We start from the raw sequence: 57,671 nt of genomic DNA, 5'->3' as shown, positions 1-57,671 counted from the left end.
TATTCAGGTGAAGCCGTCCTACGGCCTGACCGATGGCGAAATCGCCACCATGATTCAGGATTCCATGAGCTATGCCGAGCAGGACGTGAAAGCGCGTATGCTGGCAGAGCAGAAAGTGGAAGCCGCTCGCGTGCTGGAAAGCCTGCACAGCGCGCTGGCCGCTGATGCCGCGCTGTTAAGCGCCGCAGAGCGTCAGGAGATTGACGAGGCTGCCGCCGTTCTGAGTGCGGTTGCCGAGGGCAATGACACTGATGCCATAGAACAAGCCATTAAAAACGTTGACAAACAAACCCAGGAATTCGCCGCTCGCCGTATGGACCAATCTGTCCGTGTCGCGCTGAAAGGCCAATCCGTGGACGAGGTTTAATATGCCAAAGATTGTTTTTTTGCCACATCAGGACCTGTGTCCGGATGGCATCGTTGTGGAAGCTGAGACCGGTGAAACTATTCTGGATGCTGCGCTGCGTAGCGGTATCGAGATTGAACACGCCTGCGAAAAATCCTGTGCCTGCACCACCTGCCACTGCATCGTGCGTGAAGGTTTCGACTCTCTGCCAGAGAGCACCGAAGACGAAGACGACATGCTGGATAAAGCATGGGGTCTGGAGCCCGACAGCCGTCTGAGCTGCCAGGCCCGCGTCACCGATGAAGATCTGGTAGTCGAAATTCCGCGTTACACAATTAACCACGCGCGCGAGCACTAATAGGGGATAGTATGGGACTGAAGTGGACCGACAGCCGCGAGATCGGCGAAGCGCTTTACGACACCTACCCGGATACCGATCCGAAAACGGTGCGTTTCACCGACATGCATCAGTGGATTTGCGACCTCGAAGATTTTGATGACGATCCACAGGCATCAAATGAAAAAATTCTTGAGGCAATTCTGCTAGTCTGGTTGGATGAAGCTGAATAGCTGCGCTTAAGACAATATTTAACGGGCTGCCATTCGGCGGCCCGTTTGCTAATAAGGATAAATAAAATGACAGAAGCGATGAAAATTACCCTGTCTACCCAGCCAGCCGATGCGCGCTGGGGCGACAAAGCGGCCTATAGCATTAATGATGAAGGTATTTCCCTGCACCTGACCGGCCGCGATGACGCGGGCCTTATCCAGCGCGCGGCGCGCAAAATTGACGGCATGGGCATCAAACATGTGGCCCTGGCGGGTGAGGGCTGGGACGTCGAGCGCTGCTGGGCATTCTGGGCGGGCTACAAAGGGCCAAAAGGCACCCGTCAGGTAGAATGGCCTGAGCTGGACGACGCACAGCGCCAGGAACTGGACAACCGTTTGACCTATATCGACTGGGTGCGTGACACCATCAACGCCCCGGCGGAAGAACTCGGCCCGGAGCAACTGGCGCAGCGCGCGGTGGATCTGCTGTGCGGCGTGGCGTGTGATAACGTCTCTTACCGTATCACCAAAGGTGAAGATCTGCGCGAGCAGGGTTATGTGGGTCTGCACACAGTGGGTCGTGGTTCCGAGCGTCCGCCGGTGCTGCTGGCGCTGGACTACAACCCAACGGGCGATAAAGAAGCACCGGTTTACGCCTGCCTGGTGGGTAAAGGCATTACCTTCGACTCCGGCGGTTACAGCATTAAACAGAGTGCGTTCATGGACTCCATGAAGTCCGATATGGGCGGTGCGGCAACCGTCACCGGTGCGCTGGCGCTGGCGATTACCCGTGGCCTGAACAAGCGCGTAAAACTGTACCTGTGCTGTGCGGATAACCTGATTAGCGGCAATGCCTTCAAACTTGGCGATATCATCCACTACCGTAATGGTAAAAACGTGGAAGTGATGAACACCGATGCGGAAGGCCGCCTGGTGCTGGCCGATGGCCTGATTGACGCTAGCGCGCAGAAGCCTGAGCTTATCATCGACGCGGCAACCCTGACCGGGGCGGCCAAAACCGCGCTGGGTAACGATTACCACGCGTTGTTCAGCTTTGATGACAAACTGGCTAACCGCCTGCTGGCAAGCGCCAGTGCGGAAAACGAAGCCTTCTGGCGTTTGCCGCTGGCGGAGTTCCACCGCAACCAGCTGCCGTCTAACTTTGCTGAACTGAACAACACCGGCAGCGCGGCGTACCCGGCGGGTGCAAGCACCGCGGCGGGCTTCCTGTCCCACTTCGTAGAGAACTATCACGAAGGTTGGCTGCACATCGACTGTTCCGCCACCTACCGTAAAGCGGCCGTTGAGCAGTGGTCGGCGGGTGCAACCGGGCTGGGCGTGCGGACTATCGCGAATCTGTTGACCGCGTAGGCCGGATAAGCGTAGCGCCATCCGGCAAAATACTGGCGGGGGCGCTTCGCTTGCCCGCCCTACAGTAACCATTGAATTTGTAGCCTTATGTCTGAAACCAAAAATGAACTCGAAACGCTGCTGGAACAAGCGGCGACAGAACCCGCTCATCGCCCAGCCTTTTTCCGTACCTTACTGGAATCCACCGTCTGGGTTCCCGGCAGCGCGGCTGACGACCAGCAGGTTGTTGACGACAGCGCCTTAGAATTACAGCACTGGGAAAAAGACGACGGCACGTCGGTGATTCCGTTCTTTACCTCGCTGGAAGCGCTGAAGCAGGCCGTTACCACCGAACAGGCGTTTGTCGTCATGCCGGTGCGCTCGCTGTTTGAAATGACTCTCGGCGAGACGCTGTATCTGAACGCCAAACTGCCGACCGGTAAAGAGTTCACCCCGCGCGAAATCAGTCTCCTGATAGGTGAAGAGGGCAACCCGCTGAGCACTCAGGAAGTGCTGGAAGGCGGCAGCGCGCTGTTGCTTTCCGAAGTGGCTGAACCGCCGGCGCAGATGGTCGAGTCGCTGACTACGCTGTTTAAAACCCTGAAAACGGTCAAACGCGCGTTCCTGTGTTCTATCAAGGAGCATGCGGACGAGCAGCCGAATCTGCTGATTGGCATTGAAGCAGAAGGGGATATTGAAGCCATTATCCACGCAGCGGGCAGCGTGGCGACCGATACCTTACCTGGTGATGAACCGATTGATATTTGTGAGGTAGTGGAAGGCGAAAAGGGCATCAGCCACTTTATGCTGGCGCACATCACGCCGTTCTACGAAAAACGCTGGGGCAGCTTCCTGCGTGACTTTAAGCAGAACCGGATTATCTGAACACAGGAAGGCCGCCCCGAGGGGCGGCATCCTGGCTTACTTGCCCTGCGCGTTGAGCCTCATGCTGACGGCGTTACCGGAGTGGCTCCGATTGCTGTCGGCGTGAAGCAACAAGGCGGCAGAAACAATCAGCACGATACACACGTATCGTCCTTTCATAGCGCGGTCCATGCGAAGACCGCATCACGGCAGCACCGCTGGCGATAACGCCGCGATAGCAAGCGCTATGGTGTGCCTGCATTTACGGCCGTGGGATATCCTCTCCTGAAGCCAGCGCCCGTTTGCGAGACGGCGGAAAGGGCCGGGATGGATTATACACCAATAGTTAAATAGTCACCTTTGTTACCATCTTGACTTTGTCCTATTTTAAAGCGACTATTATGCCACTATGGTGTGCCTGCATTGCTTTAGCAATGTAGCTTGCTGGAAAGGCCGCGAACCGGACCAGCACAAAGAAACCGCTGTGACAGGCGGTTTTTTTGTGCCTGAAGAACCCCTGATTACCCCGTCGCCTCAAGCAGCAGTAAATCCATCATTAGCACCAGGTTTGACTCGAATGAGGTGATATCTGCCGCTTCGGCCGCGAAATGCACGGCTTCATCGTAAAGCGCGAAATGCAGGTCGGCCAGCTGCGCCAGCGGGTTGGCCGAGGCGCGGGTGAAGGCGACAACGGTCATACCGACGTTACGGGCAATACGTGCTTTATCCAGTACCTGTTCGGTTTCTCCGCTGCGTGAAACGGCAATAAAGACCTGGTAGCGCGCGGCGTTGCTCAGAAAGATGTTGCGGCTGTCGCCCGGGCCGGAGATAAACGCCGTTTTACCCAATACCTGCAGCTTTTTAGTCAGATACTCGGCAAACAGATAGGAAAACCCCGCGCCGTACAGAAAGAAGCTCTCCTGCTCGCGTAAAAGACGGGTAAACTGCTGCCGTTTCTCCGCCGTTGCCCACTGGAATGACTGCTGGTAGTTAGCCATAAAGCGGTTGAACAGCGCGGGAAGATCCGCGCTGGCTTGCGTTTGCTGTGTCGCAATATGCGGCGTTTCCGCCAGCAGGTTTTTACAGTGCCAGATAAACTCGCTGTAGCCGCTAAACCCTAGCTTCTGACACAACCGCATGATGGTGGCAGTGGAGACAAACGTCGCCTGCGCCAGCTGACGAACCGTAATCTTGCCCACCAGTAACGGATGCGCCGTCAGGTGGGCTAATACCCGGTACTCTGCGCGCGTTAACGCTTCGCCGCGCATTAACAGCGGTGCCAGGCGGTTATCCATTACTGCGCGGGCTCGATCGGCAGATCGGCGCGCGCGCCCCATTCGCTCCATGAACCGTCGTACAGGGTGACGTCAGGCGCCTCAAGGGTCGCCAGCGCCAGGGCGACCACTGCCGCCGTCACGCCGGAGCCGCAGCTGACGACAATCGGCCGGTTGAAATCGACCCCTTGTCGTGCAAAGAGGGTTTCCAGCTCATCGGTTGTTTTCAGCTCGCCGTCCACCACCAGATCGCCCCACGGCACGTTGCGCGCACCGGGAATATGGCCACGGCGCAGGCCCGGACGGGGCTCATCAACCTCGGCGTTAAAGCGCGGTGCCGGGCGAGCATCGACGATTTGCGCGGAGCCTTCGTGGCTTGCCAGCAGAACGTCGGTCAGTCGCTTAACCGCATGCGGGGCAAATTTGGCCTCAAACTCGCCTTCCGCAACGTTGACGTCACCGTGCTCCAGCAGCAGTTCATCGCGCTGCCAGCCGGCGAGCCCGCCGGCCAGAATAGACACTCGCTCGGCGCCGAAGGTACGCAGCATCCACCACGCGCGCGGTGCGGAGAAGAGATTGCCTTCATCATAGATAACCAGATGTTTATCACGGCTGACGCCCAGTTCACGCATGGCGACGGCGAAGGCCTCCGGCCTTGGCAGCATATGGGGCAGGGGGGAAGTGTGATCGGAGAGGGCTTCGATATCAAAGAAAACGGCACCCGGCAGATGCCCGGCGCGGTATTCGGCGTTTAAGTCACGGTGTTCTTGCCCCGGCGGTGCCATACGGGCATCGATAATTTGTACCTGCGGGTCATCAACGTGCTCAGCCAGCCAGTCGGCGGCGACAAAAAACGAAGTGGTCATAGTACCCTCCATTGATAAATCAGAAAGGAATTGTCGGTGTTTTTTATCACACCGACAAGCGACCATCGTGTTATTAGCGCGTTGCTTCACCATTTTGCCAGGCGTGCTGCAGCTGCGGCCAGTAATCCTGGTTGGCAGCAATCATCTCATCAAGAATAGCCCGCGCGTGTTCTATGGTTGGCACGGTCCGGTTGAGGGTGAAAGCCTGCAGCGCTTTCTCATAACTTCCTTCCAGCGTGGCTTCCACCAATAGCTGTTCCGAAGCCAGCTGCTGCATCAGCAGCGTCTGGTGGAACAGCGGGACGTTACCCATGCGCACCGGCTCCGGGCCGTTCGCGGTGATATACGCGGGCACTTCCACCATCGCATCGTCCGGTAGATTGGCGATCGCCCCCTGGTTTTCCACAATCACCAGATGACGCTGACGTAAATCAAAGGCCAGAGATCGGGCAACCTCAACGATAAACTCGCCGTGCACGCCGACGTGGAAGGCATCAGGCAGAATCCCGGTTTGCTGATACTCAACCGCCGCCGCGAACAGTTTTTTCTCGCGGCCATCCATCACTTCATTGGCGCGGGTATAGTCCGGATTCTGGTGCTCGACGATTTGGTTGGGCATCAGGTAGTACTGCAAATACGGGTTCGGCAGATATTCCGGGAAGCAGTCCATCATCGGTTTAATATTACGCCAGGTCTTCACCCATGATGGATCGGCATGCTGCGGGTCAGTTTGCGCGGCATCTTCGGTTAGCAGGCCGAACTTCGCCACGTGGCGTCGCAGCTCTGGCAGCTTGTCTTCGCCATCGACACGCACCTGGGTAAACCAGCCGAAATGATTGAGACCAAAATAGTCGACGTCGAGCCTGTGGCGATCGACGCCGAGAATGGCTCCCATATTGCGCATGGCCGCCACCGGCATATCGCAGATATTTAATACCCGCGCCTGTGGGCGCAGACGGCGGATGCCTTCGGCAACGATGGCCGCCGGGTTAGAGTAGTTGACTATCCACGCTTTCGGGTCTGCATGGCGCTCAACCAGGTCAATCAATTCAACCATCGGCAGAATGGTACGCAGGCCGTAGGCCAGGCCGCCCGGGCCGCAGGTCTCCTGACCCACCACGCCGTGGCGCAGCGGGATTTTTTCATCCAGCTCACGCATCTTGTATTGACCAACGCGCATCTGCGCAAACACAAAGTGTGCGCCGCTGAAGGCCGTTTCCGGGCAGGTGGTGACGGTAAATTTGATGCTCTGGCTGTGGTCGCGTATCACCTTTTCCACCACCGGCGCGAGGGTGTTTTGCCGCGCTTCATCAATGTCGTAGAGGCGAATTTCCGCTAGCGGGAAGTCGCTTAAGCGCACCATCAGGCTCTTCACAATGCCCGGGGTATAGGTGCTGCCGCCGCCGGCGATAGCCAGAATAAATGGGGATTTCAACATGTTATAGCCTCCTTCAGAGAAACATCTCAACGGCTTCTCGCATTTTTTTGACATGCAGCCCGTAGACCACCTGAACGTTATTGCCTTGTTTAATAATGCCTTTCGCACCGGTTGCTTTAAGCTGCGGTTCGTTAATTTGCGCTACATCTTTGACCGTGACGCGCAGCCGGGTGTAACAGTTATCCACCACCTCAATGTTGTCGCGCCCGCCTAATCCTTCGATGATGAGGGTTCCCAGCCCGTCGTTGTTGCCCTTAGCCTGGTACTCCTGCTTGCTGTAGAGCCGGGTCTGTTGGTCTTCCTCTTCGCGGCCCGGCGTTTTCATATCAAAACGCAGAATCAGTAAGCGGAAGATAAGGAAATAGAGTGCGGACATCGTGAGCCCCACCGCGATATACATTGGCCAGTTCGCTTTGGTGGTGCCCAGCGGCAGGTTGTAGAGCACAAAGTCGATGATGCCGTTCGCGCCGATCGCATGGACGCCGAGCAGTGAGAACAGCATCATGCCAATGCCGGTCAGCACCGCGTGCACCACGAACAGCAGCGGCGCGACGAACAGGAATGAAAATTCCAGCGGTTCCGTGACGCCGACCAGCATGGACGTTAGCGCCGCCGGGATCAGAATGGCTTTCGCCGCCGCTTTACGCTCCGGTTTGGCCGTGACGTACATTGCCAGCGCTGCGGCGGGCAGGCCGAACATTTTGCTGATGCCGCGCGCGTCCCACACTACCGTGCTGCTCAGTTGCGTGACCTTCGGGCAGGCCATTTCGGCGAAATAGATATTGCGCGCGCCCTGATACAGCGTGCCGCATACTTCCTGTGAACCCCCAAGCTCGGTGTACAGGAACGGGGTATAAACCAGATGATGCAGGCCGGTTGGCACCAGAATGCGCTCAAGGAAGCCATAAATGGCTACGCCGAACGGGCCGGAGCCTTTAATCGCCAACGCCAGCGCGCTGATGCCGTGCTGCGCCCACGGCCAGAGTTCGCTCATGATCACGCCGAGAAGTATGGCAACCGGCAAAATGATAATGGTGACGAAGCAGTGCCCGGAGTAGATAGCCATCGCCCCGGAAAACTGTACGCCGGAATAGCGGTTATACAGGTAGCCGGTGAGTGCACCGGTGAGGATCCCGGCAAACACGCCCATCTCCAGCACCTGTACGCCGAGCACCATGCTTTGCCCGGCGGTGCGCATAAGATCGGCAGGTGCCAGTTCGCCCTGTAGCTGGAGCGTCACATTCATGGCGTTGATAAAAACGATAAAGGTGACCAGGCCCAGCAGCGCCGCGTAACCTTTATCGCGGGCGGCAAGGCCAATGGGAATGCCGACGGCGAAGATCATCGCCAGGTTGACCAGCAGCGACACGGCGGATTTGGCGATCAGCTGGCCAAGATGCTGAACGGCAGGGTAACCGAGAACGTGAATGTACTCGGCGAGGCTACCGTTACCCAGCACGTTACCGAAGGCGATAAACAGACCGACGATTGGCAATATGAGCACCGGGCCGTAGAGAGATTTGCCAAAATTTTGTAGGGCATTAACGGCTCTTTTCATTCCGATCTCCAATTATTGAACCGCGTAGAGTAAGAGGTGACGACCGGCAAAAGGTAACAGCAGAGTGCGAGAGGAATCTAGCTATCTTATTGTTTTAAAAACAAAGTACGCGTAACGTCACAGGTGACGTTCGGTGCTGTGATCGCCGTAACATCCCGTTTGTGATGAAAAATGGTCGTCAATTTTGCGAGCGGGCTGGCTACTGGCAAACTCGGGTCTGGGGCATAATACTGAATCAACGACTCAAACAGACTTCACCAGTCAGAGGTTCCAGGATGAAACCCTTTCGTTTGGCTACGCTAGCGCTGGCGCTGGCAATGACGTTTACCCTGGCGGGATGCGACAATAACAACGATGATAAGCCCGCCTCGGCGGCGGCCCCGGCTGCAGCCGAGCACGCGTCGGCGAATAAACCGGATGCGGCGCAGCTGGCCAAACTTGCCCAGCAGAGTCAGGGCAAAACGCTTTCCCTGTTGGATGCCTCTGAAGTGCAGCTCGACGGCGCGGCGACGCTGGTGCTCACCTTTTCGATTCCGCTAAATCCCGATCAGGATTTCAGCAAAACCGTTCATCTGGTCGACAAAAAGAGCGGCAAAGTGGACGGTGCATGGGAGCTGGCGCCAAACCTCAAAGAGCTGCGTCTGCGCCATCTGGAGCCTAAACGCGACCTGATTGTGACCGTCGATCCTGAGCTGGCGGCGCTGAACAAATCCGCCTTCGGCAGCAGCGTGGAGAAAACGCTGACGACCCGTGATATTGCCCCCAGCGTCGGTTTTGCCAGCCGCGGCTCGCTGCTGCCTGGCAAAGTGGTGGAAGGGCTGCCGGTGATGGTGCTCAACGTGCCGCACGTTGACGTCAACTTCTTCCGCGTGAAGCCGGAGTCGCTGGCGGCATTTGTCAGCCAGTGGGAATATCGCAGCTCGCTGAGCAACTGGGAATCTGACGAGTTGCTGAAAATGGCGGACCTGGTCTATACCGGACGCTTCGATCTCAACCCCACGCGTAACACTCGCGAAAAACTGCTGCTGCCGCTGAAGGATATTGCGCCGCTACAGCAGTCCGGCGTTTATATTGCGGTGATGAATCCGGCGGGTCAGTACAGCTACAGCAATGCCGCTACGCTGTTTACCCTCAGCGATGTGGGCGTTTCGCTGCACCGCTATCACGGCCAGCTGGACGTTTTCACCCAAAGCCTGGAAAACGGCGCGGCGCAATCGGCCGTAGAACTGACCCTGCTTAACGATAAAGGCCAGACGCTGGCGCAGGCGACCAGCGATGCCAAAGGCCATGCGACCCTCCAGACGGATAAAGACGCGGCGCTGCTGCTGGCGCGCAAAGAGGGGCAAACCACGCTGCTGGATCTCAAACTTCCCGCGCTGGACCTGGCCGAGTTCGACGTTGCCGGTGACCCCGGCTACCGTAAGCAGTTCTTTATGTTTGGCCCGCGCGATCTTTATCGCCCCGGGGAAACGGTGATACTCAACGGGCTGCTGCGCGACAGTGACGGCAAACCGCTGCCCGATCAGCCGATTAAGCTTGAGGTGGTCAAGCCGGACGGGCAGGTGATCCGCAGCGTCGTCAGCCAGCCGCAGAACGGCCTGTATCAATTGACCTACCCGCTCGATAGCAGTGCCGCCACGGGGATGTGGCATATTCGCGCTAACACCGGCGATAACCAGCCGCGTGAGTGGGATTTCCACGTTGAAGATTTTATGCCCGAGCGCATGGCGCTGAGCCTGACGCCGCAAACCGCACCGCTGGCTCCTGCTGACGATGTGACGTTCAGCGTGGTGGGTTCCTACCTCTACGGCGCGCCAGCCAGCGGTAACAGTCTCCAGGGCAAGCTGTTTTTACGCCCGCTGCGCGATGCCGTCGCGGCGCTGCCGGGCTTCCAGTTTGGCGATATTGCGCAAGAAAATACCGCCCGCAGCCTGGATGAAATGAACCTGACGCTGGATGCCAAAGGCCATGGTGAAGTGACCACCGCCAGCCAGTGGCAGGAAACCCACTCGCCGCTGCAGGTGATCCTCCAGGCCAGCCTGCTTGAGTCCGGCGGTCGCCCGGTCACCCGCCGGGTAAGCCAGGCTATCTGGCCAGCAGCCGAGCTGCCGGGGATCCGCCCGCAGTTTGCCAGCAAAGCGGTCTATGACTATCGCACCGACACCACCGTCAATCAGCCGATCGTCGATGAAAACAGCCAGGCGGCCTTTGACGTGGTTTACAGCGACGCCAGCGGTAATAAGAAAGCGGTTACCGGCCTGCAGGTCAGGCTGATTCGTGAACGCCGTGATTATTACTGGAACTGGTCGGAAAGCGACGGCTGGCAGTCTCGCTTCGATCAAAAAGATCTGGTCGAGGGCGAAGAGACGCTGGATCTCAGCGCAGATGAAACCGGTAAGGTCAGTTTCCCGGTAGAGTGGGGCGCCTATCGTCTGGAGGTCAAAGCGCCGAACGATGCGGTCAGTAGCGTGCGTTTCTGGGCCGGTTACAGCTGGCAGGATAACAGCGACGGCAGCGGCGCGGCGCGCCCGGATCGCGTCACGCTCAAGCTTGATAAACCGAACTACCGGCCCGGCGATACCATCAAGCTGCACATTGCCGCCCCGGCGGCAGGTAAAGGCTACGCGATGGTGGAATCCAGCGATGGGCCGCTGTGGTGGCAGGAAATTGAGGTCCCCGCCGCGGGGCTGGATCTAAGCATTCCGGTCGACAAAAGCTGGAACCGCCACGATCTCTATCTGAGCACGCTGGTGGTTCGTCCGGGGGACAAATCGCGCTCCGCTACGCCAAAGCGGGCGGTGGGCGTGCTGCATCTGCCGCTCGGTGACGAACAGCGTCGGCTGGACGTTGCGCTGGAGGGCCCGCAGAAAATGCGCCCGAACCAGCCTCTGACGGTTAAGGTGAAGGTGGGACGCAAAGAAGGGGCGGCACCGAAGCAGGTCAACGTGTTGCTGTCGGCCGTTGACAGCGGCGTGCTGAATATTACCGACTACGCCACGCCGGACCCGTGGCAGGCCTTCTTCGGCCAGAAACGCTACGGTGCAGATATTTATGATATCTATGGCCAGGTGATTGAAGGCCAGGGGCGTCTTGCCAGCCTGCGCTTCGGCGGTGACGGCGATGAGCTTAACCGCGGCGGTAAGCCGCCGGTTAACCACGTCACCATTATCGCCCAGCAGGCGCAGCCGGTGACCCTCGACGACAACGGCGAAGGCTCGATAACGATGCCAATAGGCGACTTTAACGGCGAGCTGAGAGTGATGGCACAGGCATGGACGAGCGAAGATTTCGGCAGCGCGGAACAAAAAGTAGTGGTTGCCGCACCGGTCGTCGCGGAACTGAATACGCCGCGCTTTATGGCGGGCGGCGATAGCGCTCGTCTGACGCTGGATCTGACCAACCTGACGGATAAACCCCAGACGCTGAACGTTCAGATTGCCACCGCCGGTCTGCTGACCCTGAAGAGCGGCCAGCCTGCGGCGGTCTCGCTGGAGCCCGGTGCGCGCAGCACGCTGTTTGTGCCGGTGAGCGCCAGTGAAGGCTTCGGCGACGGAGAAGTGAATGTCAGCGTATCGGGCCTGAATCTACCGGGTGAAACGCTGGCCGACCTGCATAAGCAGTGGAAGATTGGCGTGCGCCCGGCGTTCCCGGCGCAAACGGTCAATAACGGCGCGGTGCTGCAGCCTGGTGAGAGCTGGAGCATACCGTCAGGGCAGAACGCGGCGTTCTCGCCGGCGACGGTGCAGGGCCAACTGCTGCTGAGCGGTAAACCGCCGCTCAACCTGGCGCGCTATATCCGCGAATTGAAAGCCTATCCGTACGGCTGTCTTGAACAGACGGCCAGCGGCCTGTTCCCGCAGCTTTATACCAACGCCGCACAGCTAAAAACGTTGGGCATCGTCGGCGACAGCGATGAAAAACGCCGTGCTGCGGTGGATCTTGGCATCTCTCGCCTGCTGCAAATGCAAAAAGAGAGCGGCGGATTTGGCCTGTGGGACAAAGAAGGGCCAGAAGAGTACTGGCTGACTGCTTATGCCATGGACTTCCTGGTCCGCGCTGCGGAGCAGGGTTATAGCGTACCGGTGGAGGCCATCAATAAAGGCAATAACCGGATGCTGCGCTACCTGCAGGAGCCGGGGCTGATGAGCGTACGCTACACCGACGACAGCGCGGCTAGCCGTTTTGCCATTCAGGCCTATGCAGGCCTGGTGCTGGCCCGTCAGCAAAAAGCGCCGCTCGGTGCGCTTCGCGAACTCTGGGAACGCCGCGCGCAGGCCGGGTCCGGCCTGCCGTTGATGCAGCTGGGTATTGCGCTGAAAGCGATGGGCGACGCCCCGCGCAGCGAACAGGCGCTGCAGCTGGCGTTGACTACCAAACGTACTGACAGGGCGCGTTGGCTGGCGGACTACGGCAGCGACCTGCGCGACAACGCGCTGATGCTGGCGCTGCTGGAAGAGAACAAGCTGCTACCGGCGGCCCAGAATGCGCTACTGCAAACCCTCGCTGAGCAGGCTTTCAGCGAACGCTGGCTGTCGACCCAGGAGAACAATGCGCTGTTCCTGGCGGCGAAAAGCGTGCTGGACGCGCCGGGCAACTGGCAGGCGCAAACTTCGCTGGACGGTCAGCCGTTGCGGGGAGAGAAAGCCCTGACGCGTAATCTGGATGCAGAGCAGCTTGCGGCGCTGACGGTGACAAACAGCGGCCAGCAGCCGCTGTGGCTGCGACTCGACAGCACCGGTTACCCGCAAAATGCGCCAGCGGCAAGCGGCAACGTGCTGCATATTGAGCGCCAGTTCTATGGCACTGATGGTCAGCGCAAATCGCTTTCTTCGCTGCGTAGCGGCGAACTGGTGCTGGTGAAGTTAGATATCAACGCCGGACAGAACGTGCCGGATGCGCTGGTGGTCGATATGCTGCCTGCCGGACTGGAGCTGGAAAACCAGAATCTGGCTAACAGCAGTGCCAATCTGCAGGACAACGCCAGCGAAGTGCAGGAGTGGCTCAACCAGATGCAGCAGGCGGATATCCAGCACATGGAATTCCGTGACGACCGCTTTGTGGCGGCGGTGGCGGTCAACGCTAACCAGCCGGTGACGCTGGTTTATCTGGCTCGCGCGGTCATGCCGGGTACCTATCAGGTGCCGCCGTCGCAGGTAGAATCCATGTATGTTCCGGCCTGGCGCGCGGTGGGTACGGCGGACGACATGCTGATTGTCGTCCCATAGCATGCGGGTCGCCTGGCTTAAACGCCCCGTCTGGCGCTGGCTGGCCGGGGCGGTGGTCCTCTTTTGCGGCGCGGTGGTGCTGGCCGATAAGCGCTGGCCGCTGCCGCTGCATGAAGTGACGCCCGCCCGCGTGGTGGTCGCCGAGGACGGCAGCCCGCTGTGGCGTTTTGCCGATGCCGAAGGGATCTGGCGCTACCCGGTGACCGTGGAAGAGGTGTCGCCACGCTACCTGGATGCCTTGATCCAATATGAAGACCGCTGGTTCTGGGACCATCCCGGCGTAAACCCGTTTTCCATTGTCCGCGCGGCCTGGCAGGATCTCTCCGCCGGGCGCGTAGTGTCGGGCGGCAGCACGCTGACGATGCAGGTGGCGCGGCTGCTGGACCCGCATCCGCGTACGTTTGGCGGTAAGTTTCGCCAGCTGTGGCGCGCCTTCCAACTGGAATGGCATCTTTCCAAACGGGATATTCTGACGCTTTATCTCAACCGGGCTCCGTTCGGCGGCACGCTTCAGGGCGTCGGTGCTGCCAGTTGGGCCTATCTCGGAAAACCGCCTGCGCAATTAAGCTACGCCGACGCTGCGCTGCTGGCTGTACTGCCGCAGGCGCCCAGCCGACTGCGTCCGGACCGCTGGCCTCATCGGGCGCAGGCCGCGCGTAATAAAGTCCTTGACCGAATGCTGACTCAGGGCGTCTGGCCTGACGCTGCGGTAAAGGAGGCGAAAGAAGAGCCGGTATGGCTGTTCCCGCGCCAGATGCCGCAGCTGGCACCGCTGTTTGCGCGCGCCATGCTGGCGCGGAGCCGTGAGGAAAAAATTGTGACCACCTTGGATGCCGGGCTGCAGCGGCAGCTGGAAGATCTGGCGATGAACTGGAAATCGCGTCTGGCACCGCGCAGCTCGCTGGCGATGGTGGTGGTCGATAACCGCGATATGAAGGTGCGCGGCTGGGTTGGTTCTGCGGATATTACCGATGATAGCCGCTTTGGTCATGTCGATATGGTGACCGCAGTGCGTTCGCCGGGGTCGGTGCTGAAGCCATTTTTATACGGTATGGCGCTCGACAGCGCGCTGATTCATCCGGCATCGCTGCTACAGGATGTGCCGCGTCGGGTGGGAGACTACCGACCGGGTAACTTTGACAGCGGATTCCACGGCCCGGTGAGCATGAGCGAAGCGCTGGTGCGCTCGCTGAATCTTCCTGCCGTGCAGGTGCTGGACGCTTACGGGCCGAAGCAGTTCGCCGCCCGGCTGCGCAATGCCGGGCTACCGCTGATTCTGCCGACCGGTGCGGAGCCGAATTTATCGCTCATTCTCGGCGGCGCTGGCGCGCGGCTGGCTGATATCACCGCCGCCTATAGTGCCTTCGCGCGACACGGAAGGGTGGGCAAACTGCGGATGCTGGCCAGCGACCCGCTGGTCGAACGGCCGCTGCTGTCGCCGGGCGCGGCGTGGATTATCCGCCGCATTCTGGCCAACGAGGCGCAGCCGTTGCCGGATGCCTCGCTGCCGCAGGGGGTGCCGCTGGCGTGGAAAACCGGCACCAGCTACGGCTATCGCGACGCATGGGCGATTGGCGTTAATGCCCGTTACAGCATCGGCATCTGGACCGGTAGGCCGGACGGTACGCCGGTGGCCGGGCAGTTTGGTTTCGCCAGCGCCATTCCGCTGTTGAACCAAGTCAACAATCTGTTGGCCTCACGCGCTGCGCGCCAGCAGGAGGCGCGCGATCCGCGTCCGGCGTCGGTTGGCGTGGCGGAAATCTGCTGGCCAGCCGGGCAGCCGCTGCCAGCGGGGGACACCAACTGCCGCCGCAGGCTGTCGACCTGGATGCTGGATAATAGCCTGCCGCCGACGTTACAGCTGCCTGAGCAGGAAGGGATGCAGGGCATTCGTTTCCCGATGTGGCTTGATGGCGAAGGCAAACGGGTGGCAGCAGACTGCCCGGGGGCCCGTGAAACGATCCTCGACGTCTGGCCGCTGCCGCTGGAGCCGTGGCTGCCCGTCGGAGAGCGCCGTGCCGCGCGGCTGCCGCTGGTGTCGACGCGTTGCCCGCCTCGTCAAGTGCAGAACATGGCCCCGCTGATGCTGTCCGGTATTCGTGAAGATGCCGTGATCCGACGTTTGCCCGGTGAGTCGAATGCAAGAGTCGTGCTGCACGCGAGCGGTGGAGAAGGGAGGCGCTGGTGGTTCCTCAACGGTGAACCGCAGGCCAGCGCTGGCGATAGTCTGACATTGACGCTGGCAGATCCGGCGGCTTATCAACTGGTGGTGATGGATGAATCAGGACAGACGTCGGTGGTGAATTTTACGCTGCAGTGAGTGACGTTGCCGGTTGGTGCTGCGCTTACCCGGCCTACAATATGGCATCGACCCGTAAGCCCGATAAGCGTAGCGCCATCGGGCAGTAGCAGCGCACAATAACCAAACCGGGTTTGTTACAAAGTGTGTTGCTTAAAAGTATTTTATTTTAAAAAAATGTTACCTTCATCCATAGGCAACGACGCATCCGGTCATTATAATCCGCGCCAGGTAATACAGCTGCTGTATGCACGACAACAAAATAAATTTTATTATTAGAGGTAATCATGGCTATTGAACGTACTTTTTCCATCATCAAGCCAAACGCGGTGGCAAAAAACGTTATTGGCAGCATCTTCTCTCGCTTTGAATCAGCAGGGTTTAAGATTGTTGGCACCAAAATGCTGCACCTGACCGTTGAGCAGGCGCGCGGCTTCTACGCTGAGCACGACGGCCGTCCGTTCTTCGACGGTCTGGTTGAGTTCATGACCTCTGGCCCGATCGTGGTTTCCGTACTGGAAGGCGAAAACGCCGTTCAGCGTCACCGCGATCTGCTGGGTGCCACCAACCCGGCAAACGCGCTGGCAGGTACCCTGCGCGCTGACTACGCGGACAGCTTCACCGAGAACGGCACCCACGGTTCCGATTCCGTTGAATCCGCCGCGCGCGAAATCGCCTTCTTCTTCGGCGAAGGCGAAGTGTGCCCGCGCACCCGTTAAGGGATCGTTTACACTTTATTTCGTGAATGCCGCGTGCAGACGTGGCATCCATGCGCCAGAATTTGTACAATGCAGCGCCCCCGGACGAGCAGAACGCTTTCCTGGGGCGCTTCTTTTTATTAACCCTCCAGGGGCCATAACGTGTAACAACGAGGCCGGAATAGAAAATGTCTGAACAAATTGTCACGCCTGAGAGCGCCATCCCGGCGGTTCCCAACAAAGATGGAAAAATTAACCTGCTGGATCTTAACCGTCAGCAGATGCGCGAGTTTTTTAAAAACTTAGGCGAAAAACCCTTCCGCGCCGATCAGGTGATGAAGTGGATGTACCACTACTGCTGCGACGACTTTGATGAGATGACCGACATCAACAAAGTCCTGCGCGGTAAGCTGAAAGAAGTGGCTGAAATTCGCGCTCCGGAAGTGGTAGAAGAGCAGCGTTCTTCTGACGGCACCATCAAATGGGCGATTGCCGTTGGCGATCAGCGCGTTGAAACCGTGTATATCCCGGAAGACGATCGCGCGACCCTGTGCGTCTCTTCACAGGTCGGCTGCGCATTAGAGTGTAAATTCTGCTCTACGGCCCAGCAGGGCTTCAACCGCAACCTGCGCGTATCTGAAATTATCGGCCAGGTGTGGCGCGCGGCGAAAATCGTCGGTGCGGTCAAAGCAACCGGCGTGCGTCCGATCACCAACGTGGTGATGATGGGGATGGGCGAACCGCTGCTGAACCTGACTAACGTGGTTCCCGCGATGGAAATCATGCTCGATGACTTCGGTTTCGGCCTGTCCAAACGTCGCGTAACGCTGTCCACATCAGGCGTGGTTCCGGCGCTCGATAAGCTGGGCGATATGATTGACGTCGCGCTAGCGATTTCCCTGCACGCACCGAACGACACCATCCGTGACGAAATTGTACCGATCAACAAAAAGTACAACATCGCGACGTTCCTGGAGTCCGTTCGTGGCTACATTTCGAAGTCCAACGCCAACCAGGGCCGCGTGACCATCGAATACGTGATGCTGGACCATATTAACGATGGCACCGAGCACGCCCATGAGCTGGCTGAACTGCTGAAAGATACGCCGTGCAAAATCAACCTGATTCCGTGGAACCCGTTCCCGGGCGCACCGTACGGCCGCAGCTCCAACAGCCGCATTGACCGCTTCAGTAAAGTACTGATGAGCTATGGCTTTACCACCATCGTGCGTAAGACCCGCGGTGATGACATTGATGCCGCCTGTGGTCAGCTTGCCGGTGATGTGATTGACCGCACCAAGCGTACAATGCGTAAGCGTATGCAGGGTGAAACCATTGAGGTCAAAGCGCTCTGATAGCGCGCCGCGTGCGCCAGAAATGGCGCACGCACAGCCAAGTGCTTAAGGATTAGGCGAAACGTACTGATCTGGTTAATAATTACGGTGCGTTTCATCAAGTATTGAGGCAGTATGTAGCGTTGCAATCACAGCGTGAATACGGCTTTTGACGCTGTTTTGGAGTAGGGCATAACGGGCGGCCCGTCCGTCCGTTCGGTAACACGACCGGATGTTTCGCGGTGCGAGAAGGCTTCGCATCAGAACCTTAAATTTCACGAATCAGCAGTTGTAGCGAATGAATACTGAAACCAACCACGATCAACAAGAAGCACAAACTACGGGTGTCCGTTTGCGTAATGCCCGTGAACAACTCGGACTCAGCCAGCAAGCCGTTGCAGAACGCTTGTGCCTGAAGGTTTCCACCGTTCGTGATATTGAAGAAGATAAGGCTCCTGCTGAACTCGCTTCAACATTCTTGCGTGGTTATATCCGTTCCTACGCTCGTCTGGTCCATATTCCAGAAGAAGAACTGCTGCCGATGATGGAAAAGCAGGCGCCGGTGCGCGCTGCCAAGGTCGCGCCGATGCAGAGCTTCTCTTTGGGCAAGCGTCGCAAAAAACGCGACGGCTGGCTGATGAGCTTTACCTGGCTGGTGCTGTTTGTGGTGGTGGGTTTAACCGTCGCCTGGTGGTGGCAAAACCACAAAGCGCAGCAGGAAGAGATCACCACGATGGCCGATCAGTCTTCCGTTGAGCTGAAGGCGAGCGGCAGCGATTCACAAAATATTCCGCTGAATACGGGAGCCGATGCGGCTCCGTCTACGGCTACGACCGATACTGCCGCCGTGCAGGGCTCCAGCGCTGCGGCGCCAGCCGATACCGCCGCTCAGGCTCCAGCCGATACGGCAACAGCCGCCGCGCAGAACAACGCCGTTGTGTCACCGTCTCAGGCGAATGTTGATACCACTGCAGCACAAACTACCCCTGCACCGCAGGCTGCCGCGCCGGGCGCGCTGCCAACCGATCCGGCACAAACTGCCGCGCCGGTGGCTGACGCTAACGCGCTGGTCATGAACTTCTCCGCCGACTGCTGGCTGGAAGTGACCGATGCGACCGGTAAAAAACTGTTCAGCGGCCTGCAGCGTAAAGGTGGTAACCTGAACCTCACCGGCCAGGCGCCTTATAAGCTGAAAATTGGCGCACCGGCTGCGGTACAAATTGAATACCAGGGTAAACCGGTCGATCTGAGCCGCTTTATCAGAACTAACCAGGTTGCGCGCCTGACCGTGAGTGCTGAACAATCACCGGCACAATAACAGACGCGTAATGCGGGAGATTTTTCATGCACAACCAGGCTCCTATTCAACGTAGAAAATCCACACGCATTTACGTTGGGAACGTGCCGATCGGCGATGGGGCCCCTATCGCCGTCCAGTCGATGACCAACACGCGCACGACGGATGTCGAAGCGACGGTCAATCAAATCAGAGCGTTAGAACGCGTTGGCGCGGACATCGTTCGCGTTTCCGTGCCAACGATGGACGCCGCCGAGGCGTTCAAACTTATCAAACAGCAGGTCAACGTCCCGCTGGTCGCCGATATCCACTTTGACTACCGTATTGCGCTGAAGGTTGCGGAATACGGCGTCGACTGCCTGCGCATTAACCCGGGCAATATCGGCAACGAAGAGCGCATTCGCATGGTGGTTGACTGCGCGCGTGACAAAAACATCCCGATCCGCATCGGTGTTAACGCCGGTTCGCTGGAAAAAGATCTGCAGGAAAAATACGGTGAGCCGACGCCGCAGGCGCTGCTGGAATCGGCGATGCGTCATGTCGATCATCTGGATCGACTGAACTTCGATCAGTTCAAGGTCAGCGTGAAAGCGTCGGACGTTTTCCTTGCCGTCGAATCGTATCGCCTGCTGGCGAAACAGATCGATCAGCCGCTGCACCTCGGGATCACCGAAGCGGGCGGCGCGCGCAGCGGCGCGGTCAAGTCCGCAATCGGCCTTGGTCTGCTGTTGTCCGAAGGCATTGGTGACACGCTGCGCGTATCGCTGGCGGCGGACCCGGTCGAAGAAATTAAAGTCGGTTTCGACATTCTCAAATCGCTGCGCATTCGCGCGCGCGGGATTAACTTCATCGCCTGCCCGACCTGCTCTCGTCAGGAATTTGACGTGATCGGTACGGTCAACGCGCTGGAGCAGCGGCTGGAAGACATCATCACCCCGATGGACGTTTCGATCATCGGCTGCGTGGTGAATGGCCCTGGCGAAGCGCTGGTGTCGACGCTGGGCGTGACGGGCGGCAACAAAAAGAGCGGCCTGTATGAAGACGGCGTGCGTAAAGACCGTCTGGACAACGACGATATGATTAGCCAGCTTGAAGCCAGAATCCGCGCGAAAGCCGCGGTGCTTGACGAGACGCGCCGTATCGACGTTCAGCAGGTTGAAAAATAACGAGATGGGAAGCGGCTTGCTTCCCGTGTATGATTGAACCTCTCGTGCGCTGACCGCGCGAGGGTTCATTTTTATATATAAAGAGAATTAACGTGGCAAAAAACATTCAAGCCATTCGCGGCATGAACGATTATCTGCCTGGCGAAACCGCCATCTGGCAGCGCATTGAAGGCACACTCAAGCAGGTGCTCGGCAGCTACGGTTACAGCGAAATCCGTTTGCCGATTGTAGAGCAGACCCCGTTATTCAAGCGCGCTATCGGTGAAGTCACCGACGTGGTTGAAAAAGAGATGTATACCTTTGAAGACCGCAACGGCGATAGCCTGACGCTGCGTCCGGAAGGTACTGCGGGCTGCGTACGCGCCGGCATCGAACATGGTCTTCTGTACAATCAGGAGCAGCGTCTGTGGTACATCGGCCCGATGTTCCGCCACGAGCGTCCGCAGAAAGGCCGCTACCGCCAGTTCCATCAGCTGGGTGTCGAAGTGTTTGGCCTGCAGGGCCCGGACATTGACGCGGAGCTGATTATGCTGACCGCGCGCTGGTGGCGTGCGCTCGGTATGGCCGAGCACGTTAATCTGGAGCTGAACTCCATCGGTTCACTGGAAGCGCGCGCTAACTACCGCGACGCGCTGGTGGCGTTCCTCGAGCAACACGTCGACGTGCTGGATGAAGACTGCAAACGTCGTATGTACAGCAACCCGCTGCGCGTGCTGGATTCAAAAAATCAGGACGTGCAGGCGTTGCTGAATAACGCGCCGAAACTGGGTGACTACCTGGACGATGAGTCCCGTGAGCACTTTGCTGGCCTGTGCGCGCAGCTGGATGCCGCCGGTATCGCCTACACCGTTAACCAGCGTCTGGTTCGCGGTCTGGATTACTACAACCGCACCGTTTTCGAGTGGGTAACGAACAGCCTGGGTTCGCAGGGTACCGTTTGTGCCGGCGGCCGCTACGATGGCCTGGTCGAGCAACTAGGCGGTCGCGCAACCCCTGCCGTGGGCTTTGCCATGGGCCTGGAACGTCTTGTTTTACTCGTTCAGGCAGTTAATCCGGAATTTAAAGCCGATCCTGTTGTCGATATATACCTGGTAGCCTCAGGCACCGATACTCAGTCAGCCGCAATGCGTCTGGCCGAGCAGGTGCGTGATGCATTACCTGGCGTGAAGCTGATGACTAACCACGGCGGCGGCAACTTTAAAAAGCAGTTTGCCCGCGCAGATAAATGGGGTGCCCGTATTGCCCTGGTTCTGGGTGAGTCTGAGGTTGAGCAAGCCACTGTTGTCGTGAAGGATTTGCGTTCTGGTGAGCAGACAACCGTAACGCAGGAAGGCGTTGCCGCGCATTTGCGCACTATTCTGGGTTAATCTCCAGGACATCATTATCAGGAGAAGGGCTGCGTGGAAATTAATAACGAAAACGATCAGGTTGAGGCGCTGAAAAGCTTCTTTGCCGAAAATGGCAAAGCGCTGGCCGTTGGGGTAATTTTGGGGATCGGTGCGCTGGTTGGCTGGCGTTACTGGAATTCCCATCAGGTAGACACGGCCAGGGACGCGTCCATGGCCTATGAAAATGCCGTTTCTTCTCTTAGTTCGGGGAAACCGGAAGCGCTGGCCGCAGCGGAGAAATTTGCCGCTGGGGCGAAAAACACCTACGGGTCGTTTGCTTCCCTGGAGCTGGCGCAGGTCTTCGTTGATAAAAACGATCTGGCACAGGCAGAAAAACAGCTGCAGCAAGGGCTGGCCGCCGCATCTGATGATAATCTGAAGTCCGTTATCAACCTGCGCCTGGCGCGCGTTCAGCTGCAAATGAAGCAGCCTGACGCAGCGCTGAAAACGCTGGAAGGCGTGAAAGGTGAAGGCTGGACGGCAATTGTTGCTGATTTACGTGGGGAAATCCTGCTCAGTAAAGGTGACAAGCAGGGCGCGCGTGCGGCGTGGGAAGCAGGCGCTAAAAGCGATGCATCACCGGCGCTCAGCGAAATGATGCGCATGAAAATTAATAATTTGTCCGTCTGAGAGGGACCCGATGCAATTGCGTAAACTACTTTTGCCTGGACTGCTTTCTGTCACTCTGTTGAGTGGTTGTTCACTGTTTAGCGGCGAAGAAGACGTTGTTAAAATGTCTCCGCTGCCGACCGTAGAAAACCAGTTTACTCCGTCTACTGCCTGGGACGTTTCGGTGGGTAGCGGGATTGGCGATTTCTACTCCAACCTGCATCCGGCCTATGCGGATAGCGTGGTCTATGCCGCTGACCGTAAGGGCATCGTGAAAGCGATGAACGCGGATGATGGCAAAGAAGTATGGTCCGTCAATCTGGCGGAAAAAGACGGCTGGTTCTCTCGTAAACCGGCGCTGCTCTCCGGTGGCCTGACCGTTTCCGGCGGCCACGTTTATGTCGGCAGCGAAAAAGCGCAGGTTTATGCGCTGGATGCGGGCGACGGTTCTATCGTCTGGCAGACCGCCGCGGCGGGCGAAGTGCTTTCTCGTCCAACCGTGAGCGATGGTCTGGTGCTGATCCATACCAGCAACGGCCAGCTGCAGGCGCTGGATGAAAACAGCGGCGTCGTGAAGTGGACGGTAAACCTGGATATGCCAGCGCTGTCTCTGCGCGGTGAATCTGCACCGGCTGCAGCTTACGGCGCGGCGATTGTTGGCGGTGATAACGGTCGCGTGAGCGCGGTCCTGATGCAGCAAGGTCAGCTGATCTGGCAGCAGCGTATTTCTCAGGCCACCGGCTCCACGGAAATTGACCGTCTGAGCGACGTGGACACCACGCCGGTCATCGTCAATGGCGTGGTTTATGCCTTAGCCTACAATGGTAACCTGACGGCGCTGGATCTGCGCAGCGGTCAGATCATGTGGAAACGCGAGCTGGGCTCGGTGAATGATTTCATCGTCGACGGCAACCGTATCTACATCGTCGATCAGAACGATCGTATTCTGGCGCTGACCACCGACGGCGGCGTGACGCTGTGGACGCAGAGCGATCTGCTGCACCGTTTACTGACCTCGCCGGCGCTGTATAACGGCAGCCTGGTGGTGGGCGATGCCGAAGGCTACATGCACTGGGTTAACCCGGAAGACGGGCGCTTCCAGGCGCAGCAGAAGGTTGACAGCTCAGGCTTCCTGACGGATCCGGTTGCAGCCGACGGTAAACTGCTGATTCAGGCAAAAGACGGCACGGTGTACGCCATTACGCGTTAATCCGGCTGTGTTGATTCAGCGATGGACGGCTCCTGTATGCTCAGGGGCCGTTTGCTATTTTTATTAGTACTGATTTCTTGCCCGATGGCGCTTCGCTTATCGGGCCTACACAGACAGAGTAGGCCGGGTAAACGATGCATCGTCCGGCAACGCAGATTGTCACAAATTTTGAGTATATGAGGCTTTAACATGGTACCTGTGGTCGCGCTTGTCGGGCGCCCTAATGTTGGAAAATCCACGCTCTTTAACCGCCTGACGCGCACTCGTGATGCGCTGGTTGCGGATTTCCCGGGTCTGACTCGTGACCGTAAGTACGGTCGTGCTGAAGTTGAAGGGCGTGAATTTATTTGTATCGATACCGGCGGTATCGACGGCACGGAAGAAGGCGTCGAAACGCGCATGGCGGAACAGTCGCTGATGGCGATTGAAGAAGCCGACGTCGTGCTGTTTATGGTTGATGCGCGTGCGGGGCTGATGCCGGCGGATGAAGGCATCGCTAAACACCTGCGTTCACGCGAAAAGCCGACCTTCCTGGTGGCTAACAAAACCGACGGCATCGATCCGGACCAGGCGGTGGCCGACTTCTGGTCGCTGGGTCTCGGTGACATTCACCCGATCGCCGCTTCTCACGGTCGCGGCGTGACCAGCCTGCTGGAGCAGGTGCTGCTGCCGTTCGTTGACGACGTGAACCCGCCGGAAGAGGTGGATGAAGACGCCGAATATTGGGCAAAATTTGAGGCTGAGCAGAACGGCGAAGCGCCTGAAGAGCCGGAAGACGATTTTAACCCGCAGGATCTGCCGATTAAAATCGCTATCGTGGGCCGCCCGAACGTCGGTAAGTCAACGCTAACTAACCGTATTCTTGGCGAAGACCGCGTGGTGGTGTACGACATGCCGGGCACTACCCGTGACAGTATCTACATCCCGATGGAGCGCGATGAACGTGAATACGTCCTCATCGACACCGCAGGCGTGCGTAAGCGCGGTAAAGTCACCGATACGGTGGAGAAATTCTCGGTTATCAAAACATTGCAGGCCATTGAAGACGCTAACGTCTGTCTGCTGGTGATTGATGCGCGGGAAGGTATTTCTGACCAGGATCTGTCGCTGCTGGGCTTTATCCTCAATAGTGGGCGCTCACTGGTTATCGTCGTCAACAAGTGGGACGGCCTGAGCATGGAAGTCAAAGAGCAGGTGAAAGAAACCCTCGACTACCGTCTGGGCTTTATCGACTTTGCTCGCGTGCACTTTATTTCTGCGCTGCACGGCAGCGGCGTGGGTAACCTGTTCGAATCTATTCGCGAAGCGTATGACAGCTCGACCCGTCGCGTGGGTACCGCGATGCTGACCCGCATCATGACCATGGCCGCGGAAGATCATCAGCCGCCGCTGGTACGTGGCCGCCGCGTGAAGCTGAAGTATGCCCACGCCGGTGGTTATAACCCGCCGATCGTGGTGATTCACGGTAACCAGGTAAAAGATCTGCCGGATTCATACAAACGCTACCTGATGAACTACTTCCGTAAGTCGCTGGATGTGATGGGTACGCCTATTCGTATTCAGTTCAAGGAAGGTGAAAACCCGTATGCAAACAAACGTAATACGCTGACGCCGACCCAGATGCGTAAACGTAAGCGATTGATTAAACACATCAAGAAAAGCAAGTAAGCGTTGAATCAATATCACAAGAAGCCCGCGTAGCGGGCTTTTTTTATGGGCGCACGGCGGTCGCCAGGAAAATGATGATGAGGCATTATGACACCGCAGCGATCTGCTATAGTCGAACGGCAATCGACGTGCATAGCGATAGCGTCGATTCTCACCCGGCTAAAGGTAAAGAGCGGCTCTACGATGATGATTGATTTAAACGCCGATCTCGGCGAAGGCTGTGCGAATGACGGTGCGCTGATGCCGTTGATTACGTCCGCCAATATTGCCTGTGGCTTCCACGCCGGTGATGCGCAGACGATGCGTCAGAGCGTGCTGCTGGCGCAGCGGTATGGCGTGGCCATTGGGGCCCATCCCAGTTTTCCCGATCGGGAAAACTTTGGCCGCACCGCTATGCTGTTAGCGCCTGACGTTGTCTACGCCCAGATGCTGTATCAAATTGGCGCGCTGGCGGCCATCACGCGCGCGCAAGGCGGGACGATATCTCACGTTAAGCCTCACGGCATGCTCTACAACCAGGCGGCTGCGTCACCGGCGCTTGCCGACGCCATCGCCAGGGCGACAAAAGATATCGATTCTGCGCTGATGCTGGTAGGGCTAGCGGGCAGCGAGCTCATTCGCGCGGGAGAACGTTACGGCCTGACCACGCGGGAGGAAGTCTTCGCCGACCGTGGTTATCTGGCTGATGGCTCGCTGGTGCCACGCCACGAGCCAGGGGCGATGATTCAGGATGAAGAAGAAGCGGTGACGCGCACGCTTGAAATGGTGCTGAACGGCCGCGTGAAAAGCCGTGACGGTATCTGGACGAAGGTAAAGGCGCAGACGGTCTGCCTGCACGGCGATGGTGAGCAGGCGCTGGCCTTTGCCCGACGGTTGCGTGCGGCCTTTGACGCCCACCGGATTGAGATACGGGCCTGAAGCCATGCATGGCGTTAAATAGGATTGGGTGATGGCGATATCCGATTCTTTCAACCATGATTTTGGTATTCGCCGCTGTTAGCGAACAGGTGTCAGCAGGAGGAAATCGCTTCTTTCGCCCGGGACGTCACTATGCGCAACGCACTTCTGCCCACAATCGCCGCGGTCAGTCTTTTTCTGACCGGAGTGTTTATTTTGAATACCCAACTCTGGTTTTCCTCGCGCGCTGAAAGCCTCAGCGGCGCGCAATATGCGGCAAAGAGTATCAATCTTATTCTGGATGAAGCGGCACGGGCGACTCAAACGGCGATGAATATCGCGGCGACGGGATGCGATCTGGATGGCCAGTATCGGCTTGGCATTGATGCCGCGCTGGAACCGCATTTACGTACCGTCGTCATTATCAAACGGGGAGCGGTGTGGTGTTCGTCGCTACCGGGTAACCGCATTATGCTCTCGACGGTCCCGCCGTTATCGGCAAGCCATTTGTTGCTGGCGCCCGCCGTCGACATGGCGAACGGGCAACCGGTGCTGATCTATAACACGCAATTTGACGATAGCCATATTCTGGTGACCATCAGCGATCGGCATATTCGCAGCGCGCTCAGCGTACCGCTAAAAGGGGTCAACTATGCCCTAAGGGTGAACGATGCCGCGATTGGTGTTTCTGATGATGTGACGGCGCTAGCGGGCAACCTAACCTATAACGCGCAGGTCAATTCCGAAAAATATCCTTTTAGCATTGTCTACCGTCAACCGCCGCTATGGAGTCTGCAACGGCTGATCGCGCACGGGCTGGGCATTCTGTTATTTCTGCTGTTTATTTCCATCGTGACGGCCTACGTCCTCAATAAATACCTTAATAAAGACGTGACGCCGGAAGAACGGCTACGTCGGGCGATTCGCCGCGGCGAAATTGTTCCTTTTTACCATATGGTGGTGAACGGCAGGGAGGGGACGCTGCGCGGTGTTGAGGTTCTTGCGCGCTGGAAGCATCCGCGTGCCGGGTATCTCTCCCCGGCATCGTTTATTCCCCTGGCAGAGAAAACCGGGCTGATCGTATCGCTGACGCAAAGCCTGATGGCGCAGGTGGTCGCTAATATGAATGCGATCGCCGTCAAGCTGCCGGAAGGTTTTCATGTCGGCATTAACTTCAGCGCATCGCATATCTCGCGACCGGATTTTGTCGACGAGTGCCTGCGGTTTAAAGAAAGCTTCTTGCGTCAGGATCTTAACCTGGTGCTTGAGGTGACCGAGCGTGAACCCCTGCACGTTGATGAAGCGTTAATACAGACGCTGAATACGTTGCATAAAGTGGGTTTCGTGATCGCCCTGGATGATTTCGGTACCGGGTACTCGGGATTGTCATATCTCCATGATTTACATATTGATTATATTAAAATCGATCAAGGTTTTGTCGCCCGGGTCAACGAAGACCCGGATTCGACGCGGATCCTCGATTGCGTGCTGGATCTGGCCCGTAAGCTCTCGCTCAGCATTGTGGCCGAAGGCGTTGAAACAAAGGCGCAGCTCGACTACCTCAACAAAAACGAGATTACCTTCCAGCAGGGATACTATTTCTATAAGCCGGTTAAATTTACCGAATTTGTGAAAATCCTGCTGTCAAAACCGAAAGTGAAGGTGAACGTGGAGTAAATCCGTGGCGAGTATGCAAACGGCCGTTGACCTCGTAGCGCTTAACGTAGGATAGTCACCGTTTTGCAGGCATTCATTCCAGGAGCTGTGTTATGACTAACGAAATCCCGCTGAAATTTTATGACATCGTCGATGAATATGCGACCGAAGCCGCTCAGGCCGTCGGCGATGACGAACGCGACGCGCTGGCGCACTATTTCCAGCTGCTTATTACGCGCTTAATGAACAACGAAGAGATCAGCGAAGAGGCGCAGCAGGAGATGGCCGTTGCGGCGGGCATTAAAGCACAGCGTATTGATGATATTGCAGAATTCCTCAATCAATGGGGTAACGAGTAACGCTATTTCGCGTCGGCACGGCCGCTGAACGGTACGAGGTAAGTTATGGGACATCGCTCCACTTCCGATTTAAATATCAGTACGCAGCTCACTCAGCTTGGTCGGGACACCACCCGCCAGGCGGGGTTTGTTAATGCGCCGATTTATCGCGGCTCAACGGTGGTTTTCCCGACGGTTGACGATCTGGAACATAATCGCGCCGAGTTTAACTACGGCACGATGGGAACGCCGACCATCGCCAGTCTGGAAAACGCCTGGAGCGCGCTGGCGGGGGCCGCCGGAACGGTGTTGTCGCCATCGGGGCTGGGGGCGATTTCTCTGGCGCTGCTGACCACGCTGAAAGCAGGCGATCACCTGCTGATGCCCGACAGCGTGTACCGCCCGACCCGCAACTTCTGCGCCGGTATGCTGGCAAAAATGGGGATTGAAACCACCTACTACGACCCGCTGATCGGGGCCAATATCGCTTCGCTCTTCCGGGCGAACACGACCACGCTGTTCCTTGAGTCTCCCGGTTCGCAGAGCTTTGAAATTCAGGATGTTCCGGCGATGACGCGGGCGGCGAAAGCGCGGGGGATTGCGACCATCATCGACAATACCTGGGCGACACCCATTTTCTTCCGTGCCCACGAGCACGGCTGCGACCTCGCGCTTGAGGCGGGAACGAAGTACCTCGGCGGTCACTCTGATCTGCTGATGGGTCTGGTCTCGGCGAATGAGGCCTGGTGGCCCCAACTGCGAAAAACCTACGACCTGATGGCGATGCTGCCCGGTGCTGAAGACTGCTTCCTGGCGCTACGCGGGCTGCGCACGCTGCATCTGCGCGTTAAAGAAGCTGAACAGCGCGGTCTGGAGATGGCGCGCTGGCTGCAAACGCGGCCGGAAGTGATGAGGGTGCTGCACCCGGCGCTGCCTGAATGCCCGGGCCATGAGCTCTGGAAGCGCGATTTCACCGGGTCTACCGGGCTGTTTTCGCTGGTGCTGAAGCCGGAGTTCACCCGTGCGGGCGTGGCAAACATGTTGGATCATATGCGTATTTTTGCGATGGGCTATTCATGGGGTGGTTTTGAAAGTCTGATTATTCCCTTCAACTGCGCGGACTACCGCACCGCCACGCGCTGGCAGCCTGGCGGGCTGACGTTGCGTATTCAGGTCGGGCTGGAAGACATGGACGATCTGAAAACCGATCTGGCGGCTGGGTTTGAGCGCCTGTGCGCCGTGCGATAACCGCAATACGCCATCGCGGACAATTTTCTGCGCTGGCGCTTCATGCATAATGCCGCTATCTCGTTTTCCTGCACATGAGTCGATGCGATGAATATTGGATTTGTTGGCCTGGGGGCGGTGGTTGAGACGGCGTATCTCCCGGCCCTGAAGGCGCTGTCGCTGCCCGTCACGGCGCTCTGGGGCTATGACCGCAACCCGCAGCGGTTGCTGCCGGGCGTGACGCCCTGTGATTCTCTTGCCGCGCTGCTGGCGCAACCTATTGATACGTTGTTTATTACCACCATTTCGCTTCAGCATCTGCCGGTGCTCGAACAGGCGCTGCGTTCGTCGATTCCGCGTATTGTGGTGGAGAAGCCGATTGCCGCCACGCTGGCTCAGCTTACCGACCTCCGCCGCCTGCTTATGGTGCCGGAAAACGCGTGCCGCGTGCTGGCGTTGGATCACTGGATGGCCCGTGACGGCGCGCTGTGTCTGGCGCAGGGAAATATGGACGCCCGCTGGAGTCCTGAACGCGGCGCCGCGATTGGCCGAGCGCCGGTCGCCTCGCTGGCCGATATTGTTAGCCTTGATGGCTTTCTGCTGGAGCCGAGTGGCTTTAACGCCGCCGGTGAGCCGATCGCGCTGAATTTTGCCACCGGCGAGCCCGATACCCGCCAGCTACGCCACCCTGACGGCGTGATTGCCGACATTGGCACTCATGTGCTGGCGATGATGCGTGAGACGGTGCGCTATCTCGGCGGTAGCGATGAGATCCAACTGGTGGCGGAACAGGTGAAAGACCGGCTGGGGCGGCCTATCGTGTATGGCGATACCGAAACGGCGGAAGGGGAGGCGCACCTCAAAGGCACGCTGGGCCATATTCCGGTTAACCTATGGCTGAACAAATACGCCGGGCCGGGCGTTGAGCGCAAAGGGATCCGTATTTATCTGCGCGATGGACGTATTATCAGTCAGACCCGTGCCCCCGGTGGTGAAAGCGTGGAGCTGATTGATGGCGATCGCGTGATGCGCTGGGCGCGACCGGGTGCCATTTATGCGCACTGTCTCGCAGAGCAAATCCTCGGCAAGCGCAGCCTGTTTTTCCGCGCGCCGGATGAAGTGGCAAAACTCACTCAGCGGCGCATGGCGGAAGTGGAGACGCTTTTACGTATCCAGCAGCAGCTACGCGGGGACCATTGAGCGGTGAGTCGTGGTAAAATAGCGGCACAAGAACCGCGTTAAGGAGTCGTCATGGAATTCATCTGCCCAACCTGTCAGTCCTCGCTGGAGGTGCTGGGTAACCAGGCACACTGCGACCACTGCGAGAAAGATTTTACGCTGGAGGCGCGCTGCCCGGAATGCCACAAACCGTTGGAGGTGTTGAAAGCCTGCGGCGCGGTGGACTACTTCTGCCAGAACGGCCACGGCCTGATATCGAAAAAGCGGGTGGAGTGGGTGCCGGTCGGCGAATAATTTTACGGTGGTAGCACGTTTAGGCCTGGCGGCGGTTGCGCCTTACCCGGCCTACGTGCGTTTGTGCCCGACGGTAGGCCTGATAAGCGAAGCGCCATCAGGCATTGGCCTTATCATCGGCCTCTTACAACGCTTTTTTACGCGCTCGCGTTTTCTTCTGTGCGGTGACCGTGCGGATTTCACTTTCTACCCAGCCGTCTGCCAGACGCGTAGTCAGCATCTCTCCCGCCTTCGCCTGCTTCGTTTGCTTCAGTACTTTGCCATCGCTGGCGGTCGTGACGCTGTAGCCACGGGCAAGCGTAGCCAGCGGGCTGACGGCTTCCAGATGGGTGACCGCATTGCCAAAGCGCTCGCGCTGCTCGCTTAGCCGCGCGCGAATATTTTCCGCCAGTCGATACTCCAGCTGTTGCACCCGTGACTGCGCGCGATGAATGCGCGGCTGCGGGTTCTGCTGGTTCAGCCGCTGTAGCATGCGCTGCTGGCGCTGATTGGCTTGCTTGATCTGATTTTCCAGCGCGACGCTCATGCGCTGACGCAGCCTTTCCAACGTTGTTTGCTGGCGCGCCAGACGCAGCTGCGGGTGCTGCTGCTGAAGCCGATGCTGAATTTGCGTAAAGCGGCGGTGGCGATTCGCCAGATAATAATCCATCGCCATTTCCAGACGCTGCTGCGCATTTTGCACCTGACGCAGCAGCTCCTGCTGGTTACGGCTGACGATTTCCGCCGCCGCCGACGGCGTTGGCGCGCGCAGATCGCCGACGAAATCGGCGATGGTGACATCGGTTTCGTGGCCGACGGCGCTGACCACCGGGATGCGGCTGGCGAAAATCGCCCGCGCCACCCGTTCGTCGTTAAAGCTCCACAAATCTTCCAGCGAGCCGCCGCCGCGCCCGACGATTAATACGCCACACTCGCCGCGGGCGTTTGCCAGCTCAATAGCGCGCACAATCTGCCCCGGCGCATCGTCGCCCTGCACGGCAGTGGGGTAAATTACCACCGGCAGCGACGGATCGCGACGCTTAAGGACGTGGAGAATATCGTGCAGCGCCGCGCCGGTTTTCGAGGTAATGACCCCGACGCAGTGGGCCGGGGAGGGCAGCGGCTGTTTGAACTGCTGGTCGAACAAGCCTTCGGCCTGTAGCTTCGCTTTGAGCTGTTCATATTTTTGCTGCAACAGCCCTTCGCCCGCAGGCTGCATACTTTCGACGATAATCTGGTAGTCGCCGCGCGGTTCGTACAGCGTAATGTTGGCGCGCACCAGTACCTGCTGCCCGTGCTGCGGGCGGAAGGTGACCCGACGGTTGCTGTTGCGGAACATCGCGCAGCGTACCTGGGCGTTATCGTCTTTTAAAGTGAAGTACCAGTGGCCGGAAGAGGGCTGGGTAAAGTTAGAGATCTCGCCGCTTATCCACACCTGGCCCATCTCGCGTTCGAGCAGTAGGCGCACCGACTGATTCAGGCGGCTAACGGTAAAAATTGCGGGGCTTTGAGAAGATAACATGTGAGCGGGATCAAATTCTAAATCAGCAGGTTATTCAGTCGATAGTAACCTGCTGCCGGGTGAGTGCAAGCCTTTTATGCAAAAAAGTGTGGATGCAATCGCTTACGCTCTGTATAATGCCGCGGCAATATTTAATAACCTCCCAGGTGAGATATTGCCCATGCTACGTATCGCAAAAGAAGCCCTGACGTTTGACGACGTCCTCCTCGTTCCCGCTCATTCTACCGTTCTGCCGAACACGGCTGACCTTAGCACTCAGCTGACCAAAACTATTCGTCTGAACATTCCTATGCTCTCTGCGGCAATGGACACCGTGACTGAAGCGCGCCTGGCAATTGCCCTGGCACAGGAAGGCGGCATCGGTTTTATCCACAAAAATATGTCCATCGAGCGTCAGGCGGAAGAAGTTCGCCGCGTGAAAAAACACGAGTCCGGCGTCGTGACCGACCCGCAAACCGTGCTGCCGACCACCACCCTGGAAGAAGTTAAAGCGCTGACCGAGCGTAACGGCTTCGCGGGCTATCCGGTTGTGACCGAAGACAACGAACTGGTCGGCATCATCACCGGCCGTGACGTGCGCTTCGTGACCGACCTGAGCCAGCCGGTGAGCGTTTATATGACGCCGAAAGAGCGCCTGGTTACCGTTCGTGAAGGTGAATCACGTGAAGTGGTGTTCGCTAAAATGCACGAACGTCGCGTGGAAAAAGCGCTGGTGGTTGACGATAGCTTCCACCTGCTGGGCATGATTACCGTTAAAGACTTCAAAAAAGCCGAACGTAAACCGAACGCCTGTAAAGATGAAAAAGGCCGTCTGCGCGTTGGTGCTGCGGTGGGCGCGGGTGCGGGCAACGAAGAGCGCGTTGATGCGCTGGTTGCCGCTGGCGTTGACGTGCTGCTGATTGACTCCTCTCACGGCCACTCTGAAGGCGTGCTGCAGCGCATTCGTGAAACCCGTGCGAAATACCCGGATCTGCAAATCATCGGCGGTAACGTGGCGACCGGTGCGGGCGCCCGCGCGCTGGCTGAAGCCGGCTGCAGCGCAGTGAAAGTCGGTATCGGCCCGGGTTCCATTTGTACGACTCGTATCGTGACCGGCGTCGGTGTACCGCAGATCACTGCCGTTTCCGACGCGGTTGAAGCGCTGGAAGGCACCGGTATTCCGGTTATCGCCGACGGCGGTATTCGTTTTTCCGGTGACATCGCTAAAGCGATTGCCGCGGGCGCTGCTGCCGTCATGGTTGGCTCTATGCTGGCGGGTACCGAAGAATCCCCGGGCGAAATCGAACTGTATCAGGGGCGTTCTTATAAGTCTTATCGCGGTATGGGTTCTCTGGGCGCGATGTCCAAAGGTTCTTCTGACCGTTACTTCCAGAGCGATAACGCCGCGGACAAACTGGTGCCGGAAGGTATCGAAGGCCGCGTAGCCTATAAAGGCCGCCTGAAAGAGATCATTCACCAGCAGATGGGCGGCCTGCGCTCCTGTATGGGTCTGACCGGTTGTGGTACCATCGACCTGCTGCGTACGAAGGCTGAATTCGTGCGTATCAGCGGTGCGGGTATCCAGGAAAGCCACGTTCACGACGTGACCATCACCAAAGAGTCCCCGAACTACCGTCTGGGCTCCTGATTAGTTTCCGCGCCCGGTTCTGAACCGGGCGTTTTGTTTTTGTTTCACTTGCCTCGGAATGATCGTCAAATGACAGACAATATTCATAAACATCGCATTCTTATTCTCGATTTCGGATCGCAGTACACCCAGCTGGTAGCGCGTCGCGTACGTGAACTGGGCGTTTACTGTGAACTGTGGGCGTGGGATGTTACTGAAGCACAAATCCGTGAGTTCAACCCGAGCGGTATCATCCTCTCCGGCGGCCCGGAAAGCACCACCGAAGCAAACAGCCCGCGCGCGCCAGAATACGTGTTCAATGCAGGTGTTCCGGTATTCGGCGTGTGCTACGGCATGCAGACCATGGCGATGCAGCTTGGCGGCCACGTTGAAAGTTCCACCGAGCGTGAGTTCGGCTATGCGCAGGTTGAAGTGCAGACCGACAGCGCGCTGATCCGCGGTATTGAAGATGCCCTCACCGCCGACGGTAAACCGCTGCTCGACGTGTGGATGAGCCACGGCGACAAAGTGACCGCGATCCCGGAAGGCTTCGTCACCGTTGCCAGCACCGAGACCTGCCCGTTCGCCATTATGGCGCACGAAGAAAAACGCTTCTACGGCGTGCAGTTCCACCCGGAAGTGACCCATACCCGTCAGGGCCTGCGTATGCTGGAGCGTTTTGTACGCGACATCTGCCAGTGTGAAGCGCTGTGGACCCCGGCTAAAATTATCGACGATGCCGTTGCCCGCATTCGCGAGCAGGTTGGCGACGATAAAGTGATCCTCGGCCTGTCCGGCGGCGTAGATTCCTCCGTAACCGCAATGCTGCTGCACCGTGCGATCGGCAAAAACCTGACCTGCGTATTCGTGGATAACGGTCTGCTGCGCCTGAACGAAGCACAGCAGGTCATGGATATGTTTGGTGACCACTTCGGCCTGAATATCGTTCACGTTGAAGGTGAGCAGCGCTTCCTGGATGCGCTGAAAGGCGAGAACGATCCGGAAGCGAAACGTAAGATCATCGGCCGCGTATTCGTTGAAGTGTTCGACGAAGAAGCGCTGAAGCTGGAAGACGTGAAATGGCTGGCGCAGGGCACTATCTACCCTGACGTGATCGAATCTGCCGCTTCGGCTACCGGTAAAGCGCACGTCATCAAATCTCACCATAACGTCGGCGGCCTGCCGAAAGAGATGAAGATGGGTCTGGTTGAACCGCTGCGTGAGCTGTTCAAAGACGAAGTGCGTAAGATTGGTCTGGAGCTGGGCCTGCCGTACGACATGCTGTACCGTCACCCGTTCCCGGGGCCGGGTCTCGGCGTTCGCGTGCTGGGCGAAGTGAAGAAAGAGTACTGCGACCTGTTGCGTCGCGCGGATGCTATCTTCATCGAAGAACTGCACAAAGCCGACCTGTACAACAAAGTCAGCCAGGCGTTCACCGTATTCCTGCCGGTACGTTCCGTTGGCGTCATGGGCGATGGCCGCAAATACGACTGGGTTGTTTCCCTGCGTGCGGTAGAAACCATCGACTTTATGACCGCGCACTGGGCGCACCTGCCGTATGACTTCTTAGGCCGGGTGTCTAACCGTATCATCAACGAAGTGAACGGCATTTCCCGCGTGGTGTATGACATCAGCGGTAAGCCGCCAGCGACGATTGAGTGGGAATAATTTAACGTCTGGCATCTCGCTAAACGTAAACCGAGTAAACACTTCTAAGCCCGCGTAATAGCGGGCTTTTTTTTGCCCGGACTTTCTCGGTATTGCGCTGATGGCGGGCCGCGGTCGTGCGCTTTTTTATCGCGCATGGCATTTAATAGGGCACAACGGGGGGAAGGTGACCCATACAGCATAAACGCTATGGGAAACTGGGTTCCTCATCAACGAGGAGGACCAGTATGACAACGCCAAAAAATCCCTATAAGGGCCTGTACACCGCCGGTAACAATCATTATCACGGCGTGAAGTCGATCGCTGAATTTGGTGCACTCGATCACGCCCACGCCCTGGCGCATGTGTTGATCCAGGATGGAAAAGTATCGACAGAGGAGGAAGCGCTCTCATTAGCCAACTTCGAAGTTCAACGGCTAAAGTGGAACAATGATGGTTTTCAGGGCAACCGCAGAGCGCGTGATAAGCTTCGCGCTGAGAAAGCGTCCCGCAAGGGTAAGATGCAGTTTAAAGCGGTAGAGGCTGAATAATCGGCCCGGTAAAAAGTCGTGTTATTTATTCAGGTGGCTATTGCGTAGGTGACCGGCGCAATGGCTGCCTGCAATAGGCAAGCCAGTGAGGCCATGATGAGAAAACTATTCGAATATGAAACGAAACGCGTTTTACCGCGCATTGAAGCCATTTTATCCGTGGAAGAAGATCGTCGCGGGGAGCTGCGAGGGTGGATTCGCCAGAGCAAGTTTAATGATGACATAGAGCGCTTTTCTGATATTTCCAACGCCGCGACGATGAAGCTTAACGCCCAGTGGACGAAGGCCATTCTGGCAGCGCTGCCCGATACGTTTTGGTCCGTGAGCCAGGAAGGGTTGGCTCAGCTTGATAAAACGGGCTCTGCCGCGTCTTTGCGTCTGCTGTCTACCGTGTGGGAAGGGGCCGAGCAGGAAAAATCAATTTTGCACCAGAAGGTGCGTAAAGAGGTGATGCAGGACTTGCTCAATCGTATTCCTGTGGCCGATCGTCGGGCGTATAAAGACATGCTGCACTGGGTTGATAGTCAGGAGGGGGAGTCGGGGACGTCTTGCGGAGAAACGCGATTCGGCCTGAGGTTAAATAGCCTGGAACGTATGATGGATTCGATGGTAGCGCATCAGGACCTGCTATGGCGCAAGAAAACGCGGTTGGATGACGCACAAACCACGCCGGTGGCGATACGCGAGGAGTTTTCCACGATTGCGCTAAGAAAAATGTGCCACTTTATTGACCAATGCTGTGCATACGGCAATGACCATCTTACCGTGCCGGACAGCCTGCTAGCTTTACTGTCGGCACATATGTCATGCAATAAAGCCGTGCTGGAGTACGCGGCGATGAACAATCGAGGACGTGAGGCGCAGGAAATGACGGTCAGTTTTTTGCGTGCGTTAAATCCACTGGGTATTCAGGAAGTGCCCGTCGCGTTTGACGCGTTGAGCCCGGAGTCGTGCGAGCGCGCTATTTTCACGACGATGCAGACGTGGTTTGGCTATCAGGGCTCTTTTATTCAGAGCGGGACATTCTTTGCCAAACATATGACCCATTCAGATATTCGGGCCATTGTGAAGCTGAGCCGCGAGCTGCAAGAGGCCTATATCGTGTCGCGGGGTTCTAATCTCATGCTCCCGAAGGAGCAAGCTCAACAAAGTCACGGAGGATCGCAGAATCGATTTATCTTTGCGCTGGTACTGGCGGCGGCCTTTTATAGCAAAATGCGCACCGATCGGGAGTTTGCGGTCGGGAAAAATGCGTCGTACGCCGTTTTTCCTGACCGGCAGTCCATTAAGCGTGGTGATTCATTGAGTGTCCATGCCAGGGATGTGCTTCTCAAAGCATATGGTCTGGTTTTCTTTGGCAATCAAGGCTGGGATTTGCTCGCCGAGGGTATTGAACAGTATGCCGAAGGCACCGAAGTTCGCCGTTTGCACAACCAGGCCATGTTGCTGTATGCCGTAAAGGGGCGCACAGCGAAAGCGTTAATGGGCCTTTATGACTGCCTCACGCAGCTGCCGTTTGAGCCTGATAGGGTGTTTACGCGTATCGGCATGAAGGCTTAATGATGCGCGCTGCAGAGCGTCTCCTTTGGTGCCGGGCCGCTGGTTATCCGCGATGTCGTATAAACAGTAAGCTCGGCTCCTGCCCCGGCACATCATCAATCTCCCTATCCAGCGTTAACCCACAGTTCAGCAGTACTTTCTGCGATGCCAGATGATTTTTGCGTACGATGCCCACAAGCTCGTCAAGCTCAAGCGTGGTAAAGGCATAGTCCACGGCGGCCAGAGCGAACTCTGTCGCCAGCCCTTTACCCCATGCGTCGGGGGAGAAGCGGTAGCCAAGATTGTTCACCTGACCGTCGGGATACTCGACGATACGCACGCCGCCAAAGCCGATGACCCGCGCCGGGGCGTCGCGTAGGCTCATAGCCCAGTTGCCGAAGCCATAGGTTTGCTGATGGGCAAGCCAGCCCGTCAGCACGCGGCGTGAGTGCTCAATATCGGCGTGCGGACCCGCAGGGTTAAAGGTGTTGGTTGCCGGATCGCCGTAGATCCGATAAAGCGCATCAAGGTCGGTGACGGCCACGGGGCGCAGGATCAGGCGTTCGGTTTGCAGGTGCATCAGGATTATCCTTGCCGATAGGGTGATTTATTACACGTTTTTGTGCTGTGAGCAGTCTGGCACAGCGCAATGGTCGCCGCCAGCGCGAAGACAACCAGCGCCAGCACGGTGGAAACGTGAAGGCTGCCGCGAATCCCAATCGTCTGGTTCAGCCAGGCGTAGGCAAAGGGCGAGATGGCGGCCAGCAGTTGGGCAGGAATCAGCAGGACACCGGTGCGTCGGGCATAATCTTCGGCGGCGAAAAGCTGAAGTGGCAGCGTGGCCTTAAACACCGTGGTCAGGCCGTTGATCGCCCCATAGCCAAAGATAAACCCCCCCGCGGCCCAGGCAATATGCGTGCTGCTGATACCGAGGGCAAAGCACAGCGGGATAAATAGCGTGGTGAGCAGCGTCAGTTTGATTGGCGTAAGCGCCGACCCTGAGGCGACTTCCAGAAAGCGTGCGCCGGTCTGCCCGATTCCCCACAGTATGCCCACGGTGATGGGAAGACCGTGGCTCGCAATAAACTCCGGCAGATGGGTTGAGGTGCCGTTGGAAATAAAGGTCACCAGCGCAATCAATACGGCATACAGCAGGCCCATTCGCCGGTCCTGAGAAGAAATTGATGCGGATTGTCGCGCGGGAGTCTTCGGTAGCGTTTGGTTTGGCATTCGCCACAGCAGCAGGGCGCTGATGAGCCCCAGCAGGCTATAAACCAGCAGCGCATGGCGCCAGTCGGTCAGAATTAACAGTGCGCTGCCCAGCGGCCAGAACAGCGCCGAGGCCAGCCCGCCCGCGAGCGTTACGCGAGAGATGGTTGGCCTGGCCCGATGGCCGTAAAGATTCACCAGTGCGGCGAACAGGCCGTCATAGAGCGCCAGACGCATCCCGATGCCGGAAATAAACCAGACGCAATACCAGCCGGCCAGGCTATGCACGACAGACATCGTCAGGCAGCCCACGGCAATCAGCAGCGTACCGCCCATCACCACGCGCTGGCCGCCGGAATAGGCCAGCAGGCGGGCAACCCACGGCGAGAATAGCGCCATCGTGAGCATCGCCAGCGTGAGCCCGCCGTAGATATGCGTGGGCGGCCAGCCGGTGTCCTGAGCAATAGCCCGGGCAAAGGTACCCGGCATATAAAATGAGATCCCCCAGTTGATCAGCTGATTGACGCCGGCGGCGAGGGTAACGGAGAACGGTGCGGCAGGTGTTTTCATTATCTTCTCGTGAGTGATGCAGTTGCTGGCAGCATAACGCGCGCGCTATTGTGCAGGCAGAGCCCTTTGTTTATGACCCTGATAAGAGAAACTTTGCATGACGACGCTGAATCTGGGAAATCTGGCTACCTTCCGTCTGGTAGTGCAGCGCGGTAGCTTTTCCGCCGCTGCCGACCTGCTGGGGCTTTCGCAGCCCGCGGTGAGTTTACAGGTGCGCCAGCTTGAACAGTTTTTACAGGCCAGGCTGATTGAGCGAACCGGGCGCGGCATCAAGCCGACGGCGGCGGGGATGGCGCTGTTAAAACACGGCGAACGGATTGAACACGCGGTGAACGAGGCGCTTCTGTCGGTTAATGAATGCAGCGACAGCGTAAATGGCGAGGTTTCATTGGGCACCGGTGCCACCGCATGTATTCATCTGCTGCCACCGTTGTTGCAGCAGCTGCGCGCTCGCTATCCGCAGCTGACGGTGAGAGTGACCACCGGTAATACGCCGGATATCGTGCGCGCAATTGACGAAAACCGGCTTGATATCGGGCTGGTGACGCTTCCCGCTGGTGGCCGGAGTCTGGAGGTGATGCCTGCGCAGCGTGAGGAATTCGTGCTGATTATGGCCGCCTCCCCGCAGGCGCCGCTGGCAGAGGCGACGCCCGAGGTGCTGCGGGCGCTGCCGTTGATTGCCTTTGAAGCGGGCAGCGGAACGCGTGATTTGATTGACGGCTGGTTCCGGCTTGCGGGTGTCGAGGTGCGGCCTGTAATGCAGCTTGGCAGCATTGAAGCCATTAAGCGAATGGTGGCGGCGGGTCTCGGCTACAGCATTATTCCCCGTATGGCGGTCGATAAGCCTCGCGATCGCGAAGGTCTGTACGTGTGCTCACTTGCACCGTTGTTGCACCGGCAGCTGGCTATCGTGATGCGTCAGGATAAGCTTCTCAGCAAGGGGATTGTCGAGGTAATGCGTTTATTGCAAAGCGAGACGTAATATCCGCAGAGCGGAATGATTTTCTTTTACGGCAACTTTCCGGCTACCTAAAATAACTTTTTTCACCGATTCGGCTTCTCTTTGGATACGGGTTTAAACATAATGAAAAGCAGGGTGATAGTCTCTTTATAAAAAAGTCACGCAAGAAAATATATTCTGAATATAGATAAATGATGGATGTATTTAATTATTTATATTCACGTAGAATATTAATTGTGTCGGATTTATGGACTTGACATTTTTTGCTGATTTATCAAATGTGTAAAAGTAAAGTACCCTTAACAGAAAAAAACATTCTGGGGCGAACGATGATGCACACAACGAGATAAGCAGCGAAACAGCGTAGGGCGAAGGACTGTGCAGATCCCTTAGCGGATGGTTAAATGCGATGGCTTAGCCATCCGCTAAGGAATCTTACGGGCGGTTAACGATCGTCGTTCTGGGCCGCAGGCGTCGGCTGCGAAAGGCTGCTCTGCTGGGATTCTTTTTTGTCCTGGTGGTGATGCCACGCACCGATGGAAGAGTAGACGAAGCGTCCGAAGAAGAAGATAAAACTGATAAGCAGCACGATCCGGGTCATTCGACTGTTAAATCGGTGTCGTTTTCGTAGGCTGGTAACCTGGCTCACAAAGGGGTCCTTTAGTCATACCCATAGACGGGCGATGGTTACATTAAGGCACAGAGTCGCGCAGGGGTCAATTGCGGAATATGTAAAAAACCGTCAGGCAAAACATTAATTAATGTTATATAAGATATTATACGTATTCACAAAAACAAATTAAGAATCTGATTAGCGCCAAGAAAGCGTGATTTAATGTTTCCATGTACGCGGTTTCTTGATTCACATCAAGCTGCATTCGCTATCGACAACTAGAATCTTCGCCGTACCCGCGAATTATCTCAATTCGTGGATTTTTTAAGCCAGGTTGGATGCCTGTCTGAAAATACCCAGCTGGATTTGGGGTATCTATAGAGCATCTATGAATTTCTGTAAAATATATAAGCAATATCGCGATTGTTGGTGGTGTCTGCCGCTGATTTTGCCGCTGGTGATATTGCCAATAATTAAATTTGCTAATACGTATACTTATGTTGGTGGCGGAAAAACCTACCTTTATTATCTGCCGTTGCCATTTCTGTTGTGCATGATGCTGTTTTTTGGCTGGCGCGCGCTGCCGGGTATCATCGCTGGCGTGGGGCTGTATTTAACGCGCGACCTGCACATTGTCGAAGAGATTGGCCTGACGCTGCAGTTTCTGATTCCCACGCTGATTGCTTGGGGCGGTTACCATTATTTCCACAGCGGGCGGAAGATGGTGTCGCACGGCGACATGCAGCTAATGGCACACCGGCTGTTCTGGCAGATGTTTGTCCCCTCGACGCTGTTTATGTTCCTGATACAGTTCACATTGTATATCGGCGTCTATCCGAGCCTTAGCGATGCTCAGTGGACCTCACCGCTTACGCAGCGTAACCTGATCAACTACCAGGCGCTGCTGGTGGGCTATTTGACCGGCGTGCCGCTCTGCTATTTGCTGATTAGGCTTATTCGTAACCCTTATTATCTTCGGAGCTTTATTTCTCAGGTTCGCCGCGATTTCGACCCTAAAGTCACGTGGCCGGAAATGGCGGTATGGTGCGGCGCGGTTGTGTGGATTTTTTCCATGCTGATGATACCGCTGGACAACGCCAGCACCATTTTCAGCACAAACTACACGCTCTCGTTGCTGCTGCCGATCATGCTCTGGGGCTCCATGCGTTTTGGCTACCGTTTTATTTCGGTGGTCTGGACCATTATGCTGATTGTGGCCATTCACTATCACTACCACTACGTGCCGCGCAGCGCGGGCTACAGCGTTCAGCTGGCGATCACCTCGTCCAGCTTCCTGGTGTTCTCGTTTATTATTGCCTACATGGCGATGCTCTCAAGCCGCCAGCGCGCGATTCACGAGCGGGTACGACGGATGGCCTTTATCGACCCGGTGGTTAATCTGCCCAATATGCGGGCCCTGAGCCGGGCGATTAGTCACACGCCGTGGTCGGTGCTCTGTTTCCTGCGTATGCCGGATCTCGAGATGCTAACGCGGCATTACGGCATTATGCTGCGCATCAACTACAAACAAAACCTGGCGGAATACCTGAGCGAAGTGCTGCGCCCGGGCGAAGGGGTGTACCAGCTGAACGGCAGTGAGCTGGCGGTGCTTCTGCATACGGAGTCTTACAAAGAGCGTATTGACGATCTCTATGCGCACCTTAAGCTGTTCCGCTACAGCTGGAACGGGATGCCGTTACAGCCGCAGATCGGCGTCAGCTACTGCTACATTCAATCGCCGGTGGCGCATCTTTCGTTGATGCTGGGAGAACTGAATACGGTGGCTGAACTGTCGCTGGTGACCGATCGTGCGGAAAACCTTCAGCGTCGCGGAGCGCAGCATCTGCAGCAGGAGCTAAAAGATAAAATCGCGATGATGGTCCGCGTCCAGCAAGCGCTGGAGAACGATCGCTTTCGCCTGATGGCGCAGCCGATTGTCGGCATCCGCGGCGATGACTATCACGAAGTGCTGCTGCGTATGCTGGGGGACGATGACGAACTGATTTCGCCGACGCTGTTCCTGCCGGTGGCGCATGAGTTTGGTATGGTGTCGCGTATCGATCTGTGGGTGCTGGAGAATACGCTGCGCTTTATGGCCAGCCACCGCGAAAGTCACCCGGGGATGCGTCTGGCACTGAATCTTGCGCCCTCCACGGCGAGCGGGCTGGGGTTTGCCCGACGGGTTGCCGAACTGTTGGAACAGCACGGTATTGAGGCGTGGCAGCTGGTGTTTGAGATCACCGAAAGCCATTCGTTGGTCAACGTTGAGCAGGCGCGGCGCACGCTGAGCGAACTGCGGGAGCTGGGCTGTCGGGTGGCGATCGATGACTTTGGTACGGGCTATGCCAGCTACGCGCGGCTTAAGCACATCAGCGCCGATATTCTCAAAATTGACGGCAGCTTTATTCGCAATATTGCGACCAGCAGTCTGGACTACCAGATTGTGTCGTCAATTTGCCATCTGGCGCGGATGAAGAAAATGCGCGTAGTCGCTGAGTACGTGGAAAACGACGCTATTCATCAGGCGGCGATTGCGCTGGGCATTGATTATCTGCAGGGGTACAGCATTGGCAAGCCAGCTCCCCTGGAGGAGCTGGCGGCAGTGAAGACAAGCGAAAACGTGGAATCAAGCCGCGACAGTTTCGTCGGGTGCTCGCTCCTCGGTGATTTTTAACAGCCAGCCGGTAACGCTTTCCCAGTATTCCTGCTCTTTTTCCAGATCGAGCAGGACCAGCGCGTTGTGGGTAAACCAGTCATACGGGAAGCACAGCGTCCAGTGGTTCGCTTCGGTTGTCAGCTTCAGCGTTGGCGGCGTCGTTGTCGCCTGACGCTGGTTGTTTAGCAGCACGCCCAGGCGCAGCAGCTGGATCATCGGCAAGAACTGTTTCTTCTTAAACAGCGTAAAGCGCGGCAGCTCGTCGAGCTTAATCGCTTTGCGGTGGAAGCGCACCAGCGTCGCCATCAGGTACTGCTGTTCCTGATTAAAACCGGGTAAGTCACTGTTTTGCAGAATATAGGCCGAATGGCGGTGCATGCCGCTGTGGTTAATATTCAGCCCCACTTCATGCAGCATGGAAGCCCACTTCAGTAGCGCATTGAGCTGCGGATTGCCCAGCTTGGGGTTCTGTTCCAGCCACTGGTCGTACATTTGCATGGTGGTTTCCAGCACCCGCTGGGCCTGCTCGCGATCGATGTTGTATTGGTTCGCCAGGCTTTGGGCGGTGCGGCTACGCACGTCCTGGTGGCGAAAGCGGCCTTCCATTTCGTACAGCACGCCTTCGCGCAGCGCACCGTCGGATAAACGCAGCTCTTTTATCGCCAGCGCGTCGAAGACGCCGCAGAGAATCGCCAGGCCCGGCACGAAGACGCCTTTACGCTCTTCGGACAGCCCAGGCAGGCTCAGGCTGCTGAAGTTTTTGAACTTCAGCACCTCTTCGACCAGCCTTTCCAGGCGCTCCGGGGTGATAAACCCGTCTTTTTCGCCCATCTCAACCAGCACTTCATGCGCGGCCTTAATGGTGCCGGAGGCGCCCATCGCGACGCTCCAGCCTTGAATGCGGTATTGCCATGCCAGGGTTTCCAGCTTCTGCACCGCCGCCAGGCGTGCGCGCTGGAAGTTTTCGCGGTTAATGGTGCCGGCAAGGAAGAACTGTTGGCCGAAGCTGACGCAGCCCATGCGGCGGCTTTCTACCAGCTTAGGCTCGAAATCTTCGCCAATGACCAGTTCGGTTGACCCGCCGCCGATATCAATCACCAGCTTACGGCCTTTTTCCGGCTGTGTGTGCTCGACGCCCATGAAAATCAGACGCGCTTCTTCGTTCCCGGAAATAATCTCGATGGGATACGGGATAACTTTTTCCGCCCGCTTGAGGAACTCGGTGGCGTTAGCGGCCTGACGTAACGAGTGCGTGCCCACGATACACACGCTGGACGGGGAGAAGCCCTGCAGGCGCTCGGCGAACAGCGACAGGCAGCTCAGCCCGCGTTCCATGGCCTCTTCGCTCAGCATGTTGTTTTCATTCAGACCGTCGGCCAGATGGACGCGCTGCTTCAGACGGCCGATGATCTGCATCGCGCCGTCGACCACGCGCGCGATGACCATGTGAAAACTGTTTGAACCAAGATCAACCGCCGCAAACTCCTGCGGCCGGGGTGCTTTGCTTGTTATTGGCATAGGTTAGTCAGGTTGTTCAAGTGATTTGAGGTAATCGTAAATCGCCTGCTGCGCGCGGACCTTGCGTCGGTTGCCGCGCGGAACATAGCGATTACTCAGTTCTTTATCGATAAAGCGGGCCTTTACCGTGTCGCTAAACAGAATATCAATAATATCGAGGATCCGTTGCTTCAGACGCGGGTCGAGCAGCGGCGTCGCCACTTCGATACGGTAGTCGATGTTACGGGTCATCCAGTCAGCGGAAGAGAGATAAACGCGTTTATCGCCGCCGTTCTCAAAAATATAGACGCGATCGTGCTCAAGGAAGCGATCGACAATGCTGATAACGCGAATATTTTCGCTGATCCCTTCCAGTTCGGGAATTAACGAGCACATCCCGCGGATCAGCAGGTTCACCTGGACGCCGGTGCTGGAGGCGGCATACAGGCGATCGACCAGCCCTTTATCTACCAGGTTGTTAAGCTTAAGGGTGATCCCGGCCGCCATGCCGTTCTGGGCGTTGGCAATTTCGCGATCGATCATCTCGTACAGCAGACGACGCGAGTTCTGCGGCGACACCAGCAGATAGTCGAAGTTGACCGGGCGATACGGGTTCTCGATAAAGTTAAACACCCGGCGGACTTCGTTGGTGATGCGCGCGTCGGCGGTCAACAGCGAGTAGTCGGTATAAATACGCGCAGTTTTTTCGTTAAAGTTACCGGTGCCGATGTGGGCGTAGCGCACCACGTCGTCACCTTCTTTACGTGATACAAGGAACAGTTTGGCGTGAATTTTCAGCCCCGGCGCGGAGAAAATAACGTGCACGCCCGCTTCGGTGAGGCGTTTCGCCCAGTGGATGTTGGCTTCTTCGTCGAAGCGAGCCTGTAGCTCAACCACTACCGTGACTTTCTTACCGTTGTGCGCGGCGTGGATCATGGCATCAATAATGCGCGAGTCTTTGGCCACGCGGTAGATGTTGATTTTAATCGCCAGTACGTTGGGGTCGAACGAGGCCTGACGCAGCAGCTCCAGTACGTGCTCGAACGTGTGGTACGGATAGTACAGCAGCACGTCGCGCTCGCGGATAGCGTCAAAGCCGTTGCGGAATTTATCGAACCAGACGTGACGCAGGCGCGGCAGCGGCTTGTTGACGAGGTTAGCTTTGCCGACGTTCGGGAAGCCGATAAAATCTTTAAAGTTATGATAGCGGCCGCCCGGCACGATGGAATCGTAGCGGGAGATCGTCAGCTTTTTACGCAGCATTTCGACCATGGCGTCCGGCATATCACGCTGATAAACAAAGCGCACTGGCTCGGCGGTCAGACGCTGCTTGAGGCTCGAGGACATGAGCTCCATCAGGCTCGACTCCATCTCGTGCACCAAGTCGTACTCGGCGTCACGGGTCATTTTCATGGAGTAGGCGTTGAGGGCATCGTAGTCGAAGAAGCCCTTAAAGATATCGTCCAGGCAGTAGCGCAGAATGTTATCCAGCAGGATCATCGGCTTACGGCGGCGTGGGGTTTCCGGCGGCAGATTAACAAAGCGCGGAACTTTGTCCGACGGAATTTCCAGCAGCGCGTAGTTGATTTCGTCGCCGCGAATGATTTCGACCGCCAGGTAGGTGTAGTCATCTTTAAGGAACTGCACCAGGTCGGTTTCGCGGTTCAGCAGAATGGGCGTGATGTGCTGGCGCAGGTGCTGTTTGAAGTAATGACGCAGCCAGCTCTGTTGGTTGACGGACAGCTGGCGTTCGTTAATCAGGAAGATTTGGTTGCGCGCCATTTCCAGCAGCAGCTCGTTGTACAGACCGTCGAACTCCTGATCGGCCTTCAGCACCCGGGCCTGGATTTTGCTCAGCAGATGGCGGGAATGCGTGGTCGTACCCTGTTCTTCGCTAATGATGATGCGGCGCTTCAGCTCGGCAAAGCGAACCTTATAGAATTCGTCGAGGTTGTTGGAGTAGATCCCCAGAAAACGCATGCGCTCAATCAGCGGGTTACTTTTATCTGCCGCTTCCTGAAGGACGCGCTCGTTGAAGGACAACCAGCTCAGTTCTTTTTCGATGTACAGTTTTTCCTGACCCATTACTACTCACACTCCGGTTAATTCACGGGACGCGGCAAAGTCGTCTTGCTGTTTATATTGCTAGCTTTGCCGGGCGATGTCCAACTGTGTCATCTCAGTATGACAGTTATCCTATTTCACCTAACAAAATATTCATATCTGTTTTGATATGTAAGCATTTTTATCCCGTTCCGCATACTGACTCCGCGGGAGAAGGGCATAAAAAAGAGGGCCATAAAGGCCCTCTTTGGTCATCCATGTCGGCTGGATAAGACGTTTACGCCACCATCCGGCAATATGCTCGCGGCTTGCCTGATGGCGCTCTGCTTATCAGGCCTATCGTGACGGAATTTATTCCGCCGCATAACCGGCTGGCGGCAGCTTTACATTGTCGAGCCAGGCGTGATTGTCCTGCATTTTCAGGCGGCCATCGAGGAACCAGCCGACCACCATCGGGTAGATGGCGTGTTCCTGAACCTGTACGCGTGAGGTGATTTCCGCTTCGTCGTCGCCGTCGAAAACCGGCACTTTGGCCTGCAAAATAACCGGCCCACCGTCAAGCTCTTCGGTGACGAAGTGTACCGAGGTGCCGTGCTCCGCATCGCCGTTTTCCAGCGCCTGACGATGAGTATTCAGGCCCGGGTATTTCGGCAGCAGGGAAGGGTGAATGTTAAGCAGCCGTCCCTGATAGTGCTGAACGAAGTCGGCGCTCAGGATACGCATGTAGCCTGCCAGCACCACCACGTCGGGCGCGTAGGCGTCAATTTCGTGCATCAGCTCACGGTCAAAGGCTTCGCGGCTGGCAAACTGACTGGCGGCCAGCGCGTGCTGCGGGATCCCCGCTTCACGTGCCCGCTCAAGGCCAAAAGCGTCGGCCTTGTTGCTGAACACCGCCCGAATGGTGCCATGAATCCTTTTCTGCTCACAGGCATCAATGATGGCCTGTAAGTTGCTGCCGTTGCCGGAAATCAGCACCACGATATTTTTCATTTACTCGATGACCACACGCTGTTCGGAATCTGTGGCTTTGATATAGCCGATTTTCCACGCGTTTTCACCTTTTTCGTTCATCAGCGCGATGGCTTTGTCCGCCTGATCGGCAGCCAGAGCGATGACCATGCCAACGCCGCAGTTAAAGGTGCGGTACATCTCATGACGACTGACGTTACCGGCATCCTGCAGCCAGTTGAACACCGCTGGCCATTGCCAGGAGGATTCGTCAATCACGGCCTGCGTGTTGTCCGGCAGAACGCGTGGAATGTTCTCCCAGAAGCCGCCGCCGGTCAGGTGAGCAATCGCGTGGACGTCAACGCTGGCAATCAGTTCGAGAACGGACTTCACGTAAATACGGGTCGGGGCCAGCAGATGGTCGGCCAGCGTTTTGCCTTCAAGCTGGGTGTCGTCCGGGTTGCAGCCGCTCACTTCAATAATCTTGCGCACCAGCGAATAGCCGTTAGAGTGCGGGCCGCTGGAGCCCAGCGCAATCAGCACGTCGCCGTCGGCCACTTTGCTACCGTCGATAATTTCGGATTTTTCGACTACGCCGACGCAGAAACCGGCCACATCGTAATCTTCGCCGTGGTACATGCCCGGCATCTCGGCGGTTTCACCGCCCACCAGCGCACAGCCTGACTGCAGGCAGCCCTCGGCGATGCCGTTGATGACGCTCGCCGCGGTATCAACGTCCAGTTTACCGGTCGCGTAGTAGTCGAGGAAGAACAGCGGCTCAGCGCCTTGAACGACCAGGTCGTTCACGCACATGGCGACCAGGTCGATGCCGATGGTGTCATGACGCTTCAGATCCATCGCTAAACGTAACTTCGTGCCAACGCCGTCAGTGCCGGAAACCAGCACCGGTTCACGATATTTTTGCGGCAGCGCGCACAGGGCGCCAAAACCGCCTAGCCCACCCATCACTTCCGGGCGGCGCGTTTTCTTCACCACCCCTTTGATACGGTCAACCAGAGCGTTTCCTGCGTCAATATCAACACCGGCATCTTTATAGCTGAGAGAGGTTTTGTCGGTCACTGCAAGTCTCCACGCAATTGCGATAGCAAGAAAAATCGGCGCAATTCTATCAGCCCAGGCAAACGTTTGCGAGCCTATTCTGCACCCAATTTTTTGTGCCTCGGTTTTACCGACTTTGGCAGATAAAATCGGTCAAATATGATACTGCTCACGAAAATGAAACCGGGTACAGCCTTGTTCTTGCATCCGCCACGCGGAATCCACATCATGTGACTGAAACCGGTTTCTGTTTTTGTGGCGTCCGTGGGGGAAACCGAAGCAAAATGGCCAGAAGGGACTGAATGGAATGAACATTGCTGCTTTTGATATTGGGGGTACGGCGTTAAAAATGGGGGTGGTCACCGCCAGCGGTGAACTGCTAAAAAAAGGCAAACAGCCTATCAGCAACAGCGACGGTGAACAGATCCTCGCGGCAATGGAAGGCTGGATTGCCGCTCACCCCGAGTGTGAAGGCATCGCCATCAGCGCGCCGGGCTACGTTAACCCCCATACCGGCTATATCGAAATGGGCGGCGCTATTCGTCGCTTCGATCGCTTTGCCATCAAAGACTGGCTGGAGGAACGCTCCGGGCTGCCCGTGGCCATTGAGAACGACGCGAACTGCGTGCTGCTGGCTGAACGCTGGAAGGGAAAAGGGGCCGAGCTTTCCGATTTCCTGGTGATGACCATCGGTACCGGCATCGGCGGGGCCATTTTCTGTAACAACCAACTGGTGCACGGCGCGCGCTTTCGTGCCGGTGAATTTGGCTATATGCAAACGTCGCGTCCCGGCGCTCGCGATGTTCGCCGCTACTCGATGAATGAAAACTGCACCCTGCGCGTGCTTCGTCATCGCTATGCGCAGCACCTTGGCCTGGCGCTGGAGGCGGTGACCGGCGAAGACATTTTTGACCGCTTCGACGCCGGTGACGCCGTGTGTCAGCGCCTGGTCGCCGAGTTTTTCAACGATCTCGGAACGGGGCTCTATAACCTGGTCAATCTGTTTGACCCACAGACGATTCTTATCGGCGGCGGCATCGTGGAGCGCCCGGGTTTTCTGGCGCTGATGCGCGAGCACCTGGCCTGGTTTGGCATTGCCGACAACATCGATACCGTCAGCCACGGCAACGACGCCGGGCTGATAGGCGCGGTTTACCATTTCAATCAGCAGCATTCGCAGTGACAACTTACTGATTAACGAGGGAAAGATATGTCTGGATTTAAAGCTGGGTTTCTCTGGGGCGGCGCGGTAGCGGCACATCAACTCGAAGGCGGCTGGAAAGAGGGCGGTAAGGGCATCAGCGTCGCGGATGTGATGACCGCCGGCGCGCACGGCGTGCCACGCGAAATTACCGACGGCGTACTACCGGGAAAAAACTACCCGAATCACGACGCTATCGATTTCTACCATCGCTATAAAGAGGATCTGCAGCTGTTTGCCGAAATGGGCTATAAATGCTTCCGCACCTCCATTGCCTGGACGCGTATTTTCCCCAACGGCGACGAGCTGACGCCGAACGAAGCCGGCCTGCAATTTTACGACGATCTGTTCGATGAGTGCCTGAAGCTCGGCATCGAGCCGGTTATCACCTTGTCGCACTTCGAGATGCCGTATCACCTCGTGACCGAATACGGTGGCTGGCGCAACCGTAAGCTGATTGAATTCTTCGTTCGCTTTGCCAAAGTGGTCTTTACCCGTTACCAGCACAAAGTGAAGTACTGGATGACGTTCAACGAAATTAATAACCAGGCAAACTTCCACGAAGATTTCGCGCCGTTCACTAACTCCGGGCTGAAATACCAACCGGGCGAGGACCGCGAGCCGGTGATGTATCAGGCGGCGCACTACGAGCTGGTAGCGAGTGCGCTAGCGGTAAAAGCAGCGCGCGAAATTAACCCGGCGTTGCATATTGGCTGCATGATCGCGATGTGCCCGATTTACCCGCTGACCTGCGCGCCGAACGATATGATGATGGCAATGAACGCCATGCACCGTCGCTACTGGTTCACCGACGTCCACGTGCGCGGTAAATATCCGCAGCATCTGCTGAACTACTTCGAGCGCCGCGGCTTTACGCTGGATATCACTGAGGAAGACCGCCAGGCGCTGACGCAGGGCTGCGTCGACTACATCGGCTTTAGCTACTATATGTCGTTTGCCACCAAGGCGACCGAAGACAACCCGCAGCTCGACTATGACGAAACGACCAGCCTGGTCTCTAACCCGTACGTGCAGAAGTCCGACTGGGGCTGGCAGATTGACCCGGTAGGCCTGCGCTACTCGCTGAACTGGTTCTACGACCACTATCAGCTGCCGCTGTTTATCGTTGAAAACGGTTTTGGCGCGATTGACGTGCTGGAGAGCGACGGCACCGTAAACGACCAGTACCGTATCGACTATCTCTCTGCACACATTGCCGAAATGAAAAAAGCGGTGGTAGAGGATGGCGTGGATCTGATGGGCTACACCCCGTGGGGCTGTATTGACCTGGTGTCCGCCGGCACGGGCGAAATGAAAAAGCGCTACGGCTTTATCTACGTGGATAAAGATAACGAAGGCAACGGCACGCTGGCGCGCAGCCGCAAAAAATCTTTTGCCTGGTACCAACGGGTCATTGCGACCAACGGTGGTGAGCTTTAACTCACTGAATTAAAAATATAAAACCCCGCTTGTCGGGGTTTATTTTTATTGTGTCTTATACTGAGTGGGGCCCCATTCGCCGCTTTGCTTGATCCTGGTCAATCATCACAGGTATGGCGCAATCGAAAAAAAGCGGTATAATCCCGCGATTTTTTTGTGGTTGCCCTATTCAAAGGAGAAAGAGAATGAAGATTGTGGAAGTGAAACACCCACTCGTCAAACACAAGCTGGGCCTGATGCGTGAGAACGACATTAGTACCAAACGCTTCCGTGAACTCGCCTCCGAAGTCGGCAGCCTGCTGACTTATGAAGCCACCGCCGATCTGGAAACGGAAAAGGTCACTATCGAAGGCTGGAACGGCCCGGTAGAAATCGACCAGATTAAGGGTAAGAAAATTACCGTTGTGCCAATCCTGCGCGCAGGCCTGGGCATGATGGACGGTGTACTGGAAAACGTTCCGAGCGCGCGTATCAGCGTAGTCGGTATCTACCGTAATGAAGAAACGCTTGAGCCAGTACCGTATTTCCAGAAGCTGGTGTCCAACATTGATGAGCGTATGGCGCTGATCGTTGACCCTATGCTGGCGACCGGCGGCTCTGTTATCGCGACCATCGATCTGCTGAAAAATGCGGGTTGCACCAGCATTAAGGTGCTGGTACTGGTTGCCGCGCCGGAAGGTATCGCGGCGCTGGAAAAAGCGCATCCGGACATCGAGCTGTATACCGCGTCGATCGACCAGGGGCTGAACGAGCACGGATACATTATTCCGGGCCTCGGCGATGCCGGTGATAAGATTTTTGGTACGAAGTAAACGAAAAAATAAAAAGAGCCGACTTTGATAGTCGGCTTTTTTTTGAATAAAAAAACCTGACTAATAACACAGAGGAAAACACAATGACGCGCCGTGCAATTGGGGTAAGTGAAAGACCACCGCTTTTACAGACCATCCCGCTTAGCTTGCAGCATTTATTCGCCATGTTTGGCGCAACCGTGCTGGTGCCTGTTCTGTTCCACATTAACCCGGCGACGGTACTGCTGTTCAACGGTATCGGGACGCTGCTGTATCTCTTTATCTGTAAAGGTAAAATTCCGGCTTACCTCGGCTCGAGCTTTGCCTTTATTTCGCCGGTTCTGCTGCTGCTGCCGTTAGGTTACGAAGTCGCGCTGGGCGGCTTTATTATGTGCGGCGTGCTGTTCTGCCTGGTTTCTTTCATCGTGAAGAAAGCGGGTACCGGCTGGCTGGACGTGATGTTCCCGCCGGCGGCGATGGGCGCAATCGTTGCCGTCATCGGTCTGGAGCTGGCGGGCGTAGCGGCGAATATGGCGGGCCTGCTGCCGCCGGACGGCCAGTCTGCGGACACTAAAACCATCATTATTTCGATGGTTACGCTGGGCGTGACCGTCTTCGGCTCTGTGCTGTTCCGTGGTTTCCTGGCGATCATCCCGATTCTGATCGGCGTGCTGGTGGGCTACGCGCTCTCCTTCGTGATGGGCGTGGTTGATACGACGCCTATCGCCCAGGCACACTGGTTCGCGCTGCCGACCTTCTACACCCCGCGCTTTGAGTGGTTTGCCATTTTCACCATTCTGCCCGCGGCGCTGGTGGTGATTGCCGAGCACGTTGGTCACCTGGTGGTGACGGCGAACATCGTTAAAAAAGATCTGATTCGTGACCCGGGTCTGCATCGCTCGATGTTTGCTAACGGCCTGTCGACGGTGATTTCCGGCTTCTTCGGCTCTACCCCGAACACCACCTACGGTGAGAACATCGGCGTGATGGCGATTACCCGCGTGTACAGCACCTGGGTTATCGGCGGTGCGGCGATTATTGCCATTCTGCTGTCCTGCGTCGGTAAGCTGGCGGCGGCTATCCAGATTATCCCGCTGCCGGTTATGGGCGGCGTATCTCTGCTGCTGTACGGGGTGATTGGCGCGTCCGGTATCCGCGTGCTGATCGAATCAAAAGTCGATTACAGCAAAGCGCAGAACCTGATCCTGACCTCCGTTATTCTGATCATTGGCGTCAGCGGCGCGAAGGTACACATCGGTGCTGCCGAGCTGAAAGGGATGGCGCTGGCGACCATCGTCGGCATCTGTCTGAGTCTGATTTTTAAACTTATCAGCGTGCTGCGCCCGGAAGAAGTGGTGCTGGACGCAGCGGACAGCGACGAAGCGAAGTCGTGATCCGACGACCGGGCGGGATCGCCGCCCGGTTCTCTCATCGGTTATTTCTGTGGTAAACTCTTCCCGTTTTTTCGTAAGCCCATGTTGAGGTCTCCTCTGAACGCACCGGCACAGCTCTCTTTGCCACTTTATCTTCCCGATGACGAAACCTTTGCCAGTTTCTTCCCGGGCGATAACCCTTCTTTACTTGCCGCACTGCAAAACGTGCTGCGGCAGGAGCATAGCGGATACATCTATATCTGGGCGCGCGAAGGCGCCGGGCGTAGCCATTTGCTGCATGCGGCCTGCGCCGAACTTTCACAGCGTGGCGATGCGGTAGGCTACGTTCCGCTGGACAAGCGCACCTGGTTTGTTCCGGAAGTGCTGGAAGGGATGGAGCAGCTTTCGCTGGTTTGCATCGATAATATCGAGTGCGTGGCGGGGGACGAACCGTGGGAAATGGCGATCTTTAACCTCTACAACCGCATTCTGGAATCGGGTAATACGCGTCTGCTGATCACCGGCGATCGCCCGCCGCGTCAGCTCAATCTTGGCCTGCCGGATCTGGCGTCCCGCCTTGACTGGGGGCAAATTTACAAGCTCCAGCCGCTCTCCGACGAAGACAAATTACAGGCGCTACAGCTGCGCGCGCGCCTGCGCGGTTTTGAGATGCCGGACGACGTGTGCCGCTTTATGCTCAAACGGTTGGACAGAGAAATGCGTACGCTTTTCCAGACCCTGGATCAGCTCGATCACGCGTCCATTACCGCCCAACGTAAGCTAACCATCCCGTTTGTGAAAGAGATTCTGAAACTCTAGAGTACGAATAGTTTCCTCGCCCTGCGTAGGCCTGATAAGCGTAGCGCCATCTGGCGGATCCGAGCAGATTGCCGGATGGCGGCTTTGCCTTATCCGGCCTACCTGAAGACGATTTTCGTTACGCTTCCATCGCCAAATCATTGAGCAAATGCTGCATCAGCAGGGGGATCGGTCTGCCGGACGCGACGCTTTTTCCGCCTTCGCGCCACAGCGCCGTCCCGCTGACGTCGAGATGCGCCCACGGAATATCCGCCGGGCAGAAGTGGTGCAGCAGCCAGGCGGCGGAGGCGCTGATGGCCGCATTGTTGGTTGGCGTGTTGCACAGATCGGCAATCGCGCTCTCCGTTTGTTTTTTCAGCCTTGCGTCCAGCGGCAGCGGCCAGACTTCATCGCCGCTCTGTTCCCCGGCAACGGTCAGCGCAGCGCGCAGCGCAGCGTCCTGCGTCATTAACCCGCTCAGCTCATAGCCCAGCGCCTTGACGACTGCGCCAGTCAGCGTAGCTAAATCAATGATATAGCGTGTTTTTGCATGGCGCTGGCTAGCCCAGGCAATCGCATCGGAGAGTACCAGACGGCCCTCGGCGTCGGTGTTGTTGATTTCCACCGTCATGCCGTTACAGGCGCGAGCCACGCTGCCCGGCTGCATCGCGTCGGGGCCGATGGCGTTTTCCGCCAGCGCCAGCACGCCCATGACCCGAACCGGTAGCGCCAGCTCGGCGATGCTCAGCATCAGCCCGAGGACGTTAGCCGCGCCGCACATGTCGTACTTCATGGTATACATGCCCGCGCCTTCTTTCAGCCACAGTCCGCCGGTGTCAAAGGTGACGCCTTTACCCACGTAGCTGCGTACCGGACCATGGCCTGCGCCTTCGTAGTGGATAGCCAACAGGCGAGGCGGGCGGCTTGCGCCCTTACCAACCGCGTGCAGCAGGCCAAGGCCCTGTTCAACGATTGCCTGATCATCAAGCACCTCGCAGCGCAGGGCCGGGAAAGCGGCGCACAGGCGTTCGGCTTCTTCGACCACATACTGCGGCGTGCACTGTTCGGCGGGGATATCCGCAAGACGGCGGGCGGCAATCATACCGTTGGCGATCGCCTGTTGCTGTTGGAACAGCGGCGTAAGTCGGCCCACTTCGCTCTCAGGACAGTAAGCGTCGACGTGGCTCAGATGCACATCGCGTTGTGTGGCGCTCTTCAGCCCAAGGTCCGTTAAGCGGTGCTGTTGGTTAAACAAAAAGCGCAGCGTTTTCACCAGCACCGTATCGTCAATCTGCGAGCAGTCCAGCAGCACTTCGCGGCATACCGGCGCGGCAAACAGCGGCCGCAGGTAACCGAGCAGCGTATCGGTCAGGCTATCGCGCCAGGCGCTATGTGGTACGAGCGTAATGCGGGAAAATGGCCCGCAGGCGAAGCAGGTATCCGCCAGTGTGCCCTGTGCGGCGCGCGCTGCCATTTCAGTTATCAGCGGGTTGTCGCGCAGCGCACCCTGCTGGAGCAAAGGGCTTTCGGGATAGGTAATGAGATGGTGCTGTTCCAGTTTATCGGGCAGCGCCGTTACTAAACGGTAGTCAATCATCGCTTACTCCTCGATGGGGGCGCGGATACGGTCGGCATAGGCCTGCATCCAGGCGTCGTCCACCGGCTGATAATGGGTTTTCTCTTTGACGCGCTCGGCGCGGAACACGGTCAGCGGCTGGCTTGCGGTGGCCACGACAAAAGAGAAGGTTTTTATATTGGTGGCCGCACCGAACTCACCCTTACGGTTCATACAGACCACGGACAGGTCGCCTGCGCGGCCAAAGCGCGACATCAGCTTATCTTCCAGTTCGTACACCACCGAGTCCGCCGCCTGCTGCGGGGTCATGCCCTGTTCCATCCGGCGAACGATTTCGTAGCTGGTGCAGCCTTTCATCAGGTCTTCCCCCACGCCGGTAGCGGTCGCTGCGCCGATTTGGCTGTCGCAGTAGAAGCCGGAACCGATGATCGGGGAATCGCCGACGCGTCCGCGTTTTTTCATAAACAGCCCGCTGGTCGAGGTGGCGACGCTCATCGAGCCCCGCTGGTCGAGCGCGATAACGCCGACGGTATCATGGCCGTCGTACGGGCTCAGCCCCTTATCCAGCGTCTCTCGGCAGCGCTTGCGATAGTGCTGCATTGCGCGCTCGGTCAGCATTTTTTTCTCGGCAAAGCCCTGGCTCAGCGCCCATTCGCGCGCGCCCTGGCCGACCAGCAGCGAGTTATAGCGCTGGCGACCCAGCGCCTGCGCCACTTTTACCGGGTTGGCGATATCGACCAGGTTGCCCACCGCGCCAAAGGCCAGCGTGTCGCCGTCCATCCAGGCCGCGTCCAGCTCCACCTCGCCGTTTTCGGTCGGCAGACCGCCGTAGCCAACGGATTTATACAACGGAAAATCTTCCACCGCGACGACGGCATCGACGACCGACGCCGTTGCCGCGCTGCCGCCGGCCAGCGCCGACGCGGATTCACTTACCCCTTCCAGCGCCATACGCCAGGTTGCAATAATTCCCCACATATTCTTACTCCTGTTTTGCTAGCGTGCTGGATTCCTCAACGGCACTGATTTCCGCATTGCGGTACTGCTTATCGACGATGCGCATGAACGGCAGGTACAGCATTGCGCCAATCAGCAGGTTAATAATTTGCATCACGCTGCCGGAAATATGCCCGGTAACGATAAATCCGCTGATGACCGGCGGCAGCGTCCACGGAATAAAGACCCCGGTGGTGACCGCAACGGCACCGATTTTCATGGCCATATACTGAATGGTCACCAGCACCAGCGGTACGAGGTTGAACGGAATCAGCATGATGGGGTTCATAATGACCGGCAGACCAAACAGCACCGGCTCGTTAATGTTGAAAACAGAGGCCCCCG

The 57,671-nt window shown here is 57.2% G+C and carries 48 protein-coding genes (2 of these 48 cut by a window edge); 32 read left to right on the top strand and 16 right to left on the bottom strand.

Annotated features, from left to right (window positions below):
* From hscA to sseB, 5 genes are all read left to right on the top strand, one after another.
* Positions 1–367 carry the final stretch of a Fe-S protein assembly chaperone HscA gene (gene hscA / locus V6942_RS15405; RefSeq protein WP_106924086.1) on the top strand. The gene continues 1,484 nt to the left of window position 1, outside the view, so only the last 367 of its 1,851 coding nucleotides appear in the window; the start codon falls outside the window, past its left edge; the stop codon is at positions 365–367.
* A 1-nt stretch (position 368) separates the two neighbouring features.
* The gene (gene fdx, locus V6942_RS15400) at positions 369–704 is read left to right on the top strand and encodes an ISC system 2Fe-2S type ferredoxin (RefSeq protein ID WP_035891374.1); all 336 of its coding nucleotides are present in this window, start codon (positions 369–371) and stop codon (positions 702–704) included.
* 11 nt (positions 705–715) lie between these two features.
* Positions 716–916, top strand: a complete 201-nt coding sequence (iscX, locus tag V6942_RS15395; RefSeq protein ID WP_106924087.1) for a Fe-S cluster assembly protein IscX — start codon at positions 716–718, stop codon at positions 914–916.
* Between the two features lie 66 nt (positions 917–982).
* Positions 983–2,266 carry an aminopeptidase PepB gene (pepB, locus tag V6942_RS15390; RefSeq protein WP_106924088.1) on the top strand — a complete coding sequence of 428 codons (1,284 nt, stop codon included), beginning with the start codon at positions 983–985 and terminating at the stop codon, positions 2,264–2,266.
* 87 nt (positions 2,267–2,353) lie between these two features.
* Positions 2,354–3,130: an enhanced serine sensitivity protein SseB gene (sseB, locus tag V6942_RS15385; RefSeq protein ID WP_182930188.1), complete on the top strand. Its 777-nt coding sequence runs from the start codon at positions 2,354–2,356 to the stop codon at positions 3,128–3,130.
* Positions 3,131–3,166: 36 nt separating this feature from the next.
* Here the strand turns inward: sseB and timP are convergent, their stop codons facing one another.
* The 5 genes from timP to V6942_RS15360 form a co-directional block, all read right to left on the bottom strand.
* Positions 3,167–3,289 (bottom strand): small toxic inner membrane protein TimP, encoded by a 123-nt coding sequence (gene timP, locus V6942_RS15380; RefSeq protein ID WP_258182274.1) that lies wholly within the window; start codon positions 3,287–3,289, stop codon positions 3,167–3,169.
* 341 nt (positions 3,290–3,630) lie between these two features.
* Positions 3,631–4,404, bottom strand: coding sequence for a MurR/RpiR family transcriptional regulator (locus V6942_RS15375; RefSeq protein WP_106924090.1), 774 nt, complete (start codon positions 4,402–4,404; stop codon positions 3,631–3,633).
* The gene (gene sseA / locus V6942_RS15370) at positions 4,404–5,249 is read right to left on the bottom strand and encodes a 3-mercaptopyruvate sulfurtransferase (protein WP_333501440.1); all 846 of its coding nucleotides are present in this window, start codon (positions 5,247–5,249) and stop codon (positions 4,404–4,406) included. The genes V6942_RS15375 and sseA overlap by 1 nt, the downstream gene beginning before the upstream one ends.
* A 73-nt stretch (positions 5,250–5,322) precedes the next feature.
* Positions 5,323–6,687 (bottom strand): 6-phospho-alpha-glucosidase, encoded by a 1,365-nt coding sequence (locus V6942_RS15365; protein WP_106924092.1) that lies wholly within the window; start codon positions 6,685–6,687, stop codon positions 5,323–5,325.
* Positions 6,688–6,700: 13 nt separating this feature from the next.
* Positions 6,701–8,245 (bottom strand): PTS transporter subunit EIIC, encoded by a 1,545-nt coding sequence (locus V6942_RS15360; protein WP_333501439.1) that lies wholly within the window; start codon positions 8,243–8,245, stop codon positions 6,701–6,703.
* Between the two features lie 275 nt (positions 8,246–8,520).
* Between V6942_RS15360 and V6942_RS15355 the strand changes: the two genes are divergently transcribed.
* From V6942_RS15355 to V6942_RS15280, 16 genes are all read left to right on the top strand, one after another.
* Complete coding sequence (locus V6942_RS15355; RefSeq protein ID WP_182967283.1) at positions 8,521–13,470, top strand: alpha-2-macroglobulin family protein; 4,950 nt, start codon at positions 8,521–8,523, stop codon at positions 13,468–13,470.
* Position 13,471: 1 nt separating this feature from the next.
* Positions 13,472–15,790, top strand: coding sequence for a peptidoglycan glycosyltransferase PbpC (gene pbpC, locus V6942_RS15350; RefSeq protein ID WP_333501451.1), 2,319 nt, complete (start codon positions 13,472–13,474; stop codon positions 15,788–15,790).
* A gap of 266 nt (positions 15,791–16,056) precedes the next feature.
* Positions 16,057–16,488, top strand: coding sequence for a nucleoside-diphosphate kinase (ndk, locus tag V6942_RS15345; protein WP_106924097.1), 432 nt, complete (start codon positions 16,057–16,059; stop codon positions 16,486–16,488).
* A 167-nt stretch (positions 16,489–16,655) separates the two neighbouring features.
* Positions 16,656–17,822 (top strand): bifunctional tRNA (adenosine(37)-C2)-methyltransferase TrmG/ribosomal RNA large subunit methyltransferase RlmN, encoded by a 1,167-nt coding sequence (locus V6942_RS15340; protein WP_106924098.1) that lies wholly within the window; start codon positions 16,656–16,658, stop codon positions 17,820–17,822.
* Positions 17,823–18,099: 277 nt separating this feature from the next.
* Positions 18,100–19,119 carry a cytoskeleton protein RodZ gene (rodZ, locus tag V6942_RS15335; protein WP_182930193.1) on the top strand — a complete coding sequence of 340 codons (1,020 nt, stop codon included), beginning with the start codon at positions 18,100–18,102 and terminating at the stop codon, positions 19,117–19,119.
* Between the two features lie 26 nt (positions 19,120–19,145).
* A complete protein-coding gene (gene ispG, locus V6942_RS15330; protein WP_106924100.1) occupies positions 19,146–20,264 on the top strand; it encodes a flavodoxin-dependent (E)-4-hydroxy-3-methylbut-2-enyl-diphosphate synthase in 1,119 nt (372 codons plus the stop codon).
* Positions 20,265–20,356: 92 nt separating this feature from the next.
* Positions 20,357–21,631 (top strand): histidine--tRNA ligase, encoded by a 1,275-nt coding sequence (hisS, locus tag V6942_RS15325; protein ID WP_106924101.1) that lies wholly within the window; start codon positions 20,357–20,359, stop codon positions 21,629–21,631.
* Between the two features lie 33 nt (positions 21,632–21,664).
* A complete protein-coding gene (locus V6942_RS15320; protein WP_106924102.1) occupies positions 21,665–22,282 on the top strand; it encodes a YfgM family protein in 618 nt (205 codons plus the stop codon).
* 10 nt (positions 22,283–22,292) lie between these two features.
* Positions 22,293–23,471, top strand: coding sequence for an outer membrane protein assembly factor BamB (gene bamB / locus V6942_RS15315; RefSeq protein WP_106924103.1), 1,179 nt, complete (start codon positions 22,293–22,295; stop codon positions 23,469–23,471).
* 189 nt (positions 23,472–23,660) lie between these two features.
* Positions 23,661–25,139 (top strand): ribosome biogenesis GTPase Der, encoded by a 1,479-nt coding sequence (gene der, locus V6942_RS15310; RefSeq protein ID WP_333501438.1) that lies wholly within the window; start codon positions 23,661–23,663, stop codon positions 25,137–25,139.
* 183 nt (positions 25,140–25,322) lie between these two features.
* Entirely contained in the window at positions 25,323–26,057 is a 735-nt protein-coding gene (gene pxpA, locus V6942_RS15305) for a 5-oxoprolinase subunit PxpA (protein ID WP_333501437.1), read from the top strand.
* Positions 26,058–26,189: 132 nt separating this feature from the next.
* Entirely contained in the window at positions 26,190–27,713 is a 1,524-nt protein-coding gene (locus V6942_RS15300; protein ID WP_333501436.1) for an EAL domain-containing protein, read from the top strand.
* 92 nt (positions 27,714–27,805) lie between these two features.
* Positions 27,806–28,051 carry a DUF2543 family protein gene (locus V6942_RS15295; RefSeq protein WP_106924115.1) on the top strand — a complete coding sequence of 82 codons (246 nt, stop codon included), beginning with the start codon at positions 27,806–27,808 and terminating at the stop codon, positions 28,049–28,051.
* Between the two features lie 45 nt (positions 28,052–28,096).
* A complete protein-coding gene (metC, locus tag V6942_RS15290; RefSeq protein ID WP_182930195.1) occupies positions 28,097–29,278 on the top strand; it encodes a cystathionine beta-lyase in 1,182 nt (393 codons plus the stop codon).
* An 87-nt stretch (positions 29,279–29,365) separates the two neighbouring features.
* Entirely contained in the window at positions 29,366–30,457 is a 1,092-nt protein-coding gene (locus V6942_RS15285; RefSeq protein WP_333501435.1) for a Gfo/Idh/MocA family oxidoreductase, read from the top strand.
* Between the two features lie 51 nt (positions 30,458–30,508).
* Complete coding sequence (locus tag V6942_RS15280; RefSeq protein WP_106924118.1) at positions 30,509–30,730, top strand: zinc ribbon domain-containing protein; 222 nt, start codon at positions 30,509–30,511, stop codon at positions 30,728–30,730.
* A gap of 124 nt (positions 30,731–30,854) precedes the next feature.
* On the opposite strand, the gene xseA is transcribed toward V6942_RS15280, so the two are convergent.
* Positions 30,855–32,231 (bottom strand): exodeoxyribonuclease VII large subunit, encoded by a 1,377-nt coding sequence (gene xseA / locus V6942_RS15275; RefSeq protein ID WP_333501434.1) that lies wholly within the window; start codon positions 32,229–32,231, stop codon positions 30,855–30,857.
* A gap of 160 nt (positions 32,232–32,391) precedes the next feature.
* Between xseA and guaB the strand changes: the two genes are divergently transcribed.
* The 4 genes from guaB to V6942_RS15255 all read left to right on the top strand — a co-directional run bounded on the left by guaB (position 32,392) and on the right by V6942_RS15255 (position 37,595).
* Positions 32,392–33,858, top strand: a complete 1,467-nt coding sequence (gene guaB / locus V6942_RS15270) for an IMP dehydrogenase (protein WP_106924120.1) — start codon at positions 32,392–32,394, stop codon at positions 33,856–33,858.
* Positions 33,859–33,927: 69 nt separating this feature from the next.
* On the top strand, positions 33,928–35,505 hold the full coding sequence (gene guaA / locus V6942_RS15265) for a glutamine-hydrolyzing GMP synthase (RefSeq protein WP_106924121.1): 1,578 nt from the start codon (positions 33,928–33,930) through the stop codon (positions 35,503–35,505).
* Positions 35,506–35,732: 227 nt separating this feature from the next.
* Positions 35,733–36,035: a hypothetical protein gene (locus V6942_RS15260; protein ID WP_333501433.1), complete on the top strand. Its 303-nt coding sequence runs from the start codon at positions 35,733–35,735 to the stop codon at positions 36,033–36,035.
* Between the two features lie 48 nt (positions 36,036–36,083).
* Positions 36,084–37,595: a hypothetical protein gene (locus tag V6942_RS15255; protein WP_333501432.1), complete on the top strand. Its 1,512-nt coding sequence runs from the start codon at positions 36,084–36,086 to the stop codon at positions 37,593–37,595.
* Positions 37,596–37,638: 43 nt separating this feature from the next.
* Here the strand turns inward: V6942_RS15255 and V6942_RS15250 are convergent, their stop codons facing one another.
* Together V6942_RS15250 and V6942_RS15245 are read right to left on the bottom strand one after the other, a co-directional pair.
* Complete coding sequence (locus tag V6942_RS15250) at positions 37,639–38,154, bottom strand: GNAT family N-acetyltransferase (protein WP_333501431.1); 516 nt, start codon at positions 38,152–38,154, stop codon at positions 37,639–37,641.
* Between the two features lie 5 nt (positions 38,155–38,159).
* Positions 38,160–39,353 carry an MFS transporter gene (locus V6942_RS15245; protein WP_333501430.1) on the bottom strand — a complete coding sequence of 398 codons (1,194 nt, stop codon included), beginning with the start codon at positions 39,351–39,353 and terminating at the stop codon, positions 38,160–38,162.
* A 97-nt stretch (positions 39,354–39,450) separates the two neighbouring features.
* On the opposite strand from V6942_RS15245, the gene V6942_RS15240 reads away from it, so the two are divergent.
* Complete coding sequence (locus tag V6942_RS15240) at positions 39,451–40,335, top strand: LysR family transcriptional regulator (protein WP_333501429.1); 885 nt, start codon at positions 39,451–39,453, stop codon at positions 40,333–40,335.
* Between the two features lie 424 nt (positions 40,336–40,759).
* On the opposite strand, the gene V6942_RS15235 is transcribed toward V6942_RS15240, so the two are convergent.
* Positions 40,760–40,963, bottom strand: coding sequence for a YfgG family protein (locus tag V6942_RS15235; protein WP_106924126.1), 204 nt, complete (start codon positions 40,961–40,963; stop codon positions 40,760–40,762).
* Positions 40,964–41,315: 352 nt separating this feature from the next.
* Here V6942_RS15235 and V6942_RS15230 point away from each other — a divergent pair, with 352 nt between their 5' ends.
* Complete coding sequence (locus tag V6942_RS15230) at positions 41,316–43,601, top strand: EAL domain-containing protein (RefSeq protein WP_182967293.1); 2,286 nt, start codon at positions 41,316–41,318, stop codon at positions 43,599–43,601.
* On the opposite strand, the gene ppx is transcribed toward V6942_RS15230, so the two are convergent.
* The 4 genes from ppx to purM all read right to left on the bottom strand — a co-directional run bounded on the left by ppx (position 43,554) and on the right by purM (position 49,172).
* On the bottom strand, positions 43,554–45,101 hold the full coding sequence (gene ppx / locus V6942_RS15225; protein WP_106924128.1) for an exopolyphosphatase: 1,548 nt from the start codon (positions 45,099–45,101) through the stop codon (positions 43,554–43,556). The genes V6942_RS15230 and ppx overlap by 48 nt on opposite strands.
* A gap of 3 nt (positions 45,102–45,104) precedes the next feature.
* Entirely contained in the window at positions 45,105–47,165 is a 2,061-nt protein-coding gene (gene ppk1 / locus V6942_RS15220) for a polyphosphate kinase 1 (RefSeq protein ID WP_106924129.1), read from the bottom strand.
* A 330-nt stretch (positions 47,166–47,495) separates the two neighbouring features.
* Positions 47,496–48,134, bottom strand: a complete 639-nt coding sequence (gene purN / locus V6942_RS15215) for a phosphoribosylglycinamide formyltransferase (protein WP_182930199.1) — start codon at positions 48,132–48,134, stop codon at positions 47,496–47,498.
* A complete protein-coding gene (gene purM / locus V6942_RS15210; RefSeq protein ID WP_106924131.1) occupies positions 48,135–49,172 on the bottom strand; it encodes a phosphoribosylformylglycinamidine cyclo-ligase in 1,038 nt (345 codons plus the stop codon).
* 286 nt (positions 49,173–49,458) lie between these two features.
* Here purM and bglK point away from each other — a divergent pair, with 286 nt between their 5' ends.
* From bglK to V6942_RS15185, 5 genes are all read left to right on the top strand, one after another.
* Positions 49,459–50,334 carry a beta-glucoside kinase BglK gene (gene bglK, locus V6942_RS15205; RefSeq protein ID WP_333501428.1) on the top strand — a complete coding sequence of 292 codons (876 nt, stop codon included), beginning with the start codon at positions 49,459–49,461 and terminating at the stop codon, positions 50,332–50,334.
* A gap of 27 nt (positions 50,335–50,361) precedes the next feature.
* Positions 50,362–51,792: a 6-phospho-beta-glucosidase gene (locus tag V6942_RS15200; protein WP_333501427.1), complete on the top strand. Its 1,431-nt coding sequence runs from the start codon at positions 50,362–50,364 to the stop codon at positions 51,790–51,792.
* Between the two features lie 185 nt (positions 51,793–51,977).
* Positions 51,978–52,604: a uracil phosphoribosyltransferase gene (gene upp, locus V6942_RS15195; RefSeq protein WP_106924135.1), complete on the top strand. Its 627-nt coding sequence runs from the start codon at positions 51,978–51,980 to the stop codon at positions 52,602–52,604.
* An 83-nt stretch (positions 52,605–52,687) separates the two neighbouring features.
* A complete protein-coding gene (gene uraA / locus V6942_RS15190) occupies positions 52,688–53,977 on the top strand; it encodes a uracil permease (protein ID WP_106924136.1) in 1,290 nt (429 codons plus the stop codon).
* 96 nt (positions 53,978–54,073) lie between these two features.
* A complete protein-coding gene (locus V6942_RS15185) occupies positions 54,074–54,775 on the top strand; it encodes a DnaA inactivator Hda (protein WP_074398749.1) in 702 nt (233 codons plus the stop codon).
* 118 nt (positions 54,776–54,893) lie between these two features.
* Here V6942_RS15185 and V6942_RS15180 read toward each other — a convergent pair whose 3' ends face one another.
* The 3 genes in view from V6942_RS15180 to celB are tightly spaced (at most 4 nt apart) and all read right to left on the bottom strand, a layout consistent with a single transcriptional unit that may run on beyond the window.
* Complete coding sequence (locus V6942_RS15180) at positions 54,894–56,351, bottom strand: leucyl aminopeptidase family protein (protein ID WP_333501426.1); 1,458 nt, start codon at positions 56,349–56,351, stop codon at positions 54,894–54,896.
* Positions 56,352–56,354: 3 nt separating this feature from the next.
* On the bottom strand, positions 56,355–57,308 hold the full coding sequence (locus V6942_RS15175; RefSeq protein ID WP_106924139.1) for a N(4)-(beta-N-acetylglucosaminyl)-L-asparaginase: 954 nt from the start codon (positions 57,306–57,308) through the stop codon (positions 56,355–56,357).
* A gap of 4 nt (positions 57,309–57,312) precedes the next feature.
* Positions 57,313–57,671: the 3' portion of a PTS cellobiose transporter subunit IIC gene (celB, locus tag V6942_RS15170; RefSeq protein WP_333501425.1), read on the bottom strand. 958 nt of this gene lie beyond the right edge of the window; only the last 359 of its 1,317 coding nucleotides appear in the window; its start codon lies beyond the right edge, outside the window; it ends in the stop codon at positions 57,313–57,315.

Origin of the sequence: Kluyvera genomosp. 2 (assembly GCF_036759865.1) — a bacterium.
Lineage (GTDB): Bacteria > Pseudomonadota > Gammaproteobacteria > Enterobacterales > Enterobacteriaceae > Kluyvera > Kluyvera ascorbata_B.
The sequence above is the reverse complement of the archived record's forward strand: the minus strand, read 5'-3'. Positions and strand labels throughout refer to the sequence as shown.

Excerpts from the sequence above, each read along its gene's own strand:
- fdx (WP_035891374.1), top strand. The coding sequence starts at position 369 with ATGCCAAAGATTGTTTTTTTGCCACATCAGGACCTGTGTCCGGATGGC.
- iscX (WP_106924087.1), top strand. The coding sequence starts at position 716 with ATGGGACTGAAGTGGACCGACAGCCGCGAGATCGGCGAAGCGCTTTAC.
- pepB (WP_106924088.1), top strand. The coding sequence starts at position 983 with ATGACAGAAGCGATGAAAATTACCCTGTCTACCCAGCCAGCCGATGCG.
- sseB (WP_182930188.1), top strand. The coding sequence starts at position 2,354 with ATGTCTGAAACCAAAAATGAACTCGAAACGCTGCTGGAACAAGCGGCG.
- timP (WP_258182274.1), bottom strand. The coding sequence starts at position 3,289 with ATGAAAGGACGATACGTGTGTATCGTGCTGATTGTTTCTGCCGCCTTG.
- V6942_RS15375 (WP_106924090.1), bottom strand. The coding sequence starts at position 4,404 with ATGGATAACCGCCTGGCACCGCTGTTAATGCGCGGCGAAGCGTTAACG.
- sseA (WP_333501440.1), bottom strand. The coding sequence starts at position 5,249 with ATGACCACTTCGTTTTTTGTCGCCGCCGACTGGCTGGCTGAGCACGTT.
- V6942_RS15365 (WP_106924092.1), bottom strand. The coding sequence starts at position 6,687 with ATGTTGAAATCCCCATTTATTCTGGCTATCGCCGGCGGCGGCAGCACC.
- V6942_RS15360 (WP_333501439.1), bottom strand. The coding sequence starts at position 8,245 with ATGAAAAGAGCCGTTAATGCCCTACAAAATTTTGGCAAATCTCTCTAC.
- V6942_RS15355 (WP_182967283.1), top strand. The coding sequence starts at position 8,521 with ATGAAACCCTTTCGTTTGGCTACGCTAGCGCTGGCGCTGGCAATGACG.
- pbpC (WP_333501451.1), top strand. The coding sequence starts at position 13,472 with ATGCGGGTCGCCTGGCTTAAACGCCCCGTCTGGCGCTGGCTGGCCGGG.
- ndk (WP_106924097.1), top strand. The coding sequence starts at position 16,057 with ATGGCTATTGAACGTACTTTTTCCATCATCAAGCCAAACGCGGTGGCA.
- V6942_RS15340 (WP_106924098.1), top strand. The coding sequence starts at position 16,656 with ATGTCTGAACAAATTGTCACGCCTGAGAGCGCCATCCCGGCGGTTCCC.
- rodZ (WP_182930193.1), top strand. The coding sequence starts at position 18,100 with ATGAATACTGAAACCAACCACGATCAACAAGAAGCACAAACTACGGGT.
- ispG (WP_106924100.1), top strand. The coding sequence starts at position 19,146 with ATGCACAACCAGGCTCCTATTCAACGTAGAAAATCCACACGCATTTAC.
- bamB (WP_106924103.1), top strand. The coding sequence starts at position 22,293 with ATGCAATTGCGTAAACTACTTTTGCCTGGACTGCTTTCTGTCACTCTG.
- der (WP_333501438.1), top strand. The coding sequence starts at position 23,661 with ATGGTACCTGTGGTCGCGCTTGTCGGGCGCCCTAATGTTGGAAAATCC.
- pxpA (WP_333501437.1), top strand. The coding sequence starts at position 25,323 with ATGATGATTGATTTAAACGCCGATCTCGGCGAAGGCTGTGCGAATGAC.
- V6942_RS15300 (WP_333501436.1), top strand. The coding sequence starts at position 26,190 with ATGCGCAACGCACTTCTGCCCACAATCGCCGCGGTCAGTCTTTTTCTG.
- V6942_RS15295 (WP_106924115.1), top strand. The coding sequence starts at position 27,806 with ATGACTAACGAAATCCCGCTGAAATTTTATGACATCGTCGATGAATAT.
- metC (WP_182930195.1), top strand. The coding sequence starts at position 28,097 with ATGGGACATCGCTCCACTTCCGATTTAAATATCAGTACGCAGCTCACT.
- V6942_RS15285 (WP_333501435.1), top strand. The coding sequence starts at position 29,366 with ATGAATATTGGATTTGTTGGCCTGGGGGCGGTGGTTGAGACGGCGTAT.
- V6942_RS15280 (WP_106924118.1), top strand. The coding sequence starts at position 30,509 with ATGGAATTCATCTGCCCAACCTGTCAGTCCTCGCTGGAGGTGCTGGGT.
- xseA (WP_333501434.1), bottom strand. The coding sequence starts at position 32,231 with ATGTTATCTTCTCAAAGCCCCGCAATTTTTACCGTTAGCCGCCTGAAT.
- guaB (WP_106924120.1), top strand. The coding sequence starts at position 32,392 with ATGCTACGTATCGCAAAAGAAGCCCTGACGTTTGACGACGTCCTCCTC.
- guaA (WP_106924121.1), top strand. The coding sequence starts at position 33,928 with ATGACAGACAATATTCATAAACATCGCATTCTTATTCTCGATTTCGGA.
- V6942_RS15260 (WP_333501433.1), top strand. The coding sequence starts at position 35,733 with ATGACAACGCCAAAAAATCCCTATAAGGGCCTGTACACCGCCGGTAAC.
- V6942_RS15250 (WP_333501431.1), bottom strand. The coding sequence starts at position 38,154 with ATGCACCTGCAAACCGAACGCCTGATCCTGCGCCCCGTGGCCGTCACC.
- V6942_RS15245 (WP_333501430.1), bottom strand. The coding sequence starts at position 39,353 with ATGAAAACACCTGCCGCACCGTTCTCCGTTACCCTCGCCGCCGGCGTC.
- V6942_RS15240 (WP_333501429.1), top strand. The coding sequence starts at position 39,451 with ATGACGACGCTGAATCTGGGAAATCTGGCTACCTTCCGTCTGGTAGTG.
- V6942_RS15230 (WP_182967293.1), top strand. The coding sequence starts at position 41,316 with ATGAATTTCTGTAAAATATATAAGCAATATCGCGATTGTTGGTGGTGT.
- ppx (WP_106924128.1), bottom strand. The coding sequence starts at position 45,101 with ATGCCAATAACAAGCAAAGCACCCCGGCCGCAGGAGTTTGCGGCGGTT.
- ppk1 (WP_106924129.1), bottom strand. The coding sequence starts at position 47,165 with ATGGGTCAGGAAAAACTGTACATCGAAAAAGAACTGAGCTGGTTGTCC.
- purN (WP_182930199.1), bottom strand. The coding sequence starts at position 48,134 with ATGAAAAATATCGTGGTGCTGATTTCCGGCAACGGCAGCAACTTACAG.
- bglK (WP_333501428.1), top strand. The coding sequence starts at position 49,459 with ATGAACATTGCTGCTTTTGATATTGGGGGTACGGCGTTAAAAATGGGG.
- V6942_RS15200 (WP_333501427.1), top strand. The coding sequence starts at position 50,362 with ATGTCTGGATTTAAAGCTGGGTTTCTCTGGGGCGGCGCGGTAGCGGCA.
- upp (WP_106924135.1), top strand. The coding sequence starts at position 51,978 with ATGAAGATTGTGGAAGTGAAACACCCACTCGTCAAACACAAGCTGGGC.
- uraA (WP_106924136.1), top strand. The coding sequence starts at position 52,688 with ATGACGCGCCGTGCAATTGGGGTAAGTGAAAGACCACCGCTTTTACAG.
- V6942_RS15180 (WP_333501426.1), bottom strand. The coding sequence starts at position 56,351 with ATGATTGACTACCGTTTAGTAACGGCGCTGCCCGATAAACTGGAACAG.
- V6942_RS15175 (WP_106924139.1), bottom strand. The coding sequence starts at position 57,308 with ATGTGGGGAATTATTGCAACCTGGCGTATGGCGCTGGAAGGGGTAAGT.